This is a genomic window from Mesorhizobium sp. M1050, assembly GCF_040318715.1.
GTDB lineage: Bacteria > Pseudomonadota > Alphaproteobacteria > Rhizobiales > Rhizobiaceae > Mesorhizobium.
The window spans coordinates 1-55,863 of the sequence record NZ_JAMYMV010000018.1 but is presented as its reverse complement, the minus strand read 5'-3'; the positions used below and the strand labels follow the sequence as shown (position 1 = coordinate 55,863).

The following is a 55,863-nucleotide window of genomic DNA, read 5'->3' as shown; positions in this document are numbered from 1 at the left end:
CACGGTTGCGCAGCGCCATCTCCTGCACCTTGATGACCTTCTCGGCATGCGCTTCCGACAGCGAGCCGCCGAACACGGTGAAGTCCTTGGCGAAGAGGTAGACAGGACGACCATTGACGGTGCCCCAGCCGGTGACCACGCCGTCGCCGGCGATCTTGGTCTTCTCCATGCCGAAATCGGTCGAGCGGTGCTCGACATACATGTCGAATTCCTCGAACGAGCCCTCGTCGAGAAACACCTCGATGCGTTCGCGCGCGGTGAGCTTGCCCTTCTTGTGCTGGGCATCGATGCGCGCCTGGCCGCCACCCATGCGAGCGATCTCGCGCCGGCGCTCGAGTTCCTTCAGCACGTCCTTCATCGATTACCTCCCAGGCCAGCGGCATTTCGTGGTAATCGTGCCTGCAGGCGAGCGCAAGCGCCGCTTACGCCGTGGGTTTCGTTGCACTGCAGCATGACGCCCCTTGCATTTGACGGCGAACTGGGCCATATGCGGCGACATAGGCGCTTGGGCCGGGACACTCCGGCCTTCTCGACGAATGAGACTGGTTGCGTCTGTTTTCCCTCTTTTCCGGTATATCGGCCCCTCTTTCCGGTACATCACAAAGTGGCGAAAAAGCCCCGTGGCATGATGCCTGCGGGCACGACAGCGCAGCCGCGCGGACGGAAACGTCCGCCGCCTTGTCGTTCCATGACAATTTGTTCGACGGCAGGTTGCGCCCTGCCGCCATCGATGTTTGCGGCCAGAAGCCGCGTGAAAGAAGATTATTTTGACCAACGAAAACACTTTGCCCGGTAGCAACACTGCGGAACTTACCGGTTTCGCCGCACTGGGTATTTCGGGCGCGCTGCTCAAGGCCACCCATAACGCCGGTTTCACCGAACCGAAGCCGATCCAGGCACAGGCGATCCCGCCGCAGATGGAAGGCCGCGACATTTTCGGCATCGCCCAGACCGGCTCCGGCAAGACCGCGGCCTTCGCGCTGCCGATCCTGTCGAAGATCATTGCACTTGGCACCAAGCGCCGGCCTAAGACGGCGCGTGCGCTGATTCTGGCGCCAACGCGCGAACTCGCCGTGCAGATCGAGGATACGATCAAGATCCTCGCCAAGGGCGCGCATGTCTCGACCGCGCTCGTGCTGGGCGGCGTCTCGCGCTTCAGCCAGGTGAAGAAGGTTGCGCCCGGCGTCGACATCCTGATCGCAACGCCCGGCCGGTTGACCGATCTGGTGCGTGAGGGCGACCTCATGCTTGCCGACACCAAATGGCTGGTGCTCGACGAAGGCGACCGCATGCTCGACATGGGCTTCATCAATGACGTCAAGCGCATCGCCAAGGCGACCGCGCCCGACCGTCAGACGGTGCTGTTCTCGGCGACCATGCCCAATGAGATCGCCGAACTGGCGAAGGGCCTGCTGAAGAACCCTATCCGTGTCGAAGTCGCGCCGCAAAGCACGGCAGCGGCCGAAATCGTGCAAGGCGTCGTCTTTGCCCGCACCAAGCAGAAGCGCCAGGTGCTGTCGACGATGCTCGCCGACGACGCGATGAAGTCCGTCATTATCTTTTCGCGCACCAAGCATGGTGCCGACAGGGTGACCAAGGACCTCGAGCGCGACGGCTTCAAGGCCGCCGTCATCCACGGCAACAAGTCGCAGAATGCCCGCCAGAAGGCGCTGAACGATTTCCGCGAGGGTTCGGTGCGCATTCTGGTGGCGACCGACATAGCTGCGCGCGGCATCGATGTGCCCGGCATCAGCCATGTCGTGAATTTCGACCTGCCCGACGAAGCGGAGAGCTATGTCCACCGCATCGGCCGCACCGGCCGCAACGGCATGGACGGCATTGCGATTACGCTTTGCGATCCTTCCGAGAACAGCAAGCTGCGCCAGGTCGAACGCATCATCCGTACCAAGCTGCCGATCGTTGCCGACCATCTCGGCAGCCCAGATCCGCTGCGCAATCCGGCTGAAAAGAACGAGCGATTCGAGCCGGCCAATGACCGCAACGACCGCAATGGTCGTCGCGACGGCAGGCGGCCCGGTGGCGAGAACAAAGGCAACGGTTTTGGCAAGAAGCGCTTCGGCGACAAGCCGGCTTTCGCTGGCGAGCGCAAGCCGGAAGGCGCCAAGCCGGCGTTCAAAGGCAACAACAAGCGCCGCTTCGGCGGCAAGCGTCCGGCGGCGCGGGCTGCGTAAGCCAGACTGCGTTGTAATCAGCCAGGCTCAGGCCGGCTGATTGCCGAGACCAACCAGGAAAGGGCGGCCGAAGCGATGCTTCGGTCGCCCTTTTTTCGTCTGCTTACTTGACCACTGCCTCGACCCAGACGGCGATCCTTTGCGCCAGAAAGGTCGTGGTCGATGGCGACAGCGCGTCGCCGGCGATGACGTGATTGTCTATGTCCCCCGTATTATCGACCGGGACCAGTTCATGCGGTGCGCCCCAGCGTCCGGCGATCTCGCGGGTGCGGTCGGGCCGCACCACTTTGTCCGAATCCGAAAAGATGAACAAAGCGGGGATGGTCGCCTTTTCCACCGGGGCGCCATAGGCAAGCTCGGTCAGCGCCTGCATCGGCAAGGTCGCTTCGATCGGGTAGCGGGTGGTCCAGAATTTTTCATGCAGCGCGTTTCGCGGTACGAAGCTGTGTTCCTTGCCGGCGACCAGCCTGGCAATCTGTTTGCCCCACGGCATGGTCAGGATTTCGGCGCCGGACGCCTTCACGCCGAAGTTTGGCGAGATGAACGCGATCGCGGCAACCCCGTCCGATGCGCCCGGCTGCGTTGCCGCCCATGTCGCCAGCGAGCCGCCGGTCGAGGTCGAGATGACGATCACCTTGTCGCCGATCGCCCGACCGATGGCGAGTGCCTCCTCATAATCGTTGACCCAGGCGTTGATGCTGCCTTGCGTCATCGCCGCGCCGTCCTGCCCATGACCGCTAAGGCGCGTGTAAAAAAGATTGGCGTCGAGCTGGTCGGCCACGTCGTCGGGCAGCGGGCGGACCTCGCCCTTCGATGCGGAAAAGCCGTGGATGTAGACGATCGACAGCGGCGTCCTGGCATGCACCATCGGATTGGCCCAGACGATCTCTTTCTCCAGCCCGTCGCGGATTCCGGGGACCGCGGCTTCCACCCTTGCCACATAGGCCTGCGGATCGTCGCCGATGACCAAGGGATCAAAGCGGATCGTGGTGTCGACGGGAACGCGAGGGCCGAGCACGACGGCCAGTGCGAGAATGGCGACAAGGCCCAGCACAGCAAGCACGATCCGTCGCCCCATCTCTGGCTCCACGCAACAATCTCTCAACCCATGGCTGTCACCCGCCCGAAGCGGGTGCTTGCCAACTTCGACGGCTTACCTATTCGATTGGCGGCCTGCGGTCGTAATGCAGCGGCCGCGCCTTCCAACTGGTCATCAGGCTGATAAACCCTCTGCAAAGCGGCCTCGGCAACACGCTAAGCAGTTTCAGGGGCCAGCTTGTCCGGCGCGGGAAGGTGACTTCGAAACCGCCGGACTTGATGCCCCGCGCCATGCGGCGCGACGCGCGGCTGACCGGCATCAGTCCCGGCATCGGCAGCATGTTCTTCTCGGTCAGCGGGGTATCGATGAAGCCAGGATTGAACACCTGGATGCGCACGTTCATCTTGTCGAAATCATACTTCAGCGATTCGGCCAGGATGTTGATTGCCGCCTTGGTGCCGCCATAGGCCGCCGTTGTCGGCCAGCCGAAATAGGACGTGACGGAGCCGACCAGTACGACATGGCCGCGCGCCCGCACGCGCATGCGTTCGATGACGGGCACCAGGCCATTGATGATGCCGAAATAGTTGACCTCGAAGGACCGGCGAAAGTCGTTGACGACAAGATTTTCACCCGGCGTCGAAATGTAGTTTCCGGCATTGAAGATGGCGAGCACGATGGGACCGAGTTCCTTCTCGATCGCGGCGACGGTTCTTGCCATGCGCGGTTCGTCGGTGACGTCGCAGGGAAAGGCGGTCACACTGCCCGGCATCTGCGCCGTCTCGACGACAAGCGTGTCGATCGGATCGTCGTCGAGCGCCGTCACCGCCACGGCATAACCCTGGGAAGCAAGATCCCTCGCCAGCGAACGGCCGATACCGCTGCTGCCGCCCGTGATCCAGGCGACGCCGTGCTTCGGGTTGGCCCGGTAAAGTGTCATGCTGCGCCCTGTCGACTTGTTGGTGCTTTGCTCTAGCGATGAAGAAATCGAATGAAAAGCTGCTTTTCAACGTCGGTCGGAAAATGAACAGTGGCGATAGAGGCTGGTCTTGGAAAGCGTCGACGCAACAACAGTACCGCAATTGCGACTGGACCAGACACATTCTTGCCTTGAAACCGAGGCCTCGGGTTTCTAGGGTCTCGGCGCACCTACACAAGGAATCCTGAATGCTCCGTTCTGTGATCGACGCGATCGGCAACACGCCTCTGATCCGCCTCAACAAGGCTTCTGAACAAACAGGCTGCGAGATCCTGGGCAAGGCCGAATTCATGAATCCGGGCCAGTCGGTCAAGGATCGCGCGGGCCTGTTCATCATCCGCGACGCCGAGCAGCGCGGGCTGCTGAAGCCCGGCGGCGTCATCGTCGAGGGAACGGCCGGCAACACCGGCATCGGACTGACGCTGGTTGCCAAGGCGCTCGGCTACCGCACCGTCATCGTCATTCCCGACACGCAGAGCCAGGAAAAGAAAGACACGATCAAACTGCTCGGCGCCGAGCTGATCGAGGTGCCCGCGGTGCCGTACAAGAACCCCAACAACTATGTGAAGCTGTCCGGCCGCTTGGCAGAGCAGATGGCGCGGACGGAACCGAATGGCGCCATCTGGGCCAACCAGTTCGACAATGTGGCGAACCGCGACGGCCATATCCGCACCACGGCCGAAGAAATCTGGAACCAGACCGGCGGCAAGGTCGACGGCTTTGTCTCGGCGGTCGGCTCGGGCGGAACGCTGGCCGGCGTCGCCTTCGGGCTAAGGGCGAAAAGCAAGGACGTAAAGATCGCGCTCGCCGATCCGCTGGGCGCCGCGCTCTACTCCTTTTATACCAGCGGCGAGCTGAAGTCCGAAGGCAGCTCGATCACCGAAGGCATCGGGCAGGGGCGCATCACGGCCAATCTCGAAGGGTTCACGCCGGATTTTTCCTTCCAGATTCCCGACGAGGATGCGCTGCCGATCGTCTTCGACCTGATCCAGGAAGAAGGCCTCTGCGTCGGCGGCTCGACCGGCATCAACATTGCCGGCGCGATCCGTCTGGCGCGCGAACTTGGCCCCGGCCACACGATCGTGACCATTCTTTGCGACTACGGCTCACGCTACCAGTCGAAGCTGTTCAACCCGGAATTCCTGCGCGAGAAGCAGCTGCCGGTGCCGGGCTGGATGGAGCTGAAGAGCAAGATTTCGGTGCCGTTCGAAAAGGTCGCGTGATGGCGCACAGGACGGACGCGCTGTTTCGCGACGACGCCTATCTGCGCAGGGCGGATGCGACAGTCGTTGCCGTCAACGACCGTGGTGCCATCATTTTGGATCGCTCGATCTTCTACGCCACATCGGGCGGCCAACCGGGCGATACCGGTCACATCGAGCGCGGCGACGGCAGCCGCATCGCCATTGCCGCCGCTATTACGGGCGAGACCAAGGATGAGATCATCCATGTGCCGGCGCCGGAGCAAGCGGCGCCATGGATCGGCGAGAAGGTGAGTTTGGCGATCGACTGGGACCGGCGGCATCTTTTGATGCGCATGCATTCGGCCTGCCATCTGCTCTCGGTCGTCTGTCCGTTTCCGATTACGGGTGCCGCGGTTTCCGAGGACGACAGCCGTGTCGACTTCGACATGCCGGATGCCAGCTTCTCTAAGGAGGAGGTGACAGCGAGCCTGATGGACCTGGTGCGGGCCGACCACCCGATCTTCACCAGGTTGATCAGCGACGAGGACCTGGCCGCCAATCCTGGCCTGGTCAAATCCAAGAACGTCCGGCCGCCGGTCGGCACCGGCAGTATCCGTCTCGTGTGCATCGGCGATAACGCTTCGGTGGACAGCCAGCCCTGCGGCGGTACCCATGTGAAGAGCACCGGCGAAGTCGGTGAAATCCACATCGGCAAGATCGAGAAGAAAGGCCGCGAAAACAGGCGTTTCCGCATCCGCTTCGGTCCGATGCCGGCGAACTGATATGCTAGCCGTTCGCGAGGCGAAACAAGGAGGATAAAAATGGCCGAGGACAGCCCTTTCACCGTCGATGCGGACTGGCTGCAACAGCGTCTCGGCGAGCCGGGCCTGACGATTGTCGATGCGTCCTGGTATCTCCCGGCGCAAAAGCGCGATGCGCGCGGCGAATACGATGCGGCGCACATTCCGGGCGCGCGGTTCCTGGATCAGGACGCGGTTTCCGACCCGGACTCGCCACTGCCGCACATGTTGCCGTCGCCGCAGGACTTCGCCCAGTATGTCGGCGCCATGGGCGTTTCGGCGGACGACACCATCGTCGTCTATGACGGCCCGGGTTTCTTCTCTGCGCCTCGGGCATGGTGGATGTTCCGGGTAATGGGCGTCTTCCAGACCTATATTCTGGACGGCGGCTTCGATGGGTGGAAGGCGGCCGGCCGACCGGTGACGGCCGAACCGACGAAGATCGCGCCATGCGTGTTCCATGCCGATTTCGACGCCGGTCGCGTCGCCAGCCTCGCCGACATGCGCCGGATCGTCGACACTGGGGAAAGCCAAATCGCCGACGCCCGTGGGGCGGGCCGCTTCACTGGCGCGGAGCCTGAACCGCGCGCGGGCATCCGCTCCGGTCATATGCCTGGCGCGCGAAATCTGCCCTATTCGGCGCTGTCGGAAAATGGCGAGCTGTTGTCGAAGGACCGGCTGCGCAAGGTGATAGAGGAGGCCGGCATCGATCTGTCGAAACCTGTCGTCACCTCATGTGGCTCCGGCATTACGGCGGCGGTGGTGACGCTGGCGCTGGAAACACTTGGCCATACCGACAACAGGCTTTACGACGGCTCATGGACGGAGTGGGGTGGGCTTTCGGACACGCCCGTCGTGACCGGCAAGGAATGAAGACGATGGAAAACGGCGTGCTGGAAGACATCGAGGTCACGGTGACGTTCCTCGAAATGCACGTGCCTCCGGCCTATACGCCGCCTGTGCCCTATAATCGTCAGGTTGCGCTGCTGAAGACCAAGGACATCCCGCTGCATTTCTATCGCTATCTGATGGACCGGGTGGGGCGCAAATGGCACTGGGTCAATGTTCTCAGGCTCGATGATGACGAGCTTTCCGCCGGTATCCACCGCGAGGATCGCGACATCAGGGTGCTCTACCTCGACGGCGCACCAGCCGGCTTCTTCGATCTCAAGCCGCATCTGCCGGAAGAAGTCGAGCTCGCTTATTTCGGCATGATGGAACATGCCACCGGGCAAGGCATCGGTCGCTGGTTCCTGGGCTCCGCGATCGCAGCCGCATGGTCGTATGGGCCGAAGCGGGTGACGGTGCAGACCTGTACGCTCGATCATCCGGCGGCGCTGCCACTTTATCAGAAGCTCGGCTTTGCACCTGTGGCGCAGAAGAAGGAGACTGTGCATCCGATGCCTTTCGCCGAACGTTCCGCCAGCGTCATGCGGCCGTGATGCCAGCCGCAATCTGACCCGTCGTTCGTCGGCGCTTCAGGCCGGTTTTGGCATGTTGTCCGCACCATCAATGCGGCCGAGGCCGAAGGAGACGAAGATATGCTGACCCGGCGATTTTATTTAGCCGGCGCAATATGCCGGATGGACGAAACCCGGATCCGAACAGAACTGGTCGCGGGACCGATTGCTGAGAATCGATCGGTCCCGCACCTTGGCAGGAATCGGGTGGCAAGCGCGGAGTTGGCGACATAATTTCCGGTCAACGACACCGGAGAGTTTCACCATGACCATCCAGTTCAAAGCCTTGCCGACCGACGATGTCAGGGGCCTGCAGCGCGGCGGTCCCGATGCTTACGGAAATACGCCCGAGCGAAAGATCTCCGACGGCGACGGCGTGCCTTGCCGGCACTGTCTGAAGAACATCGCTGCTGGAGACGCTTACCTCGTCCTGGCGTACCGGCCATTCGCGGAGCTTCAGCCCTATGCCGAAACCGGGCCGATCTTCCTGCATGCCGAAGAATGCGAGCGCGCGGCCGGGAGCCAGGTGCTTCCCGCGATTCTCGAAAGTCCCGACTACATCGTGCGCGGCTATGGCAGGGATAATCGCATCGTCTACGGCAGCGGCGGTGTCATCCCGACCGAAGCAATTGCCGCACGCGCAGAGACGCTATTCGAGCGCGACGATATCGCCTACGTCCATGTCCGCTCGGCGCGCAACAATTGCTACCAGTGCCGCATAGAGCGCGCGTGAGGCTGGGATTGCCAACGGGAGATGCTGTCGTACTCCCGTCGTATAATCGCGCTAGAAAGCGATTGTCGATCGATTGGCCGACCGCGGATGAACCGGCGGCAAATCTCGACATCGAGGAAGCGGGGCTTTGGCTCCGCTTTTTTGTTGCCTGCTTCGGTCGCAAAGAAAAACCCGCCAGTGTGAACCGGCGGGCGAGACTGGAGGAAGGTGTCTTTTTGTGAAATCAGGCGGCCAGAACGGCTTTCGGCTCGACCAGTTCATAGCCGAGAGCCTCGGCGACAGCACGGTTTGTGATCTTGCCCTTGTGGACATTGAGGCCGTTGCGCAAATGGTGATCGTCGACCAGCGCCTTCAGGCCCTTGTCGGCAAGCTGCAGGCCATAGTGCAGCGTCGCGTTGTTGAGCGCATGAGCCGAGGTGACCGGCACGGCGCCCGGCATGTTGGCGACGCAATAATGGATGACGCCGTCAACCTCATAGGTCGGCTCGGCATGGGTGGTGGCGTGCGAGGTCTCGAAGCAGCCACCCTGGTCGATGGCCACGTCGACCAGCACCGAGCCCTTCTTCATGCCTGACAGCATTTCGCGCGAAACCAGCTTCGGCGCCGCGGCACCGGGGATCAGCACGGCGCCGACGACGATATCGGCTGAAAAGCATTCTTCTTCGAGCGCTTCGACGGTCGAGTAACGGGTGTGGACGCGGCCGGCGAAGAGGTCGTCGAGCTGGCGCAGGCGCGGGATCGAGCGGTCGATGATGGTGACATCGGCGCCAAGCCCCGCCGCCATCCTGGCAGCGTGCAGGCCGACGACGCCGCCGCCGAGCACGGCAACCTTGCCGGGCAGCACGCCGGGCACGCCGCCGAGCAGCACGCCGCGGCCGCCATTGGCCTTCTGCAGCGCCGTGGCGCCGGCCTGGATCGACAGGCGTCCGGCGACTTCAGACATCGGCGCCAGCAGCGGCAGGCCGCCACGATCGTCGGTCACGGTCTCGTAGGCGATTGCGGTCACGCCGGAAGCGAGCAGGCCCTTGGTCTGCTCCGGATCCGGAGCAAGATGAAGATAGGTGTACAGGATCTGGCCTTCGCGAAGCTGCGCCCATTCGGTGGGCTGCGGCTCCTTGACCTTGACGATCATGTCCGACTTGGCAAACACGTCGGCAGCCGTCTTGGCAATCGTGGCACCGGCGGCGCGATAGGCGTTGTCATCGGCCCCGATGCCGGCTCCGGCGCCGGTCTCGACCAGCACTTCGTGGCCATGGGCGACATACTCGCGGACCGAGCCGGGTGTGAGGCCGACGCGATATTCGTGGTTCTTGATTTCCTTGGGGCAGCCGACGCGCATTTTTCTTCTCCTGATCCGGCCCTTTTGGGCTCGTTCCCTGTATTGCTGGAGTGAACCACGAATCGGTGCGCAGGTGTTTGCGAATGCGCTTGCGTCAGCGGGCGTGTTTCGATAATTGTTGCGCAAAACAGCCAGATTTTCGCAGGATTCACGAAAAATGCCGCTCGACAGGATTGATATCGCCATTCTCGAGGCATTGCAGAAGGATGGCCGGATACCCAATGCTGCGCTCGCCGAGAAGGTTGGCCTGTCGCAGTCGGCTTGTTCGCGCCGGCTCGACAACCTGGAGAAATCCGGAACCATCCGCGGCTACCACGCTCGGCTTTCCAACGCAGCGCTTGGCCACCAGATGACGGCGATCGTGCACATATCCTTGTCGGGACAATTCGAGAAGACGCTGTCGGATTTCGAGGCGGCGATCAAGCGCTGCCCGAACGTGCTGTCCTGCCATCTGATGTCTGGCGAGTACGACTATATTCTGAGGATCGCGGCAAAGGATCTCGTCGACTATGAGCGCATCCACAAGGAATGGCTGTCGGCGATGCCGCATGTGACCAAGATCAACTCATCTTTTGCGCTACGCGAAATCGTCGACCGGACGGCCATGGGCATGAAGCCGGAAATGGCCTGAGCTGTGTCGATATTCAGGTGATGCCGGCCTGCGAACGGCAGTTTCCTGTGCTTCCGGTACTCACGGACTCAAACGTCCGCTCCGTTCCGGTTCTCGGAACCCGCCATTCTCGACTCGGCCTGACCTGAATCTCAACACAGCTAACCGATCTTGAATGCCTCGATCACGATCCGATCCATCGGGATATCGTGCGGCTGCGGGTAGATGGTGGCGATGCGCTGCAACTCGTAGCCGACGCCGATGACCAGCGGCTTGAACGGCATCGCGGCCAGCGTGCGGTCGAAGAAGCCGCCGCCGTAGCCCAGGCGGTAGTTTTGGGGATCGATGCCGACGATCGGCGAGATGACGATGTCCGGCAGCACCGGATCGCCCTCGGCTGGGATCGGGATGTTCCAGACGCCTTTCTCCAGCCGGTCGCCCGGCTTGTAGGCGCGAAAGATCAGGGGATGCGCTTTCTCGACAACGATGGGCAGGGCGGTGCGGCCGCCGCGCGCATTGATGGACGCCATCCATGGCCGTAAATCCGGCTCGCCGCGAAACGGCCAGTAAAGACTGACCATGCGGCCGGCGATCTCGCCGATGATCGCGTCAAGACCTTCGGCGATGCGCTGCGACATTGCCGTTCGCGCGTCGGCCGAAACGGCAAGGCGGGCCGCGATCAGGCGTTCGCGCTCGGTCTTGCGCCAGCGTCTCACATCAGTCCAGTCGTTCAGAGGCACACGGAATTCCGGAGCGAGTTCATGCATGAAGCAGGGCGACGAAGAATACAGCGTCGGAGCGTCGTCGTCTTGATCATTGGCCATGCCTCAGCTCGTGGTGCTTTTTGAAGAACGCTATACCGGGCCACGATCTTCGACATGTGCATTCACGACATTCGAAGGCGACTCCCAGGCAATCATCAAAGGACGGAGCGTTGTTGCGCTGCACAAAAATACCTACATCGGTTGGATGCATTGGGGTGAATTGAGATGAACCAAGCCAGCCATCATGTCGTCGTCGTTGGCGCGGGTTCGGCGGTCTCGAATTCACACGTGCGCTTGGCGGTGCACCGGTGCGCATCACCATGATCGACAAACGCAACCATCACCTCTTCCAGCCGCTGCTGTACCAAGTGGCGACCACGGCGCTGGCGACGTCCGAGATTGCCTGGCCGGTCCGCCACCTGCTGCACAAGCGCAAGGACGTGACGACGTTGTTAGCCAATGTCGTCGGCGTCGATCGCGCCGGCAAACGCGTGCTGCTCGAAGATGGCAGCGCGGTCGCCTACGATACGCTGCTGCTCGCCACCGGTGCCCGCCATGCCTATTTCGGCCATGACGAGTGGGAGCCTTTCGCGCCTGGCCTGAAGACGCTGGAGGACGCCACCACTGTTCGACGGCGCATTCTTCTGGCTTTCGAGCAGGCCGAGCGGGAGGCCGATCCCGCCAAACGCCAGGCTCTGCTGACCATTGCGATCGTCGGTGGCGGGCCGACCGGCGTTGAGCTTGCCGGCACCATCGTCGAACTGGCGCATGACACGCTGCACGGCGAGTTCCGCAATATCGACACACGGCAGACGCGCGTGGTGCTGATCGAGGCCGGCGACCGGATTCTGGCCAATTTCGCACCAAAGCTTTCCGACTATGCATCGAGGGCGCTCGAGCGCCTCGGCGTGACGGTCGAACTCGGCCGGGCTGTTACGCGTTGCGACGCCGAGGGCGTCGTCTTCGGCGACAAACGTCTGGCTGCGAAGACAATCCTGTGGGCTGCAGGTGTTGCCGCTTCACCGGCCGCCGAATGGCTCGGCGCGGCGGCGGACCGGGCGGGCAGGGTGCTGGTCGAGCCTGACTTGAGCGTGCCTGGCAGTCCGGAGATTTTCGTCATCGGCGATGCCGCGCATGTCCTGCGGCCGGACGGGCGGCCCGTTCCCGGCGTGGCGCCCGCCGCAAAACAGCAGGGTCGGCATGTTGCCGCCACGCTGAAGGCACGGCTTGCCGGCGACATCAGCCCGCGGCCGTTCCGCTACCGGCATGACGGCGATCTCGCCACGATCGGCAAGCGTGCCGCCGTGATCGACTTCGGCTGGATCAAGCTGACCGGCTGGGCGGCCTGGTGGCTGTGGGGGATCGCGCACATCTATTTCCTGATCGGCTTTCGCAACCGGCTTGCGGTTTCGTTGAGCTGGCTATGGATCTACGCGACGGGCCAGCGCAGCGCGCGACTGATCACGCAAGGCGACGACGACAAGAGCTGATTTCTTCACCCCGGACTGTTCATCCGCTCGTCATCTGTTGCTGATCGACTGATGTTCGATGCGCGCGACTTCTTGAATGGACTCCTATGAGTTTCAGAGCGAAGTTCGTTTCGGGGCAAGGCAGGCATGATCCCGAAAGAGGGACCGGTTCCGGGGAAAAGATCATGCTCCAACAATCGGACTCTCGTCCCGTCGTCGAAGGAAAAAACATGTCGCAACTGCTCCATCCCGTCTCCCGCCGTGATCTGCTTGTGGGTGCCGCCGCCACAGGGGCGCTGATCGTGCTGCATCCGTTTTCGGCTCGTGCTCAAGGCAATCAGGCGCATCTGCGGATCATGGAGACCACCGATATCCATGTGAACGTGCTGCCTTACGACTACTACGCCGACAAGGCGAACGACACGCTGGGCCTGTCGCGCACGGCTTCCCTGATCGATGCGGTGCGCAAGCAAGCCAGCAATTCGATGCTGATCGACAATGGCGACCTGCTGCAAGGCAATCCGATGGGCGATTACATCGCCTATGAGAAAGGGCTGAAGGACGGCGACCTGCATCCGATCATGAAAGGCATGAACCTGCTCGGCTACGAGTGCTCGACACTCGGCAATCACGAGTTCAACTATGGCTTGTCGTTCCTGGACAAGGTTCTGGCCGGTGCCAACTTCCCATTCGTCTGCGCCAATTTGATCCGCGGCACCGAGCTTGCCGCGAACCCGCGCGACGACAAGCTCTATCTGAAGCCCTATGTCATCCTCGACAAGAAGATCAAGGACGGCTCAGGTGCCGAACAGCCGATCAAGGTCGGCATCATCGGCTTTGTGCCGCCGCAGATCATGATCTGGGATCTGAAGAACCTAGAGGGCAGCGTCAAGACGCGCGACATCGTCGAGGCGGCCAAGGCCTGGGTGCCGCAGATGAAGGAGGAGGGCGCCGACATCGTCATTGCGCTCTCGCATTCCGGCATCGACGTTAAGCAGGGCGACATGATGGAGAACGCCTCGTTCTTCGTCGCCGGTGTCGACGGCATCGATGCGGTGTTCACCGGTCACCAGCATCTGGTGTTCCCAGGCAAGAAGGACTTCCAGTCGCTTGAGGGCGTCGACACGCAGAAAGGCACGCTGCAGGGCAGGCCCGCCGTCATGGGTGGCTTCTGGGGTTCGCATATGGGGCTGATCGACCTGATGCTGGAGCGCGACGGGTCGAAATGGAAGGTCGTTTCAGCCACCTCAGAGGCGCGGCCGATCTTCGAACGCGTCGACAACAAGAACAAGCCGACCGTCCCGGACGACAACCGCATCATCGCGGCACTCGAACAGGATCACCAGGCGACGCTGGCCTATGTGCGTCGGCCGGTCGGCAAGACCTCCGCGCCGCTCTATTCCTATTTCGCGCTGGTCGCCGACGATCCGTCGGTGCAGGTCGTCAGCCAGGCGCAGACCTGGTATCTCAGGGATATTCTCAAGAATACGCAATGGAAGGACGTGCCTCTGCTGTCGGCCGCAGCTCCCTTCAAGGCCGGCGGACGCAACGGCGCCGACTACTATACCGACGTGCCGGCAGGCGACATCGCCATCAAGAACGTTGCCGACCTCTATCTCTACCCCAACACCGTGCGGGCGGTCGAAATCACCGGTGCGCAAGTCAAGGAATGGCTGGAAATGTCGGCTGGCATCTTCAACCGGATCGAGCCAGGGAAGGCTGACCAGGCCCTCATCAACACCGACTTCCCATCCTACAATTTCGACGTCATCGACGGCGTCACCTACAGGATAGACCTGTCGCAGCCGCCGAAATATGACGCCAAGGGCGGGCTGGCTAATGCCGGCGCCAATCGCATCGTCGACTTGATGTTCGACGGAAAACCAATTGATCCCAAACAGAAATTCGTCGTCGCGACCAACAATTATCGTGCCGGCGGCGGTGGCAATTTCCCTGACATCAATGCTTCGAAGATCATCTACGAAGCGCCGGACACCAATCGCGACGTCATCGTTCGTTACATCGTCAGCGAGGGCACGATCAACCCGTCTGCGGACGACAACTGGTCGTTCGTGCCGCTGCCTGGAACCAGCGCCGTGTTCGAAACCGGCGCCAAGGCCAAGGAATTCATTGCGCAGGTGAAGTCGGTGAGGATCGAACCGGCGGGTGAGGGCGAGGCAGGATACGCGAAATACCGCATTCTGCTCTGACCACTGCTGTTCGAAGCTCGATTCCATGCCGTCACGGCGGCGTCAACCTACGCCTTGTAGACCACCTGGCGCACGTCGATGTAGCTGGCGCGGAATCCGGCCTCGCAATAATGCAGGTAGAACTCCCAGAGCTTCTTGAAACGGTCGTCGAAGCCGAGCGGGACGATCTTCTCCCATGAGGCCCAGAACCGGAGGCGCCATTCGGCGAGCGTGCGCGCGTAGTCGTCCGGAAAGATGCGCTCGCGCAGATGGGCAAGACCGTGATCTTTGCCAAGTGACTTCAGGATCGATGGGCTCGGCAGCATGCCACCTGGGAACACGTAGCGCTGGATGAAATCTGGTCTTGCGCGATAGGTATCGTAGGAAGCTTCGTTGATGGTGATGATCTGCAGCCCTGCCGTGCCGCCGGGCTTCAGGCATGCCTTCATCTTGCTGAAGAACACTGGCCAGTATTTCTCGCCGACGGCCTCGAACATCTCGATCGAGGCAATGCGGTCATAGGTGCCGGTTTCGTCGCGATAGTCCTGCAGCTTGATGTCGACCTTATTGGCAAGCCCGGCCGTGGCGATGCGCGCCGTGGCGAAGTCGTGCTGCTCGCGGCTGATCGTCAGCCCGGTCACCCGACAACCGATCTCGCGCGCCGCGAATTCGGCGAAGCCACCCCAACCGCAGCCGATTTCCAGCACGTGGTCCTTCGGGCCGATGCCTATGTCCTTCGCCAGCGCGCGATATTTAGCGGCCTGGGCGCCTTCGAGGTCGTTGGCACCGGTCGTGTAGAGTGCTGAGGAATAGGTCATGCTCGGATCGAGCCATTGCTTATAGAAGGCGTTGCCAAGGTCGTAATGCGCCGAGATGTTGCGCGCCGAGCCGGTGCGTGTGTTCTGGTTGAACCAGTGGCGAATGCGCTGGACGGTGTTGATCAGCCAGTTGGCGCCACCCGCGATACGCTCGCCGATGGCCGAATTGATCACGAACAGCTCCAGGAAACTGGTCACATCGGGGCTATCCCAATCACCATCCATGTAGGATTCGGCCACGCCGATCGTGCCGCCGGAAAAGGCGCGGCCGGGCAGTCGCCAATTCTTGAGCACCAGTTCGGCGTCCGGGCCGGGTCCCTTGCCGCCGACGAGGACGGCGCGACCGTCGGGCATTCTGACCTTCAGCGAACCGCGCGGCAGGTTCATCGCCGCCGACAGCACCATGCGCGCCTTGGCCGGTAGACCCTTGACGATCTCGGCGAAATTGAATTCGTCGAGCCTGACCGCGTCGCTCAACGCAATGCCACGATGTTCTTTGTGTGCCATCTCACGCGTCCCTGACCTCCGTGGTATCGGCGCAAATTGCCGAGCACCGATTCTCGCGGTTCATTCGCCAGGTTCGAACGCTGTTGCCTGATCCCGGTAGCTGACCGGTGCCGCGATCGGCGGTTTCGAACGAAAGCGCGCGCCCTTTTTTCGCCTGAGCTTCAGCGCTTCCCAGTGAACCCCTGCGGCAATCTTCCACGTCATGAGGGAGAACTTCAAGAGGCAGGCTGCAAGCCGGGCTGTGCCAAGTGATTGGCTCTCGTCGGCGGTGTATCTGACTTTTTGCGCAGCAAACGCCGAACGCGCCAAAAACACTATGGCTGCGGCATGACCTATGCGATAGATTTAGCCATGCGTTATGTAGCCGTCATTGCCGCCGTCGCGTTTTTCCTGATCTGGGATGGCATATACAATCAGGGCCGGTATCTCGACTCCACGGTGAGGGGTGCCACGCACGTCGTGCGGTCCGTCACCAGCAATATCTAGCGTCCATGCGAATCACCGGCAGCCGCGACATCCTTGTCGATTGACGCCACCGTCATGCCGTCACAAAAGACCTCCGGCATTTAGATCGAGGAGGCGGCGTTGATCCGGCATATCGTTTTCTTCAGCGCGCGGCGCAAGGAGGATGTGGAGGCGGTGCGCGCGGGCCTGCTGGCGCTCGGCGACATTCCTCATTCCAGCCTCTTCGAAGTGACGCTGAACACCAAGGTGGATCCACTGTCGGATGAGGTCGATGTGGTCGTTTATGCGGAATTCGCCGATGCCGCCGCGCTCGCAGCCTACAAGGCGCACCCGCTCTATGCGCGGACCACCAGCAAGGTCAAACCAATGCGAGAACTTCGTTATTCGGCCGATGTCATCGCGGGGAGCTGATCGAGACTACGCTCCAGCCGCGATTGCGATCAAGCCTTGAACCGCCTTGCAGAATGATGCACGTCGCGCCTGCATGACCCGAAACACAGCTGCCGGCACCCATCCGCTCGATCACCTGGTGCTGCCCACGCAGAACCTCGATGTGGCGCGTGCCCGGCTTACCGCGCTCGGCTTCGTTGTTGCTCCGACCGGGATACATCCCTTCGGGACCGAAAACTGTTGTGTGTTCCTCGCCGACGGCACCTATCTCGAACCGCTCGCAATCGGCGATGGACAAGTGGCGACGACAGCCATTGCCGATGGCAATGTGTTCGTCGCGCGCGACCGGCTCTATCGCAACAACCATGGCGGCGAGGGATTTTCCGCCGTGGTCCTTGGGACCGGCAACGCGGATGAAGACCATGCGCGCTACCTCGCGGCCGGCATCTCGGCGGGAGACATGCTGAGCTTTTCGCGCGCCTTCATGGACTCGGCTGGGAAAAGCGACATCGCATCGTTCAAGCTCGCCTTTGCGGCGGGAGCCAAGGCCGCGGACGCCTTCGTGTTTGCCTGCGAGCGGGTCAACGCGCCGAAGGTGGACCGCGCGGCTTTGCAGGCGCACGCCAACGGCGCCACTGGAATTGTCGAGATCGTGGCGGTCAGCGATCAACCTGCCGAACAGCATGGATTGATTTCCGTGGCGGTGGGCGATCCGACCGCCGATGGCCAGGGCGGCACATTTCACTTGCCGAATGCAAGTTTGAGCGTGCTCGACCCAGCATCTTTCACCGCGCGTTACGGCCTGCCTGCCGGCCGGCCGACGAACCTTCGCTTCGCCGCGGTCGTCTTTTCGGTCCGGAGCGCCGATGTGACATCGAGGCTGCTTGCAGCCAATTCCATCCAACACGATATAGCCGGCCATGATATCGTCGTGCAGCCTGCACCCGGACAGGGCGCGGCCTTCATCTTCCGGGAGATCCCATGAGCAAACCCCTGGCGCCCAATTCCTCGGTAACCGTCGGCAATGTCGTCTTCGACAACAAGGCAGCTCTGTCGCTGATCGCGGGTCCATGCCAATTTGAATCGCGCCAGCATGCCTTCGACATGGCCGGCGCGCTGAAGGAGCTGACAGGCAAGCTCGGCATAGGCCTCGTCTACAAGACCAGCTACGACAAGGCCAACCGCACCTCGCTGTCGGCGACGCGGGGTGCCGGCATGGATGCAGCCCTTCCCGTCTTCGACGAACTGCGCAATGAATTTTCGCTTCCCGTGCTGACCGATGTCCACACAGAGGAGCAGTGCGCCATCGTCGCGCCGCATGTCGACGTCCTGCAAATTCCGGCTTTCCTGTCACGCCAGACCGACATGCTGGTCGCCGCCGCCAGGACCGGCAAGGTCATCAACGTGAAGAAGGGACAGTTCCTAGCCCCTTGGGACATGAAGAACGTCGTCGCCAAGATCACCGGTTCCGGCAACGCCAATGTGCTGACCACCGAGCGCGGCGCCTCCTTCGGCTACAACACGCTGGTGTCCGACATGCGCGCTTTGCCAGTCATGGCCGAGATCGGCGCGCCGGTGATCTTCGACGCCACGCATTCGGTGCAGCAGCCTGGCGGGCAGGGTGGTTCCTCGGGCGGCGAGCGCCGCTTTGTCGAGACTCTTGCCCGTGCCGCCGTCGCTGTCGGCGTCGCCGGCGTTTTCATCGAAACCCACCAGGATCCTGACAATTCGACCTCTTCCGACGGTCCGAACATGCTGCCACTGAAGGACATGCCGGCCCTGCTCGAACGGCTGATGGCATTCGATCGCATCGCCAAGGATCACTAAGCCAGTCGCATCCCCTGCCGACTGCCGGCGCTTGTGGAAGGCATGGGCCGGCTGTACGCTTTGCCTGGCAAATGAGCGCTTTGGCAGGAGGAAGCCATGTCCGTCGCCCGCGTCACCGAAATCACGTCGTCGTCGAAGAAGAGCTTTCAAGACGCCATCGAACAGGGGATTGCGCGAGCATCGAAAACCCTGAAGAACGTCGAAGGTGCTTGGATCCAGGATCAGAAGATCGTCGTCCAGGACGGCAAGATCGCCGCCTATCGCGTTAATATGAAGGTCACTTTCATCCTCGCGGAGTGACCGGCGGCCGCCGAAAAAGTCGGGAACCTTCGGCCGCAGCCCTCATTGTCCAAGCAGAGTTCAACGACAATGAGGAGCAAGACCATGACAACCCAGACTGGCCACACCGAAGCTATCGCGGCTTCGCGAGTCATCGGCACGTCGGTCTACAACACCGAAGGCAAAAGCATCGGCACCATCCAGGACGTCATGCTCGACAAGATGTCGAACGGCATCATGTTCGCGGTGATCGGTATTGGCGGCTTCCTCGGCATCGGCGAGAAGTATCACGCGATACCGTGGGCGAGCCTCGACTATGACGAGGACAAGGGCGGCTATGTCGTACCGTTCTCCAAGGAGCAGTTGAAGGCCGCACCTGCCTATTCGATCAATGAACTGGCCGGCGCGGATGGCGAGATCGCTCGCGACGCATCCTACGACTACTACAAGGTCACGCCCTACTGGCATTGACGGCTCAAACAAAATGGCCCCGTCTCGACGGGGCCATTTTGTTTGATGCGGCAGCTATTTGCTGATCTGCAAGGGGGCCATCGCCTTGGGCGGCGACTGCTGGTTGTCGCACGACGTCAGGAACGCAGCCGCGATCAGGAACAGACACACGATACCACTCAACTGAGACATGGCGAAACTCCTCCTGTTTCGCCCCGCGCACCCGCACCATAGCCGGAAGCGGCCCTGCCGCACATGACTTATGATGACAGCGATTTGCGCTTCGTGAATCGTGGTGCATGTCGCCCAAAAATTGCGCGCCGGCCGATTGCCTTTTGCAGCACTTTGGCTAAGACGGGCGCGACGCTTCTTCAGATCAATCGAGGACATTGCAATGACCGCCATCGTCGACATTGTCGGGCGTGAAATCCTGGACAGCCGTGGAAATCCGACCGTCGAGGTCGATGTCATTCTCGAAGACGGCTCGATGGGCCGCGCGGCGGTGCCATCGGGCGCTTCGACCGGCGCTCACGAGGCCGTCGAACTGCGTGACGGCGGCGCCCGCTATCTCGGCAAGGGCGTGCTCAAGGCCGTTGAAGCGGTGAACGGCGAGCTGTTCGAGGCGATCGGCGGCATGGAAGCCGAAAACCAGATCCATATCGACCAGACCATGATCGAGCTTGACGGCACGCCCAACAAGAGCCGCCTCGGCGCCAATGCCATTCTCGGCGTGTCGCTGGCGGTGGCCAAGGCAGCGGCCGAAGCCGCTGGCCTGCCGCTCTACCGCTATGTCGGCGGCACCAAGGCGCATGTCCTGCCGGTGCCGATGATGAACATCATCAATGGTGGCGCCCATGCCGACAATCCGATCGACTTTCAGGAATTCATGATCCTGCCGATCGGCGCGCCGACGCTGCGCGAAGGTGTTCGCTGGGGATCGGAGATATTCCACACGCTGCGCAAGAAGCTGAAGGACGCCGGTCACAACACCAATGTCGGCGACGAGGGCGGCTTTGCCCCGAACCTGAAGAGTGCGCCAGTGGCGCTCGATTTCATCATGGAATCGATCGAGCAGGCCGGCTTCAAGCCAGGCGAAGAGATTGCGCTCGGTCTCGATTGCGCCGCAACCGAGTTCTTCAAGGACAGCAATTATGTCTATGAAGGCGAGAAGAAGACGCGGGATCCCAAGGCCCAGGCCAAATACCTGGCCAAGCTCGCCGCCGACTATCCGATCATCTCGATCGAGGATGGCCTGGCCGAGGACGACTGGGAAGGCTGGAAGTACCTCACCGACCTGATCGGCAAGAAGACCCAGTTGGTCGGCGACGATTTGTTCGTCACCAACACCGCACGGCTGCGCGACGGCATCCGCATGGGTGTTGCCAATTCGATCCTGGTCAAGGTCAATCAGATCGGCTCGCTGACGGAAACGCTCGACGCCGTCGAGACCGCGCATAAGGCCGGCTACACCGCCGTCATGTCGCACCGTTCGGGCGAAACCGAGGATTCGACCATCGCCGATCTCGCCGTCGCCACCAATTGCGGACAGATCAAGACCGGCTCGCTGTCGCGCTCGGACCGCATGGCCAAATACAACCAGCTGATCCGCATCGAGGAACAGCTTGGCAAGCAGGCAAGCTATGCCGGCAAGTCGGTAGTCAAGGGCTGATCCCGAACACCTGGAATCCCTGTATATTGGATGAAAGGGCGGGGCATTCCTGCCCTTTTTCATTTCGGCGGGCGCTAAGCCCGTCATTCGTAACCGTCCGTTAAGCACAATCGGGCGAAAAGATCCTGAGCCGCCTGAGTTCGCGGCTGCGAGGATTCGAGCGATGTGGACGCGTCAGCATAAGCAGAGAAACACCGGCCGGCTGATCATCCCCTCGCTCTGCGCGGCGTTCCTGGCCTATTTCGGCTTTCATGCCTATCATGGCGAATTCGGCATCAACTCGAAATACCAGCTGGAAGCCCAAACGGTTGCGCTGCAAAGCCAGCTCGATGCGATCAAAGCGCGTCGGATGGAACTCGAGCGGCGTGTTCGGCTCATGCATGAAGGCACGCTTGAGAAGGACATGCTCGACGAGCAGGCTCGCAAGGCGCTCAATTTGTCCCAGGCTGATGAAATCACCATCATGTTGCCGGCCTCAGGGAAATAACCTATATTTAGTTAATCGCCAATATTTTCAATGATTTTAATCGCTTAGGTGCATGCCAGCTATGCAATTTCGGCATGGCGCAACGCTCTGACGCGTGTTAGCCTCCCGCAAATCGGTGGGGAGGAGCTGATCTCCCCGGGGCAGATTTCATCTTGCTCAAATGTCCACAAAGAGACGCCAACAGGGAGTGATGCATGGCTACCGCCGCCAGAAAAGCGCCTGCCAAATCCAAATCCGACGGTAAATCGGGGCTTTCGGCTCCCAAGCCTGCCGAATTCAGCAAAGACGAAGAGCTTGCCGCCTACCGGCACATGCTGCTCATCCGCCGTTTCGAGGAAAAGGCCGGCCAGCTCTACGGGATGGGCTTCATTGGCGGCTTCTGCCACCTCTACATCGGCCAGGAAGCGGTCGTGACCGGCATGAAGATGGCGCTTATCGACGGCGATCAGATGATTACCGCCTATCGCGACCATGGTCACATGCTGGCCATGGAACTGTCGCCACGCGGCGTCATGGCCGAGCTGACCGGACGTCGCGGCGGCCTGTCACGGGGCAAGGGCGGCTCCATGCATATGTTCTCCAAGGAAAAGCATTTTTACGGTGGCCACGGCATCGTCGGCGCGCAGGTGTCGCTCGGCACCGGGCTGGCCTTCGCCAACCGCTACCGCGACAACAATAATGTCTCGCTGACCTATTTCGGCGACGGTGCGGCCAATCAGGGCCAGGTCTATGAAAGCTTCAACATGGCCTCGCTGTGGAAGCTGCCGGTGATCTACATCATCGAGAACAACCGCTACGCCATGGGCACCTCGGTTTCGCGCTCCTCGGCGGAAACCAATTTTTCGCATCGCGGCGCGTCCTTCAAGATTCCCGGCATCCAGGTCGACGGCATGGATGTGCGCGCCGTGAAGGCCGCGGGCGATCAGGCGACGGAATGGTGTCGCGCCGGCAACGGGCCGATCATTCTCGAAATGCAGACCTACCGCTACCGCGGTCACTCAATGTCCGACCCGGCGAAATACCGCTCCAAGGAAGAAGTGCAGAAGATGCGCTCGGACCATGACCCAATCGAGCAGGTCAAGGCGCGGTTGACCGAGAAGAAGTGGGCGACCGAGGATGAGCTGAAGGCCATCGACAAGGAGGTTCGCGACGTCGTTGCGGATGCCGCCGAATTTGCCCAGCACGACGCGGAGCCGGATCCGTCCGAGCTCTGGACCGACATCGTATTGTAACGGGAGGGCAAGGACATGCCGATCGAAATTCTCATGCCCGCTCTCTCGCCGACCATGGAAGAGGGCAATCTTTCCAAGTGGTTGAAGAACGAGGGCGACAAGGTCGTCGCCGGCGACGTCATCGCCGAGATCGAGACCGACAAGGCGACGATGGAAGTCGAAGCCGTCGACGAAGGCACGCTGGGCAAGATCCTGATTGCCGCCGGCACCGAAGGCGTCAAGGTCAACACCCCGATCGCAGTGCTGCTGCAGGATGGCGAAAGCGCCGGAGATATCGGCAAGTCCGCGGCTCCCGCCAAGGCGGAAGCGCCTGATAAAGCCGAGGCTCCAGTCGCCAAGGACAAGGCGGAGGCCGCAAAGCCCGCCGCCGCACCGGTCGCTGCCGCTCCGAAGACCGAGATCGCCGCCGATCCGGATATTCCCGCCGGCACGGAAATGGTCTCCACCACGGTGCGCGAAGCACTGCGCGATGCGATGGCCGAGGAAATGCGCCGCGACGCCGATGTTTTTGTCATGGGCGAGGAGGTCGCCGAGTACCAAGGCGCCTACAAGATCACGCAAGGCCTGCTGCAGGAATTCGGACCACGCCGTGTCGTCGATACGCCGATCACCGAGCACGGCTTTGCCGGCGTCGGCGTCGGTGCGGCGATGGCCGGCCTGAAGCCGATCGTCGAGTTCATGACCTTCAACTTCGCCATGCAGGCGATCGACCAGATCATCAACTCCGCCGCCAAGACGCTCTATATGTCGGGCGGCCAGATGGGCGCGCCGATCGTGTTCCGTGGACCGAACGGCGCTGCTGCCAGGGTCGCTGCCCAGCACTCGCAGTGCTACGCCGCTTGGTACAGCCACATTCCGGGCCTGAAAGTGGTGATGCCTTACACCGCCGCCGACGCCAAGGGCTTGCTCAAGGCGGCGATCCGCGACCCGAACCCGATTATCTTCCTCGAGAACGAAATCCTCTACGGCCAGTCCTTCGACGTCCCGAAGCTGGATGATTTCGTGTTGCCGATCGGCAAGGCGCGCATCCACAAGACTGGTAAGGACGTCACTATCGTCTCCTTCGGCATCGGCATGACCTATGCGTTGAAGGCCGAGGCCGAACTTCGCGGCCTGGGCATCGACGTCGAGATCATTGATCTCAGGACCATCCGGCCGCTCGACCTCGACACCATCATCGCTTCGGTCAAGAAGACCAACCGGTTGGTCGTGGTGGAGGAAGGCTACCCGCAGAGTTCGGTCGGCGACCATATCGCCAACCAGGTGTCGCAGCGCGCCTTCGACTTCCTCGACGCTCCGGTGATCACCGTTGCCGGCAAGGATGTGCCGATGCCCTATGCGGCCAACCTCGAAAAGCTGGCTTTGCCCAATATCGGCGAGGTCATCGAGGCGGTCAAAGCCGTCACGTATCGCTGAATCGGGCGGGAGGACGAAATGCCAATCAACATCACCATGCCGGCCCTGTCGCCCACGATGGAAGAGGGCAATCTCTCCAAATGGCTCGTCAAGGAAGGTGACAAGGTTTCGCCGGGCGATGTCATAGCCGAGATCGAGACCGACAAGGCGACGATGGAAGTCGAGGCCGTCGATGAAGGCACCGTTGCCAAGCTCGTCGTTCCCGCGGGCACCGAAGGCGTGAAAGTCAATGCGCTGATTGCCGTCCTCGCCGCCGAGGGCGAGGACGCAGCGGCTGCTGCGAAGAGCGGTGGAGCTGCCGAACCAGCGAAAGCCGAGGCGTCGAAAGCAGAGGCTCCCAAGGCGGAAGCACCGAAGGCCGAGACCCCAAAGGCCGAGCCTGCTGCAACCGCCCCCAAGGCAGAGTCGGCTCCGGTCGCCAACGGCCATGCAGCTGGCGATCGTACCTTCGCCTCGCCGCTCGCACGCCGCATCGCCAGGGAAGCCGGCGTCGATGTGTCTGCCGTGACGGGCACCGGTCCCCATGGCCGCGTGGTCAAGGCCGATGTCGACGCGGCGATTGCCGGTGGCGGTGCCAAGGCGCCTGCCGCCAAGGCCGCTCCCGCCGGCGCGCCGGCTGCTGCCCCTGCGGTGAAAGCAATGTCGGACGATCAGGTCCTGAAGCTGTTCGAGCAAGGCTCCTATGATCTCGTCCCGCATGACAATATGCGCAAGACCATCGCCCGGCGACTGGTCGAGGCCAAGACCACCATTCCGCATTTCTACCTGACGCTCGACTGCGAACTCGACGCGCTGCTGGCACTGCGCGCGCAGATCAATGCGGCAGCGCCGGTGAAGAAGACCGACAAGGGTGATGCTCCCGCCTACAAGCTGTCGGTCAACGACATGGTCATCAAGGCGATGGCGATGGCGCTGAAGGCGGTGCCGGATGCCAATGCGTCGTGGACGGAAAGCGCCATGGTCAAGCACAAGCATGCCGATGTCGGCGTTGCCGTGTCGATCCCCGGTGGGCTGATCACGCCGATCATTCGGCATGCGGACGAAAAGACCCTATCCACCATTTCCAACGAGATGAAGGATCTGGCCAGCCGTGCCCGCAGCCGCAAGCTGAAGCCGGAAGAGTACCAGGGCGGCACCACGGCGGTATCCAATCTCGGCATGTTCGGCATCAAGGACTTTGCCGCCGTCATCAACCCGCCGCACGCAACCATCCTGGCGGTCGGCGCCGGCGAGGAGCGGGCAGTGGTCAAGAACGGCGAGATCAAAATCGCCACCGTGATGTCGGTGACGCTATCGACCGACCATCGTGCCGTCGACGGTGCGCTGGGTGCCGAATTGCTGGTTGCCTTCAAACGGCTGATCGAGAACCCGATGGGCATGCTGGTCTAGGAAGGGAGAGGGCGGTGCGGATAGTCTTCACCGGCCTTTTCGCCTTCATGATTGGCAGTTCATGCGCTGGGGGTTGAGACGCGGTTTGATTAACGCACAGGTGAGCGCATGAAGACGGTTCTTTGCTACGGCGACTCGCTGACCTGGGGCTACAACGCCGAAGGTGGCCGCCACCCGCTTGAAGACCGCTGGCCAAGCGTGCTGCAGGCGGGGCTCGGCGATGCCGCCGAAGTCGTTGCCGAAGGCCTCAATGGCCGCACCACGGCTTTCGACGATCATCTGGCCGGTGCCGATCGCAACGGCGCCAGGCTGCTGCCAACGGTCCTGACAACGCATGCGCCGATTGATCTTATCGTCTTCATGCTCGGCGCCAACGACATGAAGCCATGGATCCATGGCAACCCGGTAGCGGCCAAGCAAGGCATCCAGCGGCTGATCGACATCGTGCGCGGCCACGACTATCCATTCGACTGGTCGGCGCCGCAGATCCTGATCGTTTCGCCGCCTGTGGTCAGCCGCACCGACAATGCCGAATTCAAGGAAATGTTTGCCGGCGGTGACGACGCTTCGACCCGGCTGGCGCCGCTCTACGCTGCCCTTGCCGATGAGGCCGGTTGCGGCTTCTTCGACGCTGGCACCGTGGCGCAAACCACCCCGCTCGACGGCGTCCACCTCGATGCAGAAAACACGCGGAACATCGGCAAGGCACTGACGCCGCTCGTGCGCGTCATGCTGGAACTGTGAATCAAGGAGAAAACCGTGGCTGAGAACTATGACGTCATCATCATCGGCTCCGGCCCCGGCGGCTATGTCACGGCGGTGCGTTCCGCCCAGCTCGGTTTCAAGACGGCGATCATCGAGCGCGAGCATCTCGGCGGCATCTGCCTAAATTGGGGCTGCATACCGACCAAGGCGCTCCTGCGCTCGGCCGAGATCATGCATTATTCGGATCATCTGAAGGATTACGGACTGAAGCTAGACGGCAAGGTCAGCGTCGACACGTCGGCCGTTGTCGACCGATCGCGGAAAGTGTCGCTGCGGCTCAATGGCGGCGTAGCCTTCCTGATGAAGAAGAACAAGGTCGACGTCATCTGGGGCGAGGCCAAGCTGTCCAAGGCTCCTTCAGGCGACAAATTGGGTGAGATCGTCGTGTCCAAGACGGCCAAGAAGCCGATGGAGCCGCAGCCGCCGATGCCGAAAGGCGTCAAGGCTGAGGGCACCTATGGCGCCAAGCACATCATCCTGGCCACCGGCGCCCGGCCACGTGCGCTGCCCGGCATCGAGCCCGACGGCAAGCTGATCTGGACCTATTTTGAGGCCATGGTGCCGAAGGAGATGCCGAAGTCGCTGCTGGTCATGGGCTCCGGCGCCATCGGCATTGAATTCGCCTCGTTCTACCGCACCATGGGTGCCGATGTGACAGTCGTCGAACTGTTGCCTGCAGTGATGCCGGTCGAGGACGCCGAAGTCTCGAAATTCGCGCAAAAGCAGTTCGAGAAGCAAGGCATGAAGATCATCCTAGAAGCCAAGGTGACCAAGGTCGAGAAGGGTGCCAACTCGGTCACCGCGCATGTCGAGATGAAGGACGGCAAGGTCGAGAAGATCACCGCCGACCGCATGATCTCGGCGGTTGGCGTGCAGGGCAACATCGAGAATCTTGGCCTTGAGGCGCTCGGCGTGAAGACCGAGCGCGGCTGCATCGTCATCGATGGTTACGGCAACACCAATGTGCCCGGCATCTACGCCATCGGCGATGTCGCTGGCCCGCCGATGCTTGCTCACAAGGCCGAGCACGAGGGCGTGGTGTGCGTTGAAAAGATAGCCAATTTCCCTGGCGTGCATGCCACCGACAAGCTCAAGATTCCAGGCTGCACCTATTGCAATCCGCAGGTCGCCTCCGTCGGCCTGACGGAAGCGAAGGCCAAGGCAGAGGGCAAGGACATCCGGGTTGGGCGCTTTCAGTTCGCCGCCAATGGCAAGGCCATCGCGCTCGGCGAGGACCAGGGGTTCATCAAGACCATCTTCGACAAGAAGACCGGTCAGTTGCTTGGTGCGCATATGGTCGGCGCCGAAGTGACCGAGCTGATCCAGGGCTTTGTCGTGGCGATGAACCTCGAAACGACCGAAGAAGAGTTGATGCACACCATCTTCCCCCACCCGACGCTGTCGGAAATGATGAAGGAAAGCGTGCTCGACGCCTATGGTCGCGTGCTGAACGCATGATAGATTGGCTGCACGAGACTCAATCGCTCAAGCTGCGGGATCTCGACGGCAAAGCAGTTCGTTTCCGGATGCATTTTCACTCGTGCAAGGAGAGGACATATGGACGTGAATGGCGTGGGCTGGATCGCAGCCATCATCATCGGCGGACTGGCGGGTTGGTTTGCCGAGATGGTCATGAAGAGCAACACCGGCATCTTCATGAACATTATTTTGGGTATCGTCGGCGCGATCGTACTGAACGCCATTCTGCAGGCACTCAATCTCGGTCCGTTCGGCGTCGGCTGGACTGCCTATCTGATCACCGGCTTTATCGGTGCCTGCCTGCTGATCTGGGCAGGGCGCCTGGTGCGCCGTTAACACCGCTGAACATCTGCTATGCGAAAAAGGCTGTTGCGGCATGCACCGCCGCGGCCTTTTTCTTTGCGTTGAAAAGTCTTAGATGACGTCATGACAGCGAGCGCCCGACAGGCGATCGCGAACGAACCAGGTTTCCCGATGGTCACTGTCCTCGATACGATTGCCAATGCTCCGCGCCCGCGGCATCCGGAAAAGGCGCACAAGCCGGACCAGGACGTGTTGCGCAAGCCGGACTGGATCCGCGTCAAGGCGCCGATGTCGAAGGGCTATGCCGAAACGCGCGAAATCGTGAAGTCGAACAAGCTGGTGACAGTCTGCGAAGAAGCCGGCTGCCCCAACATCGGCGAGTGCTGGGAGAAGAAGCACGCCACCTTCATGATCATGGGCGAGATTTGCACGCGCGCCTGTGCCTTCTGCAACGTCGCCACCGGAATTCCGACAGCACTCGATCCCGATGAGCCGGCTCGCGTCGCGCACGCCGTCAAGCAGATGGGGCTGACGCATGTCGTCATCACCTCAGTCGACCGTGACGATCTCGCCGATGGCGGTGCGCAGCATTTCGCTGACGTCATCCGCGCCATCAGGGCCGCGACGCCCTCGACGACGATCGAAATCCTGACGCCCGACTTCCTGCGCAAGGATGGCGCGCTGGAGATCGTCGTGGCGGCCAAGCCCGACGTCTTCAACCACAATCTCGAAACCGTGCCGTCGAACTACCTGACGGTTCGTCCGGGGGCCCGCTACTTCCATTCGATCAGGCTGTTGCAGCGGGTCAAGGAACTCGACCCGTCGATCTTCACCAAGTCCGGCATCATGGTGGGTCTCGGCGAGGAGCGGAACGAAATCCTGCAACTGATGGACGATCTGCGTTCGGCCAATGTCGACTTCATGACCATTGGCCAGTATCTGCAGCCGTCGAAGAAGCATCATCCGGTGATCCGCTTCGTCACGCCGGAGGAGTTCAAATCCTTCGAGACGATCGGTCGGACCAAGGGTTTCCTGCTGGTGGCGTCAAGCCCGCTGACGCGCTCGTCGCATCATGCCGGCGACGATTTCGCCCGGCTGCGCGCCGCACGGGAAGCGGCTCTCAGGAAATCGCTTTAGTGCATGTCGCCCAAAGTGACCTCGTTTTGGGAGAACGACATGCACATGCATAAGAACAAAGTATCTAAAGCGCGTCGCATGAATCTGCGTCGCCGCGACACGCTTTAGAGCCGGTTTTCATGCCGAAGTTTGAAGCCACCCGCCGCGTATCCCACACGCCGGACCAGATGTTCGCGCTGGTCGCCGACGTAGAATCCTATCCGCAATTCCTGCCGCTTTGCGAGGCGCTGACCGTTCGCTCGCGCAAGGAGCGTGACGGGCGCACGGTTCTCCTCGCCGACATGACCATCGGCTACAAGGCGATCCGCGAAACCTTCACGACACAGGTGCTGTTGAAGCCCGACGAGAACACCATCGACGTGAAATACATCGATGGCCCGTTCAAATATCTGAGCAATGTCTGGCGTTTCGAGCCCGACGGCGGCGCCGGCTGCACGGTCCGCTTCTTCATCGACTACGAGTTCAAGAGCCGCATTCTGGGCGCCGTGATGGGAACCATGTTCGACCGTGCTTTCCGCATGTTCGCCGAGGCTTTCGAGAAGCGTGCCGACGTCATCTATGGTGCAGCGCCCTCGGCCTAACCAAGCGCGCGCAGACCCAGACCCAACGCGTGCCGGACCGTTTCGCGGCGGATGAAATCGCGACCTTTGTCGGCAAATATCTTGCGTTCGACGGTCACGGCCTGACCGCCCAGCCCGACACAGAACCAGACCAGGCCGACCGGTTTTTCCGTGGAACCGCCGCCGGGCCCGGCAATGCCGGTGACCGCCAGAGTAAGCCCGGCGCGCGAACGGTCTAGCGCGCCTTTCGCCATTTCAATCGCCGTCTCGCGCGAAACCGCGCCGTACGTCTCAAGCGTGGTGGCGGAGACGCCGAGCATGTCCATCTTGGCTTCGTTGGAATAGGTGATGAAGCCGCGCTCGACCACGGCCGAGGAGCCGGCGATGTCGGTCAACGCGGCGATGATCATGCCCCCGGTACAGCTTTCCGCCGTCGCCAGCATGATGCCGCGCTTCTGGCAGGCTTGCAGCAAGGCACTTGCCAGCTCGCTCCTGCTCATTCCGGCACCTCGCCGGGAAACACCACGCTGGCGGTTGCGATCGCCGCTATGCCTTCCTCGCGCCCGATAAAGCCGAGCCTCTCGTTGGTTGTCGCCTTGATCGAGATGCGGTCCAGGGAAATTGCCAGCATCTGCGACAGGGCTGCGGTCATCGCATCACGATGCGGGCTGACACGCGGCGCCTCGCAGATCAGCGTGATATCGGCATTGGCGATGCGTCCGCCGCGCTCGCGCACCAGCCTTGCCGCGTACTCGACGAATATCCGGGACGCAGCGCCTTTCCACTGCGGGTCGGACGGCGGAAAATGCGTGCCGATGTCGCCGGCGCCGCAGGTCGCCAGCAGCGCATCGGTCAACGCGTGCAGGCCGACATCGGCGTCGGAATGGCCGGACAGTTTCTTGTCGTGCGCAATGGCGACGCCGCACAGAGTGACATGGTCGCCGGGTTCGAACGCATGCACGTCGTAACCATTGCCGGTACGGATGTCGGGAAAGCGCACGCGTTCGCCGGAGAGCCGCTGGTCCGCCATTGCAATATCCCTTGCCCAGGTGAGTTTGATATTATCAGGGGAGCCTGGAACGATGTTGACCGGAATATTCGCCCATTCGGCGATCGCGGAGTCGTCGGTGAAATCCATTTTTCGCAGATGATGGGCTTTCTCGTGCGCGGCAAGAATCGGCCAGAATGGAAAGCCCTGTGGCGTTTGCGCCGTGTGAAGTCCGCTGCGGGAAACGGTTTCGCCAACCACGCCAGAGGCCGACTCACGCTTCAGCGTGTCGGCAACGGGCAGGGCAGGCAACGCCCCCTCGCGCTCGCCAATGGCAGCGATCGTGCGATCGATCAGGTCCGCGTCGACGAATGGACGGACGGCATCGTGGATCAGGACCCGCCCCGGCGCGTGGCTTCTCAGCGCAAGCAGTCCCAGCCGGACCGATGCCTGCCTTGTCGCCCCGCCCATGACGAGGATGACCCGTTCGGCGTTGGCACCCGCCGCCTCCCGGAACAGCTCGTGGTCGTCGGCATGGATGGCGACGACGACCTCGCTGGTTCGCGGGTGGGACAGAAAAATTTCCAGCGTGTGTGCGATGACGGCATAGCCGCCAATGTGTTGATATTGCTTCGGCCCATTGGCCTGTCCGGCGCGCGCGCCGCGGCCAGCCGCAACGATCACCACGGCGACCTTGCCATCCTCACTTGAAACGCGATTTTCACTTGCGTCAGTCATGCCGACTGGTCCTAGCGCACGATCCCGAAAAGTGTAATCGGTTTTAGGAAAGATCGTGCGCTAAGTATGAAATTCCCAAGCGTGCCATTGCCCGTGCTGAGGGACGAACGGCGCCTTGGTCGCCAGCCAAAGCCGAAGCCCGGCATTTTCCCAATTGCGCCTTAATGTGGCGTCATTCCGCGTTGCACTTTGCTGCAGTTCTGGCTAGAGAATGTGCAACGAATGAACATGCTTGGTTTTTGTGCATGGTTAACTTGACCAAATTGGCAACGTCGCTTGACGTTGGCGGCGTGAGAATCCGCAATCGCGTGTTTCTCGCGCCAATGTCGGGAATATCAGACGAGCCGTTCCGGCAACGCGCCCACGCGCATGGCGCCGGCCTGGTCGTGTCCGAAATGGTGGCGAGCGGCGAGCTGGCCAAGGGCAGGGCCGGTTTCAACCTGCGCATACGCCACTCCGGCCTGCCGGTCCATATGGTCCAGCTTGCCGGCCGCGAGGCGGCGCACATGGCCGAAGGTGCCAGAATCGCTGCCGGCGAGGGCGCCGACATCATCGACATCAACATGGGCTGCCCGGCCAAGAAGGTCACCGGGGGTTACGCCGGCTCGGCATTGATGCTGGATCTCGACCATGCGCTGTCGCTGATCGACGCCGTTGTCGGCGCGGTCGACGTGCCGGTGACGGTCAAGATGCGGCTCGGCTGGGACGAAGGCGCGCTCAACGCGCCGATGCTGGCGCGTCGCGCCGAACAGGCCGGCGTCAAGATGGTGACCGTACATGGCCGCACGCGCTGCCAATTCTATCAAGGCAAGGCCGATTGGCGCGCCATCGCCCGCGTCAAGGAAGCCGTGTCCATTCCTGTCGTCGCCAATGGCGATGTCTGCTCCCCGGCAGAAGCTGCCGACATTCTCGATCAATCCGGCGCTGACGCCGTCATGGTTGGGCGTGCGCACTATGGCGCGCCCTGGATCGCAGGCGGCATTGCTGCGGCCGCACGGAACGAGACTGTGCCCGGCATGCCCGACAGTCGGCAAGCCTTGGCCGCTTACATCGTCTCGCATTATGAGGACATACTGGCGCTCTATGGCATCGAAAGCGGCCTGCGCCAGGCGCGCAAGCATCTTGGATGGTATCTTGATCGTCATGCCAACGGTGTCGCTGACGACGACAGCCGAAAAGCTATTTTGACCGCATTGGAGCCCGCGCGCGTCATTGCCTTGCTGCGCGATGTGTTTTCGCGCGATCCCCAACCCCTGAACCTGCGGAGCGCCGCATGAATGCCGCCGCTGCCCAAAGCGCTGAAATGGCGGATGCCGCCCAGATCGTGCTCAACACCATCCGTCGCCCGGTGATCATGATCAGCGAGGAAGGGTTCATCACCTTCGCCAACGCCGACGCGGAAGACTTCTTTCGCTCCAGCGCAACCATGCTGGCGCGCAACACACTGTCTAAACTCATTCCATTCGGCAGCCCGCTGCTGACGCTGGTCGATCAGGTGCGCGAGCGCCGGGCTCCCGTCAACGAGTACCGGGTCGACGTGTCGTCGCCGCGCCTCGGAATCGAGAAGGTCGTCGATCTCTACGTCGCGCCGGTGTCGGAATATCCTGGCTCCGTCGTGGTGATGTTCCAGGAACGGTCGATGGCCGACAAGATCGACCGGCAGATGACGCATCGCGGCGCGGCCCGCTCGGTCACCGGCCTGGCGGCGATGCTTGCCCATGAGATCAAGAACCCGCTTTCCGGCATCCGAGGCGCTGCCCAGTTGCTCGAACTGTCGGCTTCCGACGAGGATCGCGCGCTCACGCGGCTGATCACCGACGAGACCGACCGCATCGTGTCGCTGGTCGATCGCATGGAAGTGTTTTCCGATGAGCGGCCGATCGATCGCTATCCCGTCAACATCCATGTCGTGCTCGATCATGTGAAGGCAATTGCCAAGAACGGTTTTGCCAAGAGAATCAAGATAATGGAGGATTACGATCCTTCATTGCCTCCGGTGTTTGCCAACCGTGACCAACTCATCCAGGTGTTCCTCAACCTGGTCAAGAATGCTGCTGAGGCGATCGGCAGCGATCCTCAGGGCGAGATCGTGCTGTCGACCGCCTTCCGGCCGGGCATCCGCGTTTCCGTTCCGGGCACGCAGGACCGCGTATCGCTGCCGCTGGAATTCTGCGTGCGCGACAATGGCTCCGGCGTCTCGGAAGATATTTTGCCGATCCTGTTCGACCCGTTCATCACCACCAAGCCGAACGGCTCGGGGTTGGGGCTGGCGCTGGTCGCCAAGATCGTCGGCGAGCATGGCGGCATCATCGAATGCGAATCGACGCCGCGCGGGACCACATTCCGCATCCTGATGCCAGCTTGGAAAGAAACGTCATACGGCGCCGATGAAGACGGTGAAGGAGACCGCAAATGACCGTTCGCGGCAATATTCTCGTCGCCGACGACGATGCGGCGATCCGCACCGTCCTCAACCAGGCGCTTTCACGCGTCGGTCACGAGGTGCGCGTCACCTCCAACGCCTCGACATTATGGCGCTGGGTGGCGGCTGGCGAAGGCGATCTGGTCATCACCGATGTGGTGATGCCGGACGAAAACGCGTTCGACATGTTGCCGCGCATCAAGAAGGCGCGGCCGGAACTGCCGGTTATCGTCATGAGCGCCCAGAACACCTTCATGACGGCGATCCGCGCATCCGAAACCGGCGCCTATGAATATCTGCCGAAGCCGTTCGACCTGACCGAACTGCTCAACATCGTCAACCGGGCGCTTTCCGAGCCGCGGCGGCCGAAGATCGATGCGCGGCCGGAAGAACAGCCAGACGCCATGCCGCTGGTCGGCCGCTCGGCCGCCATGCAGGACATCTACCGCATGCTGGCGCGCATGATGCAGACCGACCTGACGGTGATGATTTCGGGCGAGTCCGGCACCGGCAAGGAACTGGTGGCGCGCGCGCTGCATGAATACGGCCGCCGTCGCGGCGGCCCATTCGTTGCCATCAACATGGCTGCGATCCCGCGCGATCTGATCGAATCGGAACTGTTCGGTCACGAGAAGGGAGCCTTCACCGGCGCGCAGAACCGCTCCACCGGTCGCTTCGAGCAGGCCGAGGGCGGCACGCTATTCCTCGACGAGATCGGCGACATGCCGATGGAAGCACAGACGCGCCTGCTGCGCGTCCTGCAGCAGGGCGAATACACGACGGTTGGCGGACGCACACCGATCAAGACCGACGTGCGCATCGTTGCCGCCACCAACAAGGATCTGCGCACGCTGATCAACCAGGGGCTTTTCCGCGAGGATCTCTTCTATCGCCTCAACGTCGTGCCGCTCAGGTTGCCGGCGCTGCGCGAGCGCTCCGAGGATGTGCCGGATCTTGTCCGCCACTTCTTCAAGCTCGGCGAGATGGAAGGTCTGCAGACCAAGCGCATCTCCTCGGGCGGCATCGAACTGATGAAGCGCTATCCCTGGCCGGGCAATGTGCGCGAACTGGAAAACCTCGTTCGCAGGCTCGCCGCGCTCTATTCGCAGGACGAGATTTCCGCCGAGATCATCGAGGCCGAGCTCAAGACCGGCGAACGTCCGGTGGTACCGGGGGGCGGCAACCTCATTCCCGACGACCTGTCGATCGGCCAGGCCGCCGAGCATTTCCTGCAGCGCTATTTCGCCTCCTTTGCCGGCGATTTGCCACCCGCCGGCCTCTACCAGCGCATTCTGGCCGAGGTCGAGTACCCGCTGGTCCTGGCCTCTATGACGGCCACCCGCGGCAATCAGATCAAGGCCGCCGAATTGCTGGGCTTGAACCGCAACACGCTGCGCAAGAAGATCCGCGAGCTCGGCGTCAACGTCTACAAATCGTCGCGGCAGGGCTGAGCCCATCCGAGCCCCGCTCTCTTTTCAGGGGACCGGCTCGCGAAAGATTTCCGTCTCGGTCACACTTGTTGCATAATCGCCACAATGCGTTGCATACATCCGACGCAATCATGGCTCTAGACGGCGACATGGCTTCGCAGGCACCGACAAAAAAACAACCGCTGTTCAGCGAACCCGGCACGCGTGACGGTCGCCGGCTGCTGGCATTGCCCGGCGTCGTCGCGGTCGTCGGCGCGCTGGTGACGGCGGCGATCTCGTTCACCATCCTCGTCGGCGCCACGCCGATCACGCCGAACGAATCGACGACGCTGGCGCTGATTGCCCTCAATGCCGCTTTCGTCCTGTTCCTCATTGCGCTGGTCGGGCGTGAAGTCCACCGCATCCTGATGGCGCGCCGGCATGGCAAGGCCGCCTCGCGGCTGCATGTGCGCATCGTCGCCATGTTTGCTCTGGTCGCCGCCATTCCCGCAATCATGGTGGCCATCATCGCATCGATCACGCTCGATATCGGCCTCGACCGCTGGTTCGAGATCCGCACCAAGACGATCGTCAATTCGTCGCTGTCGATCGCCGACGCCTATGTCCAGGAGAATGCCCGCAACCTGCAGGGAACGACGTTGTCGATGGCCTACGATCTCGATTCGTCGCGCTCGCTCTACGGTCTCGATCGCACTGGTTTTCTCGATCTGATGAACAAGGAAGCAGTGGGCCGGTCACTGGCTCATGCGGCACTGATCAAGCCCGACGGCTCGTTTGTCATGAGCGCCAAGACCGATACGGATTTCGCCATGCCCGAGCCGCCGGAAGGCGCCGTGGCCAGCGCTTCCGACGGCAAACCGGTGCTGATCGAACCGAAAACGCGCAACATCATGGGCGCCATCGTCAAGCTGCGCGAGATCGAAGGGCTCTATCTCTACACCATTCGCCTCGTCGATCCGGAAGTGATCAAGGCGCGGCAGATCGTTAGGTCCAACACCGACGAATATCGCGGGCTGGAAGACAACCGTCGCACCTCGCAGGTGGCCTTCGCGCTGCCCTATCTGTCGCTGACGTTGATCATCATCCTGTCCGCCATCTGGACCGGTATCGCTGTCGCCGACCGTCTGGTGCGCCCCATTCGCCAGCTTATCGGAGCCGCCGACGAGGTGGCGACCGGCAATCTCGATGTCGCGGTTCCGGTCAGGCCGTCGGATGGCGATGTCGCCTCGCTCGGCGACACGTTCAACAAGATGCTGCTCGAACTGAAATCGCAGCGCAACGAGATCCTGTCCGCAAAGGATCTGATCGACGAACGCCGCCGCTTCTCGGAAGCCGTGCTTGCCGGCGTCACCGCCGGCGTCATCGGCGTCGATCCCTACGGCATCGTCACCATCGTCAACCGCTCGGCCGAGGCGATGCTGGCCATTTCAGCCAGCGCCGCCCTTGGGCAGAACCTGTCCTCCGTGCTGCCGCATGTTGGCCGCGTCTTCGAGATCGGCCGCAAGTCCGGCAAGCCTGTTTACCGCGAGCAGGTGACCTTCTACCGCGCCGGCGCCGAACGGACCTTCAACGTGCAGATCACCATCGAAGCCGGCGACGACGGCTCGGAGGAAAAATCCTATGTCGTGACGGTCGACGACATCACCGACCTGGTTCAGGCGCAGCGTTCCTCCGCTTGGGCCGATGTGGCGCGGCGCATCGCACACGAGATCAAGAATCCGCTGACGCCGATCCAGCTCTCGGCCGAACGCATTAAGCGCCGCTACGGCAAGGTGATTACCGAGGACCGCGAGGTTTTCGACCAGTGCACCGACACGATCATCCGTCAGGTTGAAGATATCGGCCGTATGGTCGACGAATTCTCGGCTTTCGCCCGCATGCCAAAGCCCGAGATGAAGGCTATCGACCTGCGCGAATCGTTGCGCGAGGCCTCGTTCCTGGTCGAGGTCAGCCGCGCCGACATCACTTTCGAGCGGATATTCGGCACCGAGCCGCTCAAGGGCACCTTCGACAGCCGCCTGATGGCGCAGGCTTTCGGCAATGTGATCAAGAACGCCGCCGAGGCAATCGACGGATTGGAACAGACGGATGGTTCGCACGGCATAATCCGGATTCAAGCGGGGCGCCAGAATGGTGCGATTCGCATCGACGTCATCGACAATGGCAAAGGCCTGCCGCGCGAAAATCGCCAGCGGTTGCTCGAGCCCTATACGACGACGCGCGAGAAAGGCACCGGGCTTGGCCTCGCTATCGTCAAGAAGATCGTGGAGGACCATGGTGGCAGGCTGGAACTTCACGATGCGCCCCCAGATTTCCACGACGGACGCGGCGCGATGATCAGCATCATCCTGCCGCCTGCGGCTGCCGCGTCTCCGCGCGGCGATAGCAGGACGGAAAACGAACGAGAAACTGAAAAGGTCGGTAATGGCGTCTGATATTCTCATCGTCGATGACGAGGAAGACATCCGTGAACTCGTCGCGGGCATCCTGAGCGACGAAGGTCACGAAACCCGCACCGCATTCGATGCCGACAGCGCGCTGGCGGCGATCGCCGATCGGGCACCGCGGCTGATTTTCCTCGACATCTGGCTGCAGGGCTCGCGTTTGGACGGGCTGGCACTGCTCGACGAGATCAAGACGATGCACCCGACCTTGCCGGTGGTGATGATCTCAGGCCACGGCAACATCGAAACGGCGGTCTCCGCCATCCGCCGCGGTGCCTATGATTTCATCGAAAAACCATTCAAGGCCGACAGGCTGATCCTGATTGCCGAGCGTGCGCTCGAGACCTCGAAACTGCGGCGCGAGGTTTCCGACCTCAAGCTGCGCAGTGGCGAAACCTTCGATCTGATCGGCATGTCGTCGGCGATGAGCCAACTGCGCCAGACTATCGAGCGCGTTGCCCCGACCAACAGCCGCGTGATGATCATCGGCCCGTCAGGCTCGGGCAAGGAACTGGCCGCGCGCGCCATCCACACGCTGTCGGCGCGTAAGGGCGCGCCGTTCGTAACGCTGAGCGCCGCCAACATTACGCCCGAGCGCATGGAGATCGAGCTGTTCGGCACCGAATCGAACGGCGTCGAGCGCAAGGTCGGCGCGCTCGAGGAGGCCCATCGCGGCATCCTCTACATCGATGAAGTTGCCGACATGCCGCGCGAGACGCAGAACAAGATCCTGCGCGTGCTGGTGGAGCAGCAGTTCGAGCGGGTGGGAGGCACCAAGCGGGTCAAGGTCGATGTCCGCATCATCTCCTCGACCTCGCAGAATCTCGAAGCGATGATCGCCGACGGGCGTTTCCGCGAAGATCTCTATCACCGCCTGGCGGTGGTTCCGGTCATGGTGCCGGGACTGGCCGAGCGGCGCGAGGATATTCCCTATCTCGTCGACAATTTCATGAAGCAGATCGCGCGTCAGGCCGGCATTAAGCCGCGCCGTATTGGCGATGACGCGCTGGCGGTGCTTCAAGCGCATAACTGGCCTGGCAACGTCCGCCAGCTGCGCAACAATGTCGAGCGCCTCATGATCCTGGCGCGCGGCGACAACATCGATGCACCGATCACCGCGGACCTGTTGCCGGCCGAGATCGGCGATGTCATGCCGCGCACGCCGAATCAATCCGACCAGCACATCATGGCGCTGCCGCTGCGCGAGGCGCGTGAACAGTTCGAGAAGGACTATCTGATCGCCCAGATCAACCGGTTCGGCGGCAACATCTCGAAAACCGCCGAGTTCATCGGCATGGAGCGCTCCGCCCTGCACCGCAAGCTGAAGTCGCTGGGCGTCTGAACGCGACGTCCGGCCAGCCGCGCCTGGGCCAACCATTTGCCGGTTACGGCGGCGGCGGAATCGCATAAGAAAGCCCGAGAATTCCTGAGGGGTTGCCAATGCCGCGTATTGCCTATGTCAACGGCCGCTACGTCACTCACGCGGATGCTGCCGTGCATATCGAGGATCGCGGTTATCAGTTCGCCGACGGCGTCTATGAGGTCTGCGAGGTGGCGCGCGGCTTCATCGTCGACATGCCGCGCCATCTGGCCCGGCTGAACCGCTCCTTGACCGAATTGTCGATCGCCTGGCCGGTCACCTCTCACGTGCTGCCGCTGATCCTGCGCGAGGTGGTCAACCGCAACCATGTCGCCAACGGCCTGGTCTATGTCCAGGTGACGCGCGGCGTTTCCAGCCGCGACTTTGTCTTCCCGTCCGCCGACACCAAGCCGTCCCTGGTGGTCACCGCCAGGAAGGCCGATCCCGCCTCTGCTGCAAAACGCGCTGAAACCGGCATTGCGGTCATCACCGTGCCGGAGAACCGTTGGGACCGCGTCGACATCAAGAGCGTCGGGTTGCTGCCCAATGTATTGGCCAAGCAGAAGGCCAAGGAAGCCGGCGCCCAGGAAGCGTGGTTCGTCGACACCGACGGCAACGTCAAGGAAGGCGGCTCGTCCAATGCCTGGATCGTCACCCGGGATGGCGTCCTGGTTACCAGGCCGGCCGAGCATGGCATCTTGCGCGGCATCACCCGCACGACCATGTTTGAAGTGGCGGCCAAGCTCGGCGTGAAGATCGAGGAGCGCGGCTTTTCTGTCGCCGAGGCCAAGGCGGCACGCGAGGCGTTCATCAGCTCCGCAACGACAATCGCCATGCCGGTTGTGGCCATCGACGGCGATACAATCGCCAATGGGCACCCCGGTTCGATAACACTTTCGTTGCGACAAGCCTTTTTTGACATTGCGGAAAAAAGTCCAGCCTGATAACCGCACAGGTGGAATGAACATCAATTTATCTCGTTCTGCTTGTCGTTGCTGACGACAAGACGGTGTTTGTGAGCTTGACATGCGCCCGTTAATTTGGCGCATTGGCTTGCAAACCGAAGGGGATCGGCGAAAGACAAGAACAATGGCGGAACGATCGCAAAACCTTCAGGACCTGTTCCTGAATTCAGTTCGCAAGAGCAAGAATCCGCTCACCATCTTCCTCATCAACGGCGTGAAGCTGACCGGCGTGGTCACTTCGTTCGACAATTTCTGTGTCCTGTTGCGCCGTGATGGTCACTCCCAGCTCGTCTACAAGCACGCCATTTCCACGATCATGCCGAGCCAGCCGGTTCAAATGTTCGATGGCGAGGAAAGCCAGGGCGCCTGATTGGCACGTGAGAAAGACGCGGACGCTACCGTTCGCGGAAAACCAGCGCATCATCCCGGGACGGAAGCCAAGGGCCCGACCCGGGCCGTTGTCATTGTGCCCGTCCTTACCCGCCACCAGCGCAATGAGGACGAGACCAACCGTCCACGGCTGATGCGTTCGGCTGATGCTCGTCATGATGAGGCCGTGGGTCTCGCCCGCGCCATCAATCTTGATCTGATCCATACCGCGGTGGTGACCGTCAATGATCCGCGCCCGGCGACGTTGCTTGGCAGCGGCAAGGTCGCGGAATTCGCAGAAATCGTCAAAGAGGGACATGCGGAAGTGGTCGTCGTCGACCATCCGCTGACTCCGGTGCAGCAGCGCAATCTGGAGAAAGAGTTGGACGCCAAGGTGCTGGATCGCACCGGGCTGATCCTCGAGATATTCGGCGAGCGCGCGCGCACCAAGGAAGGCACCTTGCAGGTCGAGCTCGCCCATCTCAACTACCAGAAGGGCCGTCTCGTGCGCAGCTGGACCCACCTCGAACGCCAGCGCGGCGGTGCCGGCTTCCTCGGCGGCCCCGGCGAAACGCAGATCGAATCCGACCGGCGGCAGCTGCAGGAAAAGATCATCAAGCTGAAGCAGGAGCTGGAAACGGTGCGCCGCACGCGCGACCTTCACCGCGCCAAGCGCAAGAAGGTGCCGTTCCCGGTGGTGGCGATCGTCGGCTATACCAATGCCGGGAAGTCGACGCTGTTCAATCGGCTGACCGGAGCAGACGTGCTGGCGCAGGACATGCTGTTCGCCACGCTCGATCCAACGCTTCGGCGTGTGCGCCTGCCGCACGGCACGCCGATCATCCTTTCGGACACGGTCGGCTTCATTTCGGACCTGCCGACGCATCTGATCGCGGCTTTCCGCGCCACCCTGGAAGAGGTTGTCGAGGCCGATCTCGTCATCCATCTGCGCGACATTTCCGATCCGGACACGGCGGCCCAGGCCGAGGATGTCGAGCGCATCCTCGCCGACCTCGGCGTCGACGCCGGTGATGACAAGCGGGTCATCGAGGTCTGGAACAAGATCGACCTGCTTGACGAGGGCAACCGCAGCCGGCTGCTTGCCGACAGCGCCGACGCCAGCAAAGCCCCGCCGATCGCCATTTCGGCGGTGACCGGCGAGGGTATCGATGCGCTGAAGGCGATCATCGAAACGCGGATGGCGGGCGAGCTCGAAGACCTGACGGTGACGATCGAGCCGGCGCAGTTCGGCCTTGTCGACTGGCTCTATCGCAATGGCGATATCGTTTCGCGAAGCGACAATGACGACGGCAGCGCCACCATCTCGCTCAAGGCCACGCAAAGCGCCCGCGAAGAGATCGAAAGCAGATTGCGTCGCAAAAATAACGGGTAAGGGAACTTACTTCGCGGTTTTTGCTTCCTGCCAGAGCGCTTCCATTTCGGGCAAGGTCGCCTTCTCCAGCGTGCTACCGGATTTCTCAAGGGCCTGTTCGACATAATGGAAGCGTGAGCGGAATTTTTCGTTGGTGCCGCTCAGCGCCGCTTCGGAATCGACCTTCAAATGGCGGCCGAGATTGACGACGGCAAACAGCATGTCGCCGAACTCGTCCTTGATCGAGGCCGTTTCGCCCTTGGCCAGCGCCTCGCGCAATTCGCCGATCTCTTCCTCGATCTTGTCGAGGATGGGCGCTGCCTCGCTCCAGTCGAAGCCGACGCGGGCGGCCTTCTCCTGAAGTTTCAGTGCCCGCGTCAGCGCGGGCAGGGCGACCGGCACGCTGTCCAGAAACCCCTTGCCGTTATCTTCCGGGTCGAGGCCGCGGGCGAGGCGGGCTTGTCGTTTCTCCGCCTTCTCCTCGGCCTTGATCCTTTCCCACATGCCCTTGGCCATGCCGGCGCTGCGGGCCTTTTCGTCGCCGAAGACGTGCGGGTGGCGGCGGATCATCTTGGTGGTGATTGCCTTGACCACATCGCCGAAGGCGAATTCACCTGCCTCTTCAGCCATTTGCGCGTGGTAGACGACCTGCAGCAGGAGGTCGCCAAGTTCGTCGCGCAGGTCATCGAGGTCGCCGCGCGCGATGGCGTCCGCCACCTCATAGGCCTCCTCGATCGTATAGGGGGCGATGGTCGAGAAATCCTGTTCGATGTCCCAGGGACACCCGGTCTTTGGGGCTCGCAGCGCCGCCATGATCTCGATCAGGCGCGAAATGTCTTTCGATGGCGTCATCAAGAGCTATTCCAGGAAAAGTGTGAAGTTATCTGTCCGGAATTGCGTCAAAACAGTCTATCGAATGCTATCCCGCGGCCGGCCGCGCGGCCAACGCTGTCAGCCGGCGCGGGAACCTTGTCCACAAGTGAGCCGCCTCAGTCGAGGACAGAGACGATCGCCTTGGCGAGTTCGTCCATTCCATCCTCGGGCAGGCCGGCAACATTGATGCGGCTGTCGCCGACCATGTAGATGCCGTGCTCGGAACGCAGCCGTTCGACCTGCGCTTCCGTGAGGCCAAGGCGGGAGAACATGCCGCGATGGCTGGCGACGAAATCGAAACGGTCGGAATTGGACTGACGCCGCAGTGCCTCGGCGAACTGGACACGGAGTCTGAGCATGCGCAGGCGCATCTCTTCGAGTTCGGCCTCCCAGTCTGCACGCAGAGCGGCGTCTTCGAGCACGATGCGCACGGCGGCAGCACCGTGGTCCGGTGGCATCGAATACATGGCGCGCGCCGCCGACAGCATCTGGCTCATCGCCACATCGGCCTGTGCGCCGTCCTTGGCCAGGATCATCGCCGCGCCGACGCGGTCGCGGTAGACGGCAAAATTCTTCGAGCAGCTCGAGGCGACGACCATTTCCGGAACTTTCGCGGCCAGCAGGCGCAAACCGAGGGCGTCGGCCTCAAGGCCATCGCCAAAGCCTTGATAGGCGATGTCGACAAACGGCAGCAGTTCGCGCTCGACGACCAGCTCGGTTACGGCCGCCCATTGCGCCGCATCCAGATTGGCGCCGGTCGGGTTGTGGCAGCAGCCGTGCAGCAACACCACGTCACCCTTTCTTGCCGTTCGCAACGCCGCCAGCATGTCGTCGAAGCGCACAGTGCCCGAGGCGGCATCGAAATAGGGGTATTCGCGGATCTGCAGGCCGGCGGCACGCATCACCGGCATGTGGTTCGGCCAGGTCGGGTCCGACAGCCAGATGGTTGCGTCGGAGCGTGTCCGCTTGAGCAGTTCCGCCACCAGCCGCAGCGCGCCGGAGCCGCCAGGCGCTTGTGCCGCGCGGATGCGCGTCATGTCGGCGCCGGGGCCGAAGGCGAGCTTGGCCATTACCGTGTTGAAACCGATATCGCCGGCAAGGCCGAGATAGGTCTTGGTGTCCTGCCCCTGCAGCAGCCGCTTTTCGGCTTCGCGCACCGCCCGCATGACCGGCGTCTTGCCGTCGCGATCCTTGTAGACGCCGACGCCGAGATCGACTTTGTCGGGTCGCGGGTCGGCGCGATAGAGGCCGATCAGGGCAAGGATCTTGTCGGCGGGGGCGGGCTGCAGGGTTTCAAACATCGAACGGCTCCAATTGCGGCGGAGTGATACGCAAATCGGTCACTTTTCGCCAGCGCTTTTCCTGTCGTCTCAGTCCGCGCAAAGCTTTCTGGGGCAGCCGCGAACGATATCCTCCAGCGAACCCGGCGAAGAAAATTGGCAAGGCCGGGATTAAAATCCCCACATGCTCCGTAAACAGGACATGAAACCGTCGATGCCGCGCTTTGACATCATAGGACAGCTCAGTTCGCTGCGCCGTTACGCGCGCTCGCTGACGCGCGACAGCACGGAGGCCGAGGATCTCGTGCACGATGCGCTGGTGCGTGCCTATGAGCGGCGCGGCACCTTCCGCTCCGGTGGAAATCTGCGCGCGTGGCTGCTGTCGATCGTCCACAACACCTTCGTCGACAAGATGCGGTCCCGCAGGTCCGAAGCGGCACGCCTCGAACAGGCCGGATACCTGGCCGATGGCAGCACGCCGGCGCCGCAGGAACATTCGGTGCGCCTGGCTCAAGTGCGCGAAGCCTTTTTCAGCCTGCCGGAAGAACAGCGCTCGGCGCTGCATCTCGTCGCCATCGAGGGGCTGTCCTACCAGCAGGCCGCCGATGCCAGCAGCGTGCCGCTGGGAACGTTGATGTCACGCATCGGCAGGGCGCGCGCCGCATTGCGCGAGATGGAGGCGGCGGCACCCGCGAAGGCGAAAAACCACCTTAGGATCGTTGGAGGCCCGTCATGACAGCAGCTGTCGATCCCGTGACCGATATCGACCTCGACGCCTATGTCGACGACCAGATCGATGTCACCCGCCGCATCGAGGTCGAGGCATTTCTGTCGGCCCGGCCGGAAGCAGCGGCGCGCGTGATGTCCGATCTCCGCACCCGCGATGAACTGCGCGTGGCGCTTGCCGGCCCCAAGGGCATGGCGCGGCCAGCGACCGCCGATGCCGCGCGGCGGCTGGAGAGGGGGCTTGCCCGCGGCCGCATCTTCGGTGTGTTGCAGCGCGCGGCGGTGGTTGCCGTCTTCGTCGCCGCCGGCTGGCTGGCGAATGGCATCATCGGGCCGATGTCGGTGACCAAGGTCGTCGCCTCGCCACAGCCGCCTGCCTATGTCGATGAGGCGGTGCGGGCCCATAGAACGACGCTGGTGCGCGAAAGCATGCCGTCGCAGCCGGAAGCGCCCGATTACGACGCCGGCGAGATCCGTGCCGCGACCGCCATCGTCATGCCGTCGCTGCCAACGGACTGGAAAGTCCGCGACGTGCAGATCTACCCGTCGCGCTTTGGGCCGAGCGTCGAGATGGCGGTCGAGACGAAAGACATGGGGCTGGTGTCGCTATTCGCGATCCGGCCTGGAACCTTCGACGTCGTCAAGCCGACCATCGCGCCCTTGGGCGACATTTCGTCGGCCTACTTCCAGATCGGCGAGGTCGCCTATGCGGTGGTCGGACAAAGCGAGGTCCGCGACCTCGACCGCGCCGCCGAGACGCTCGCCAAGACGCTTTACTGATCGATCCACCCTTACCGACCGATCTTGAAAGGAGAATGCAAATGAACACGCCTAACCTGGGATACCGCGTCGGCACCGGCGCCCAAACCAGAGCCATTTTTGACGAGGGGCTGCGTCAGCATATGCTGCGCGTCTACAACTACATGGGCGTCGGCCTGGTGGTCACCGGCCTCGTTGCCTTGATGATCTCGTCGACGCCGGCGCTCTATGTGCCGATCTTCTCCAGCCCGCTGAAATGGGTGGTGATGCTGGCGCCGCTCGCCTTCGTCTTGCTGTTCTCGTTCAAGATGCAGACAATGTCGGCGGCCAGCGCCCAGGCGATGTTCTGGGCCTTCTGCGCGGTCATGGGCCTGTCGCTCGCATCCGTATTCCTGGTCTTCACGGGAACAAGCATCGCGCGCACTTTTTTCATCGCCGCCACCATGTTCGGCGCCACCAGCCTCTACGGCTACACGACCAGGCGCGACTTGACCCAGTTCTCGTCGTTCCTCATCATGGGCCTGATCGGCGTGGTGATTGCCAGCATCGTCAACATCTTCCTCGGCTCGACCGCGCTGCAGTTCGCCATCTCGGTGATCGGCATTGCCGTGTTCATCGGCCTGACCGCCTGGGACACCCAGACGATCAAGGAGCAGTATGCCGAGAATTTCGACGGCGAATCGCGCCAGAAGCTGGCCGTCTTCGGCGCCTTGTCGCTCTATCTGAACTTCATCAACATCTTCCAGCTGCTGTTGAATTTCACCGGAGAGCGCGAGTAATCCCGTTCCAAGGGCCTGCCCGGTCGACCAGATCGGGCAGGTCCGGGCTTCCTTGCTGATCATCTTGCCATCGGAGGCCAGCGAATAATTCCAACCCGAGCGTTCTGTTGCTCAAAAGTGGATCAGTAAAATATCGCGATGTCATTCAGACCCTTGCTTGGTCACGGACGGATTCGGAGCCGGGAGGAGAAGTCGGAAGCCCTGCAAACGGCAGCCTGGGTCGACTCTTCGGTCGTTTTCGACAATCGGCGCTGGGTGTGCCGGGATGCAGAGCTCCGCTGGACAGCTCCCCACCATCTGATCGTACTGACTGAGGAAGGGGGGACGTCGCATACATCGATCCGCTCCGGGGAAAAGTCCGTCTACGACGGGATGGATCGTCCGGGAGACCTCACCTTCGTCCCCGCCGGCGCGGAGCGGCTCGGCGTCTATCGGGATGTCAATCTTTCCTATTCGGCCCTGTGGATCGATCCCGAATTTCCAGGAAGCGAAAGGCTTGCGGATACGCCGATCCTGGTGAACAGGAGCGATAATGTCATCGCAACGCTTTTGAGTTCGCTCCGGGTCGAGATGGCGCTCGGTCACAGGCCGGACACCGGCTATGTCGAGCATCTGGCTGCGCTCGTCAGCATGCGCGTGGCGATGCTGGCCGGCAAGCAGCTCCCGGCCCCGCGTTACGGCCGTCTCAGCCGCCGCACGTTTGCCCGCATCCGGGAATACATCGAGGCACGCATCAACTCCGACATTTCGCTGCGCGAGCTGGCGGCTGTCGCAGAGATGGGAGTCGACACGTTTGCGCGCCGCTTCAAGGCGACGACCGGTCTTGCACCCTACGCCTACGTGATCGAGGAACGGGTCCGGCGGGCGGAAGTCGTGTTGCGTGAAACCGGGTCGTCCATCGGCACCATTGCCTTTCGCTTCGGCTTCTCTAGCCAGAGCCACTTCACCGCGACGTTCAGGCGCCTCAGGGGCATGACTCCTCGGGCCTACCGGGTGCAGTTTTCTCCGGAATCCTGATAGTGCCGCCGATTTCCTGAAAGAAATGCCGAGCCTGCCGGACCACGTCCATAAGCGTCAATGAGCGCACCCGACGCGCCCGCTGTCGGGCCGGGGTCGCTGTCGAGCCCTTATCACTGCGCCCCGGGAGATCACGCATGGCTGAGACAGACAACAGGAACGGACCTACGCGTCGAGCGGTGCTGGAGGGAGGGGCCGCGACCGGTCTGCTGCTGGCAACCGGGCTACCGGTAGAAGCCCAGCAAATGGAGCCCGCCGTCGCAGCGTCCACCACGCCGGGACCAACGATGCCGGTGTCGCTGCGCATCAACGCCAGGGACTTTGCCGTCGAGCTCGATCCGCGGACAACGCTGCTCGACACGTTCCGCAATCATCTCGGCCTTACCGGTTCGAAAAAAGGCTGTGATCACGGCCAGTGCGGCGCCTGCACCGTCCTCGTCAACGGGCGTCGGATCAATTCTTGCCTGACGCTCGCTGTCATGCATGAGGGCGACGAGATCACCACAGTCGAAGGGCTCGCCGACGGCGACCGGCTTCATCCCGTTCAGGCCGCCTTCATTGCACGCGATGGCTTCCAGTGCGGATATTGCACGCCCGGCCAGATCTGCTCCGCGGTTGGCATGCTGGGCGAGGCCAGGGAGGGTTGGCCGAGCCATGCCAGCGACGAAGTGGCGGCAGCCTCGGTCGCGCTCGACGATGCCGAGATCCGCGAGCGGATGAGCGGCAATATCTGCCGTTGTGCTGCCTATCCGAACATCGTCGCCGCCATCCGCGACGCGGCAGGGGAGGCGTGAGCGATGCGGGCTTTCACCTATGAGCGCGCCGGGAGTGCGGAAGAGGCGGCCGCCGCGGTTGCCAATCGGCCGGATGCCAAATTCATCAGCGGCGGCACCAATCTCCTCGACCTGATGAAGCTCGATATCGAGCAGCCGGCGCATCTCGTCGACGTCAGCCGCCTGCCGCTCGACCGGATCGAGGAAACGGAGGAGGGCGGCCTGCGCATCGGCGCGCAGGTCCGCAATAGCGATCTTGCCGCCGAGCCGCGGGTGAGGTCGCAATACCCGATGCTCTCACAAGCGCTGCTGGCGGGGGCTTCCGGTCAGATCCGCAACAAGGCCTCGACCGCCGGCAATCTCCTGCAGCGCACGCGCTGCTTCTATTTCTACGACCGCAACATGCCGTGCAACAAGCGCGAGCCGGGTTCCGGTTGTGCCGCGCTGCAAGGCTTCAACCGCATGCATGCGATCCTCGGTGCAAACGACGCCTGCATTGCTGTTCATCCCTCCGACATGGCGGTTGCCATGGCCGGGCTCGACGCCAGGATCGAGACCTTGTCGCCAGGTGGCGAAGCTCGCACCATTCCGATCGGCGATCTCCATCGCCTGCCCGGGACAACGCCCGACGTGGAGACCACGCTCGGTCATGGGGAGATGATCACCGCGGTCACCTTGCCGCCCCCTCCGCCCGGTCGGCAACTCTACCGCAAGGTGCGCGACCGCGCCTCCTATGCTTTCGCGATGGTGTCGGTGGCGGCGATCGTCGAGAAAAGTGGCGATCGCATACGCAGCGCCCGCATCGCCATGGGCGGGGTCGCGGCCAAGCCCTGGCGCGCGACCGCGGCTGAGCAAACGCTCGCCGGCTCGGTGGCGTCCGATGGCGCTTTTACCGAAGCCGCCGAAGCCGCGCTGGCCGAGGCAGTCGGGCATGGCGACAATGATTTCAAGATCCCGCTGGCCAAACGGACGCTGCGGCACACGCTTGCCGCAGCCGCGGTCGAGCGCGCGTAAGGTCATGCAGAGACGATGGCCCCGAACGGCCGTCCCTAGATGTTTGTCCCGCAGTCGACGGGCCGGTGGCAAGGAGATAGACATGAAACTCACGCGACGCGCCGTTACAGCCGCCAGTGGCGGCCTTCTCGTCGCGCCCGCCACCGCTTGGGGCGCCGCGTCAGATACTGAGCTTCGTCGCGAACTTGAAGCGGCCGTGGAAGCCTTCTTTGCCGGCTGGGCTTCCGGCGACTGGTCGGCTTTCCTCGATCGTTGCGACGAGACGATGACCTTCCAATTTCCGGTTGGTGAGCAACGGGGTAGACACGAACCGCCGAACGGCAAGCGCGCGCTCGCAGCGTGGACCGCCGCACATAAAGCGCAGGGTAACAGGATCACGGAATCGATCGTTGATCTTAAGCTCTTCGCCTCCGATTGGATCATCATTTGCGATCGCGGGAGTGGGACGATCGGCGGCGGGCCCTATACGGGCCTGCACGCGCTTTTCATGCGGGCCGGCCCGACGGGGCGGCTGATCGAGTTTCGAGAGTATTTCGGCGATATTGCTACGTGAACAGCAGCTGCGCGGCGATCACAAAGAGCCGTGCTGCGGCTATGTGAGTTTCCGAGAACTAAACATTCCAGGTGAGCCCATGCACAAGACCACGACGCTTCGCGGACAGTCCGCCGATTCGACCGGCTTTGTTTCCCGTTCAACGGTGAAATCTTCCCCTCATGTCGAATTCATCGGTCGTCCCGTCGACCGCATCGACGGGCCGTTCAAGGTGACGGGCCGCGCGACATACGCCTATGAACATCCAATCGACGGCGTAGCTTATGGCTATGTCCTCGGCGCTGCCATCGCCAAAGGTCGCATCGCGGAGATCGATATCTCGGACGCCGAAAGGGCACCGGGCGTAGTCGGCGTCATGACGCACCGAAATGCTCCGCCACAACCGGATTTTGGCCCGGCGGTGACACCGACCGTACCGGAGGTTTTCACGCGCGCCCGACCGGCGCTCAACAGTGACCGCGTACGCTACTATGACGAGCCGGTGGCGCTGGTCGTCGCGGAGACGTTCGAGGCGGCGCGCGCCGCCGCGGGACTCATCAAGGTGCGCTACGAAGAGGAGGTGGGCACCTACGATCTACAAGCGCATCTCAGCGATGCCTATGCACCCAGGCGAACAAATGCCGGCCTGGCGACGGACAGCGTTGTCGGCGACTTCGAGAGCGCCTTCGCACAAGCTCCGGTCAAGGTCGATGCCACGTATCGGACGCCCTTCGAGCACCATAACCCAATGGAACCGCATGCGACGATCGCCGTCTGGTCAGGAGACGAGTTGACGATCCATACATCAGCGCAAACGCTTGCGAATTACAGGGCAGGCATTGCCACCACGCTCGGCATGCCGCCGGAGCGCGTGCGCATCGTCAGCCCCTTCGTCGGCGGAGGCTTCGGTTCCAAGTTGATTATCCATGCCGACACGGTGCTGGCAGCGCTTGCAGCGCGGGTCTTGCAGCGTCCGGTAAAGATCGCGCTTACGCGCCAGCAGATGTTCGCCAACACCGGCCACCGCGCCGAGATGATCCATCAGCTGCGCTTCGGTGCGGATAGCGACGGACGGCTCACCGGGATCTCGCATGACGTCTGGTCGGCGACGTCGAGCTTCGAGGAGTATTGCGAGCAGACGGCAGCCTTTGCCCGCTCGCTCTACGCGGCGCCGAACCGCCTTACCCGCCATCGCTTGGTTCGACTCGATATCAATCGCGGCGAATGGATGCGCTCGCCCGGCGAAGCGCCGGGCATGCTAGCCTTCGAATGCGCCATGGACGAACTTGCCGAGCATCTTAGGCTGGATCCGATCGAGCTCAGGATTCGCAACGAGCCGACACAGGATCCGGAGCGCGGTGTGCCGTTTTCGACCCGCAACCTCGTGGCCTGCATGGAGGAGGGTGCGCGTCGTTTCGGCTGGCAGGGGCGGGATCCGGTGCCCGGCCGCACCCGGGAGGGCCGCAACCTCATTGGCTACGGCATGGCGGCGGCGATCCGTCCGAACTATATAGGCGCGACGACGGCGCGGGTCGCGATCGACCGGGACGGCCAGGTCACGGCACGGCTCGACATGACAGATATCGGCACCGGCACCTATACGATCTTGACTCAGATCGTCGCGCAAAACCTTGGCTTGCCGCTCTCATCTGTCAAGGTGGAGCTTGGCGACAGCCTTTTCCCGCGCACCGCCGGCTCCGGCGGCTCCTGGGGTGCGACGAGTTCGGGTTCCGCGCTGCATCAGGCGTGCAGCATCCTCAAGCAGCGGATCCTGGAAGTGGCGCGGTCGAGCGAAGCTTCGCCGTTCCGTGGCGTCAATGTCAGCGAGGCGAACTTCGCCCACGGCGAAGTCAGGATCGGCGAGCGTTCGGCAAGGCTGAGCGATCTCATTCGCAATATTGCCCCGGACGGGTTCGAGGCCGAAGGCTCAGTTGCCGCCGCCAATGCCACCGAAACCTACAAGGCTTATTCCCAGCACTCACACGGCGCCCATTTCGCCGAGGTCGCGGTCGATTGCGATACCGGCGAAATCCGGATGCGTCGCTTTCTGGCAGTGATTGGCGCCGGCCGCATCCTCAACCCGAAAACCGCGCGCTCACAAATCATCGGCGGCATGAGCTGGGGCATCGGCGCCGCGCTGATGGAGGAGACGGTGCTCGATCGGCGCCACGGCCACTTCGTCAACCACGACCTTGCCGAGTATCACGTCCCGGTCAATGCCGATATCGGCGCGATGGAGGTCGTCTTCCTCGAGGAACACGATGACAAGGCCAATCCACTCGGCGCCAAGGGATTAGGCGAACTTGGCGTCTGCGGGGCGGGGGCTGCTGTCGCCAACGCCGTCTACAACGCCACCGGCGTCAGGGTGCGCGAATTTCCGATCACCCTTGACAAGGTGCTGCCTGGCTTGCCCTTGACCGCCATCTGATCCGGCAAGCACCAGGACGAAGGCGCCAACACGCTCGCCCTTGAGTCCGCGAAGGCTTTTGCTAACCTGACTGTCCCGCCAGCAAACCGCGAGGACATATGGAACAGGATAGCCAGACGCTTCACGGCGACGGCATCTCGGCGACTGTCGTCGGGCAGGGCGCCGAACTGGTCTCTCTGCGCGATGCCGACGGCACAGAGTTTCTATGGCAGGCCGGCCCGGAATGGCGGCGTCACTCGCCGGTGCTGTTCCCGATCGTCGGGCGGCTCAAGGGCGACCAGTTGCGCCATCGCGGCCGAACCTATCCGATGACGCAGCATGGGTTCGCGCGCGACAAGCCGTTTGCCTGGGCGCAGAGGCGGCCAGGGTCCTGCACGCTGGTTCTCACCGACGACGCCGATACCCGCGCACACTACCCATTCGCCTTTCGCCTGGCGGTGACCCACACGTTGGACCGCCGGCAGCTCGGCGTGACCTTCGACATCACCAACACTGGCGACGAGCCGCTGCCAGCGTCGATCGGGGCGCACCCGGCATTCAATTGGCCATTGCTGCCGGAGCTGGCCAAGACGGATTACCAGCTGGCCTTTGCCGAGGACGAGGGTGCGCCGATCCGCCGGCTGAAGGACGGTTTGCTGTTGCCGACGCCGCAGCCGACGCCTGTCGAGGGCAATATCCTCAAGCTCTCCGAACGGCTGTTCGATGAGGACGCGGTCATTCTCGATCGGCCTGCCAGCACCAGCGTGCGCTACGCCTCCGAGCGTGGTCCGGCGATAGAGATGTCGTGGCAAGGGGTTCAGGAGTTGGGCATCTGGTCAAAGCCGAGTGGCGCGCCGTTCCTGTGCATCGAACCCTGGCACGGCATAGCAAGCCCGGTGGACTTCGACGGCGATTTTGTCGACAAGCCGGGACTGATGCGGATCGCGCCCGGTGGGAAGCGCGTGCTGAGCTATCAGATACGGCTGCTGTGACGTGCCGGCAGATCCAGCCACACCGGCGGTGCCCAATGCCTGACGACAGCCCCAGTTCGGCGGTGTTGGCAGCTTTTGCGCCGGCAGCTTTTCACCGATAGGAATTTTTTCTTGATTCCGTGACCTCAGCTATGGTACAAGTTTGCCTATGGTGCTGATTCGCGCCAGTGACCCGCCTTACAGGCGGGTTTTTCGTTTGATGCTCCGTCAGCCAACGCACCGGCGAAGGCTGCGAAGGAACCCGTTCACATTGACCAGGAGGCGCGCGGCGGTCAGGCCGACAGGACGAGAACGAATCCACTCGACTGCCCCTGCTGGCGGAACCGGGTGCGGTTCACGTTGTTACTCCAGCGGGCGGTCGTTGGCCGTCGGATTGGAGTCATCATATCATGACCAATGGTCGTTCACCTGAAAACGTTCTGGTTACGCTTCCCACGATTGATGCAAAGGCCGCGCCGACACTCAACAACACCGAGGCCGAGGTGTTCTATTCGGAGGCGATCCACGAACTCACCGGCACGGACATTCCTTTTCTTGTCGCTGGAACATACGCCTTAAGCGCCTACACGGGCGTCACCCGCCAGACCAAGGATCTCGATATCTTCTGTAAGGCGGGCGACTATGCGCGCATCCTCGCCCATTTCAAACAGCTTGGATATGCGGTCGAAATCGAAGACGATCGGTGGCTTGGAAAAGTGTTCAAGGGCACGCATTTCTTCGATGTCATTTTCGGCTCCGCCAATGGCATGATGCCTGTTGGCGATCTGTGGCTGGAACACGCCCGGCAGACCGAGCTGCTGGGCAACCGGGTGAGAATTATCGGGCCGACCGAACTCGTCTGGTCCAAATGCTTCATCCAGGACAGGGGGCGTCACGACGGAGCCGATATCGCTCATACGATTCTCAAGGCGCATGACCAGATCGACTGGCACAGGCTGCTTTCCTATCTGGAGGTTCACTGGGAGGTGCTGCTGATGCATCTGCTCAATTTCAGGTGGATCTATCCGAGCGAGCGCGATCATGTTCCGGCTTGGCTGCTCGATGAATTGCTGGACCGTCTCGCCAAGCAGCGACAATTGCCGTCTCCCAGAATGAAGATCTGCCGCGGGCGCCTGCTTTCGCAAGTCGACTACGAAATCGATGTCAAGGAATGGGGCTTTGCCGGCGTCGGCGGCGCGGGAGAATTTCGCGATGGCTGATCGCAACAGGAAGGCCACGCCGGCGGACGGCAAACGCATGCTCAAGATTGCCGCGCTAGGCGACCTGCATGTCAGGGAAGATGGCCATGCCTCTTATCGCGATCTTTTCGGCGAGATATCGCGCGAAGCCGATGTCCTCGTACTCGCGGGCGATCTCACCAATCTCGGTAAGCCTAGTGAAGCGGAGCTCCTCGCCGAGGATCTGCGCAACTGCTCGATCCCGGTGGTGGCCGTGCTCGGTAATCATGACTATGAGTCCGATGCGGCAGAAGATGTCACCAAGATCCTGCGCCAGGCGGACGTTCACCTCCTCGACGGGCAGGCGATCGAAATTGGGGAGGTCGGTTTTGTCGGTGTGAAGGGGTTCGTAGGCGGTTTCGGGTCGCGCATGCTTGGCTCCTTCGGCGAACCGGCGATCAAAGCGATGGTCGCGGAAAGCGTCAGCGAAGCAATGCGGCTCGAAAAGGCGATGCGGCAGGTCCGCGCGAAACGCACGATCGTGGTCCTTCACTACGCGCCGGTCGTGGAGACCGTTGCAGGAGAGCCGCCGGAGATATTCCCGTTTCTAGGCTCCTCACGTCTGGCGGAAACGATCGATCGGTTCCAGGTCAGCGCCGTCGTGCATGGCCATGCTCATCGCGGCTCGTACAAAGGTCAAACGCCTGGCGGAGCCAAGGTCTACAACGTCGCCATGCATGTAGCCAAGCCGAGCGGCCGTCCCTATGCCTTGCTCGACATCTGATGCGCGTCGGCATGTAGCCTGACCAGGTTCAATCGACCAGGTTCAATTCGCTGCGTTGATCGACTTGGCCAGTTCTTCCAGCTTCTTGGGGTCGTTGCCGTGGCGACGCACCAGTTCGCGGGCTTGCTTGGAGGGCAAATCGGTTGCGACGGCAAGCTGCCGCACCTGGAGATCGTCGATAGCAACCTGCGGCAAGGTGTTTTCGAAATCTGCTGCCTTGTCCTTCATGGCGGTTCTCCTCGCTGTCTTTCCAAGACAACGGCTTGAGAATCGGACCGGTTCCGAAAGTTATGCAAAACCCGAAGGCCAACGCCTCGTCGCGACCACCAGCATGTGCGATTCCTCTGCGCAATGATCAGAGCGGTAAGGGGTTTAGCCAGGAACCATGGCGGGGTGGATGAGTTGCTCAGGCTGAACGGAGATGACCTCGATGCCCCAGCCAAGAGAACCCGATCCAAATCGCGATGTACCCATGCCGGCTCCGACGTGGAAGCCTGAGCCGATCGAGGAGCCTGAACCCGAAGGGCTGCCGGACGAAACTCCGCTGCCCAATCCGGACGAGAATGAAGAGCCTCCAGTCCAGGCGACATCTGTTCGCAAGCGCGAGACCGCAAGTCGAAGCAAGCGGACAATTGACGACAACCGCGTTCGTCTCGTACTCGGCGTCTAGAGCGGGATGAATTTAGGTTGGGCATAGCCAGCCTCGGTGAAGTAATTTCGGCATTCGGTTGACGTGACCTCGCCGAGGATT

58 protein-coding genes and 1 pseudogene (1 of these 59 only partly in view) are annotated in these 55,863 nt (G+C 62.2%); 46 read left to right on the top strand and 13 right to left on the bottom strand.

Annotation, left to right across the window (positions count from 1 at the left end):
* Positions 1–358, bottom strand: partial view of an acyl-CoA carboxylase subunit beta gene (locus NKH57_RS13005; protein WP_023757953.1) — the start only. It extends 1,175 nt beyond the left edge of the window; 358 of the gene's 1,533 nt are visible here — the first part of the coding sequence; it begins with the start codon at positions 356–358; its stop codon lies off the left edge, out of view.
* 409 nt (positions 359–767) lie between these two features.
* On the opposite strand from NKH57_RS13005, the gene NKH57_RS13000 reads away from it, so the two are divergent.
* Positions 768–2,192 carry a DEAD/DEAH box helicase gene (locus NKH57_RS13000; RefSeq protein ID WP_352944639.1) on the top strand — a complete coding sequence of 475 codons (1,425 nt, stop codon included), beginning with the start codon at positions 768–770 and terminating at the stop codon, positions 2,190–2,192.
* A 103-nt stretch (positions 2,193–2,295) separates the two neighbouring features.
* Here NKH57_RS13000 and NKH57_RS12995 read toward each other — a convergent pair whose 3' ends face one another.
* Together NKH57_RS12995 and NKH57_RS12990 are read right to left on the bottom strand one after the other, a co-directional pair.
* The gene (locus tag NKH57_RS12995) at positions 2,296–3,270 is read right to left on the bottom strand and encodes an alpha/beta hydrolase (protein WP_352944637.1); all 975 of its coding nucleotides are present in this window, start codon (positions 3,268–3,270) and stop codon (positions 2,296–2,298) included.
* A 79-nt stretch (positions 3,271–3,349) separates the two neighbouring features.
* Positions 3,350–4,171 (bottom strand): SDR family oxidoreductase, encoded by an 822-nt coding sequence (locus tag NKH57_RS12990; RefSeq protein WP_352835381.1) that lies wholly within the window; start codon positions 4,169–4,171, stop codon positions 3,350–3,352.
* Positions 4,172–4,398: 227 nt separating this feature from the next.
* Here NKH57_RS12990 and NKH57_RS12985 point away from each other — a divergent pair, with 227 nt between their 5' ends.
* From NKH57_RS12985 to NKH57_RS12960, 6 genes are all read left to right on the top strand, one after another.
* The gene (locus tag NKH57_RS12985; RefSeq protein WP_352835378.1) at positions 4,399–5,433 is read left to right on the top strand and encodes a cysteine synthase A; all 1,035 of its coding nucleotides are present in this window, start codon (positions 4,399–4,401) and stop codon (positions 5,431–5,433) included.
* Positions 5,433–6,176, top strand: coding sequence for an alanyl-tRNA editing protein (locus tag NKH57_RS12980; RefSeq protein WP_352730788.1), 744 nt, complete (start codon positions 5,433–5,435; stop codon positions 6,174–6,176). The genes NKH57_RS12985 and NKH57_RS12980 overlap by 1 nt, the downstream gene beginning before the upstream one ends.
* 39 nt (positions 6,177–6,215) lie before the next feature.
* The gene (gene sseA, locus NKH57_RS12975) at positions 6,216–7,067 is read left to right on the top strand and encodes a 3-mercaptopyruvate sulfurtransferase (protein ID WP_352944634.1); all 852 of its coding nucleotides are present in this window, start codon (positions 6,216–6,218) and stop codon (positions 7,065–7,067) included.
* 5 nt (positions 7,068–7,072) lie between these two features.
* On the top strand, positions 7,073–7,636 hold the full coding sequence (locus tag NKH57_RS12970; protein WP_352486694.1) for a GNAT family N-acetyltransferase: 564 nt from the start codon (positions 7,073–7,075) through the stop codon (positions 7,634–7,636).
* Positions 7,637–7,919: 283 nt separating this feature from the next.
* The gene (locus NKH57_RS12965) at positions 7,920–8,387 is read left to right on the top strand and encodes a DUF1203 domain-containing protein (RefSeq protein ID WP_352944632.1); all 468 of its coding nucleotides are present in this window, start codon (positions 7,920–7,922) and stop codon (positions 8,385–8,387) included.
* A 62-nt stretch (positions 8,388–8,449) separates the two neighbouring features.
* Entirely contained in the window at positions 8,450–8,608 is a 159-nt protein-coding gene (locus NKH57_RS12960; RefSeq protein ID WP_352607694.1) for a hypothetical protein, read from the top strand.
* 2 nt (positions 8,609–8,610) lie between these two features.
* Here NKH57_RS12960 and ald read toward each other — a convergent pair whose 3' ends face one another.
* Positions 8,611–9,726, bottom strand: a complete 1,116-nt coding sequence (gene ald, locus NKH57_RS12955) for an alanine dehydrogenase (RefSeq protein ID WP_023757942.1) — start codon at positions 9,724–9,726, stop codon at positions 8,611–8,613.
* Positions 9,727–9,883: 157 nt separating this feature from the next.
* On the opposite strand from ald, the gene NKH57_RS12950 reads away from it, so the two are divergent.
* On the top strand, positions 9,884–10,357 hold the full coding sequence (locus NKH57_RS12950; protein ID WP_013531467.1) for an Lrp/AsnC family transcriptional regulator: 474 nt from the start codon (positions 9,884–9,886) through the stop codon (positions 10,355–10,357).
* Positions 10,358–10,497: 140 nt separating this feature from the next.
* On the opposite strand, the gene NKH57_RS12945 is transcribed toward NKH57_RS12950, so the two are convergent.
* On the bottom strand, positions 10,498–11,160 hold the full coding sequence (locus tag NKH57_RS12945; RefSeq protein ID WP_352944629.1) for a 5-formyltetrahydrofolate cyclo-ligase: 663 nt from the start codon (positions 11,158–11,160) through the stop codon (positions 10,498–10,500).
* 165 nt (positions 11,161–11,325) lie between these two features.
* Here NKH57_RS12945 and NKH57_RS12940 point away from each other — a divergent pair.
* Together NKH57_RS12940 and NKH57_RS12935 are read left to right on the top strand one after the other, a co-directional pair.
* Positions 11,326–12,590 (top strand): annotated as a pseudogene (locus tag NKH57_RS12940) (NAD(P)/FAD-dependent oxidoreductase).
* Between the two features lie 209 nt (positions 12,591–12,799).
* Positions 12,800–14,779, top strand: a complete 1,980-nt coding sequence (locus NKH57_RS12935) for a bifunctional 2',3'-cyclic-nucleotide 2'-phosphodiesterase/3'-nucleotidase (RefSeq protein ID WP_352944627.1) — start codon at positions 12,800–12,802, stop codon at positions 14,777–14,779.
* Between the two features lie 47 nt (positions 14,780–14,826).
* On the opposite strand, the gene NKH57_RS12930 is transcribed toward NKH57_RS12935, so the two are convergent.
* Both NKH57_RS12930 and NKH57_RS12925 read right to left on the bottom strand, forming a co-directional pair.
* Positions 14,827–16,083, bottom strand: coding sequence for a class I SAM-dependent methyltransferase (locus NKH57_RS12930; RefSeq protein WP_352944625.1), 1,257 nt, complete (start codon positions 16,081–16,083; stop codon positions 14,827–14,829).
* Positions 16,084–16,143: 60 nt separating this feature from the next.
* Positions 16,144–16,398 carry a DUF1365 family protein gene (locus NKH57_RS12925; protein WP_352944623.1) on the bottom strand — a complete coding sequence of 85 codons (255 nt, stop codon included), beginning with the start codon at positions 16,396–16,398 and terminating at the stop codon, positions 16,144–16,146.
* A gap of 36 nt (positions 16,399–16,434) precedes the next feature.
* Here NKH57_RS12925 and NKH57_RS12920 point away from each other — a divergent pair, with 36 nt between their 5' ends.
* The 6 genes from NKH57_RS12920 (at position 16,435) to NKH57_RS12895 (ending at position 19,515) form a co-directional block, all read left to right on the top strand.
* Complete coding sequence (locus NKH57_RS12920) at positions 16,435–16,569, top strand: hypothetical protein (RefSeq protein WP_023757936.1); 135 nt, start codon at positions 16,435–16,437, stop codon at positions 16,567–16,569.
* 99 nt (positions 16,570–16,668) lie between these two features.
* Positions 16,669–16,959 carry a Dabb family protein gene (locus NKH57_RS12915; RefSeq protein WP_023757935.1) on the top strand — a complete coding sequence of 97 codons (291 nt, stop codon included), beginning with the start codon at positions 16,669–16,671 and terminating at the stop codon, positions 16,957–16,959.
* A gap of 73 nt (positions 16,960–17,032) precedes the next feature.
* Positions 17,033–17,923, top strand: coding sequence for a VOC family protein (locus tag NKH57_RS12910; RefSeq protein ID WP_352944620.1), 891 nt, complete (start codon positions 17,033–17,035; stop codon positions 17,921–17,923).
* Complete coding sequence (kdsA, locus tag NKH57_RS12905) at positions 17,920–18,765, top strand: 3-deoxy-8-phosphooctulonate synthase (protein ID WP_352944618.1); 846 nt, start codon at positions 17,920–17,922, stop codon at positions 18,763–18,765. The genes NKH57_RS12910 and kdsA overlap by 4 nt, the downstream gene beginning before the upstream one ends.
* 96 nt (positions 18,766–18,861) lie before the next feature.
* Positions 18,862–19,065: a dodecin family protein gene (locus NKH57_RS12900; protein WP_352486701.1), complete on the top strand. Its 204-nt coding sequence runs from the start codon at positions 18,862–18,864 to the stop codon at positions 19,063–19,065.
* An 84-nt stretch (positions 19,066–19,149) separates the two neighbouring features.
* Positions 19,150–19,515 carry a PRC-barrel domain-containing protein gene (locus tag NKH57_RS12895; RefSeq protein WP_352944616.1) on the top strand — a complete coding sequence of 122 codons (366 nt, stop codon included), beginning with the start codon at positions 19,150–19,152 and terminating at the stop codon, positions 19,513–19,515.
* Positions 19,516–19,569: 54 nt separating this feature from the next.
* On the opposite strand, the gene NKH57_RS12890 is transcribed toward NKH57_RS12895, so the two are convergent.
* On the bottom strand, positions 19,570–19,899 hold the full coding sequence (locus tag NKH57_RS12890) for a hypothetical protein (RefSeq protein WP_198032190.1): 330 nt from the start codon (positions 19,897–19,899) through the stop codon (positions 19,570–19,572).
* Here NKH57_RS12890 and eno point away from each other — a divergent pair.
* The 10 genes from eno (at position 19,889) to NKH57_RS12840 (ending at position 29,952) form a co-directional block, all read left to right on the top strand.
* Positions 19,889–21,163, top strand: coding sequence for a phosphopyruvate hydratase (gene eno / locus NKH57_RS12885; RefSeq protein WP_023757929.1), 1,275 nt, complete (start codon positions 19,889–19,891; stop codon positions 21,161–21,163). The two genes, NKH57_RS12890 and eno, sit on opposite strands and share 11 nt — an antisense overlap.
* A 163-nt stretch (positions 21,164–21,326) precedes the next feature.
* Positions 21,327–21,650: an FtsB family cell division protein gene (locus NKH57_RS12880; protein WP_023757928.1), complete on the top strand. Its 324-nt coding sequence runs from the start codon at positions 21,327–21,329 to the stop codon at positions 21,648–21,650.
* Between the two features lie 194 nt (positions 21,651–21,844).
* On the top strand, positions 21,845–22,882 hold the full coding sequence (gene pdhA, locus NKH57_RS12875) for a pyruvate dehydrogenase (acetyl-transferring) E1 component subunit alpha (RefSeq protein WP_352836297.1): 1,038 nt from the start codon (positions 21,845–21,847) through the stop codon (positions 22,880–22,882).
* Positions 22,883–22,897: 15 nt separating this feature from the next.
* Complete coding sequence (locus tag NKH57_RS12870) at positions 22,898–24,298, top strand: pyruvate dehydrogenase complex E1 component subunit beta (protein WP_352944613.1); 1,401 nt, start codon at positions 22,898–22,900, stop codon at positions 24,296–24,298.
* An 18-nt stretch (positions 24,299–24,316) separates the two neighbouring features.
* A complete protein-coding gene (locus tag NKH57_RS12865) occupies positions 24,317–25,687 on the top strand; it encodes a pyruvate dehydrogenase complex dihydrolipoamide acetyltransferase (RefSeq protein WP_352944611.1) in 1,371 nt (456 codons plus the stop codon).
* A gap of 108 nt (positions 25,688–25,795) precedes the next feature.
* Positions 25,796–26,431, top strand: a complete 636-nt coding sequence (locus tag NKH57_RS12860) for an SGNH/GDSL hydrolase family protein (protein WP_023757925.1) — start codon at positions 25,796–25,798, stop codon at positions 26,429–26,431.
* 15 nt (positions 26,432–26,446) lie between these two features.
* On the top strand, positions 26,447–27,910 hold the full coding sequence (gene lpdA / locus NKH57_RS12855) for a dihydrolipoyl dehydrogenase (RefSeq protein ID WP_352944609.1): 1,464 nt from the start codon (positions 26,447–26,449) through the stop codon (positions 27,908–27,910).
* Positions 27,911–28,009: 99 nt separating this feature from the next.
* Positions 28,010–28,267, top strand: coding sequence for a GlsB/YeaQ/YmgE family stress response membrane protein (locus tag NKH57_RS12850; RefSeq protein ID WP_023757923.1), 258 nt, complete (start codon positions 28,010–28,012; stop codon positions 28,265–28,267).
* 138 nt (positions 28,268–28,405) lie between these two features.
* Positions 28,406–29,371: a lipoyl synthase gene (gene lipA / locus NKH57_RS12845; RefSeq protein ID WP_352944664.1), complete on the top strand. Its 966-nt coding sequence runs from the start codon at positions 28,406–28,408 to the stop codon at positions 29,369–29,371.
* A gap of 119 nt (positions 29,372–29,490) precedes the next feature.
* Positions 29,491–29,952: a type II toxin-antitoxin system RatA family toxin gene (locus NKH57_RS12840; protein WP_023757921.1), complete on the top strand. Its 462-nt coding sequence runs from the start codon at positions 29,491–29,493 to the stop codon at positions 29,950–29,952.
* Here NKH57_RS12840 and NKH57_RS12835 read toward each other — a convergent pair.
* Positions 29,949–30,431 carry a CinA family protein gene (locus NKH57_RS12835; RefSeq protein WP_352944606.1) on the bottom strand — a complete coding sequence of 161 codons (483 nt, stop codon included), beginning with the start codon at positions 30,429–30,431 and terminating at the stop codon, positions 29,949–29,951. The two genes, NKH57_RS12840 and NKH57_RS12835, sit on opposite strands and share 4 nt — an antisense overlap.
* On the bottom strand, positions 30,428–31,657 hold the full coding sequence (locus NKH57_RS12830; protein WP_352944604.1) for a bifunctional 2-C-methyl-D-erythritol 4-phosphate cytidylyltransferase/2-C-methyl-D-erythritol 2,4-cyclodiphosphate synthase: 1,230 nt from the start codon (positions 31,655–31,657) through the stop codon (positions 30,428–30,430). Before NKH57_RS12830 ends, NKH57_RS12835 begins: the two co-directional genes overlap by 4 nt.
* Before the next feature lie 245 nt (positions 31,658–31,902).
* On the opposite strand from NKH57_RS12830, the gene dusB reads away from it, so the two are divergent.
* From dusB to hflX, 8 genes are all read left to right on the top strand, one after another.
* On the top strand, positions 31,903–32,934 hold the full coding sequence (dusB, locus tag NKH57_RS12825; protein WP_023757918.1) for a tRNA dihydrouridine synthase DusB: 1,032 nt from the start codon (positions 31,903–31,905) through the stop codon (positions 32,932–32,934).
* Positions 32,931–34,073: a two-component system sensor histidine kinase NtrB gene (locus NKH57_RS12820; protein WP_023757917.1), complete on the top strand. Its 1,143-nt coding sequence runs from the start codon at positions 32,931–32,933 to the stop codon at positions 34,071–34,073. Before dusB ends, NKH57_RS12820 begins: the two co-directional genes overlap by 4 nt.
* Positions 34,070–35,530, top strand: coding sequence for a nitrogen regulation protein NR(I) (ntrC, locus tag NKH57_RS12815; protein WP_023757916.1), 1,461 nt, complete (start codon positions 34,070–34,072; stop codon positions 35,528–35,530). Before NKH57_RS12820 ends, ntrC begins: the two co-directional genes overlap by 4 nt.
* A gap of 128 nt (positions 35,531–35,658) precedes the next feature.
* A complete protein-coding gene (locus tag NKH57_RS12810) occupies positions 35,659–37,944 on the top strand; it encodes a sensor histidine kinase NtrY-like (protein ID WP_502907283.1) in 2,286 nt (761 codons plus the stop codon).
* Positions 37,934–39,295 (top strand): nitrogen assimilation response regulator NtrX, encoded by a 1,362-nt coding sequence (gene ntrX, locus NKH57_RS12805; RefSeq protein WP_013895628.1) that lies wholly within the window; start codon positions 37,934–37,936, stop codon positions 39,293–39,295. The genes NKH57_RS12810 and ntrX overlap by 11 nt, the downstream gene beginning before the upstream one ends.
* Before the next feature lie 98 nt (positions 39,296–39,393).
* Positions 39,394–40,257 carry a D-amino-acid transaminase gene (locus tag NKH57_RS12800; protein WP_352944599.1) on the top strand — a complete coding sequence of 288 codons (864 nt, stop codon included), beginning with the start codon at positions 39,394–39,396 and terminating at the stop codon, positions 40,255–40,257.
* Positions 40,258–40,402: 145 nt separating this feature from the next.
* Entirely contained in the window at positions 40,403–40,648 is a 246-nt protein-coding gene (hfq, locus tag NKH57_RS12795; protein WP_006202172.1) for an RNA chaperone Hfq, read from the top strand.
* Positions 40,649–42,040, top strand: coding sequence for a GTPase HflX (gene hflX / locus NKH57_RS12790; RefSeq protein WP_352944597.1), 1,392 nt, complete (start codon positions 40,649–40,651; stop codon positions 42,038–42,040).
* Between the two features lie 6 nt (positions 42,041–42,046).
* Here the strand turns inward: hflX and mazG are convergent, their stop codons facing one another.
* Both mazG and NKH57_RS12780 read right to left on the bottom strand, forming a co-directional pair.
* Positions 42,047–42,871 carry a nucleoside triphosphate pyrophosphohydrolase gene (gene mazG, locus NKH57_RS12785; RefSeq protein ID WP_352944595.1) on the bottom strand — a complete coding sequence of 275 codons (825 nt, stop codon included), beginning with the start codon at positions 42,869–42,871 and terminating at the stop codon, positions 42,047–42,049.
* 137 nt (positions 42,872–43,008) lie between these two features.
* On the bottom strand, positions 43,009–44,193 hold the full coding sequence (locus tag NKH57_RS12780; RefSeq protein WP_352944593.1) for an amino acid aminotransferase: 1,185 nt from the start codon (positions 44,191–44,193) through the stop codon (positions 43,009–43,011).
* Positions 44,194–44,386: 193 nt separating this feature from the next.
* Here NKH57_RS12780 and NKH57_RS12775 point away from each other — a divergent pair, with 193 nt between their 5' ends.
* The 11 genes from NKH57_RS12775 (at position 44,387) to NKH57_RS12725 (ending at position 55,112) form a co-directional block, all read left to right on the top strand.
* Complete coding sequence (locus NKH57_RS12775) at positions 44,387–44,908, top strand: sigma-70 family RNA polymerase sigma factor (protein WP_352944591.1); 522 nt, start codon at positions 44,387–44,389, stop codon at positions 44,906–44,908.
* The gene (locus NKH57_RS12770) at positions 44,905–45,678 is read left to right on the top strand and encodes an anti-sigma factor family protein (RefSeq protein ID WP_023757910.1); all 774 of its coding nucleotides are present in this window, start codon (positions 44,905–44,907) and stop codon (positions 45,676–45,678) included. Before NKH57_RS12775 ends, NKH57_RS12770 begins: the two co-directional genes overlap by 4 nt.
* Before the next feature lie 41 nt (positions 45,679–45,719).
* Positions 45,720–46,436, top strand: coding sequence for a Bax inhibitor-1/YccA family protein (locus NKH57_RS12765; protein ID WP_023757909.1), 717 nt, complete (start codon positions 45,720–45,722; stop codon positions 46,434–46,436).
* A 372-nt stretch (positions 46,437–46,808) separates the two neighbouring features.
* Complete coding sequence (locus tag NKH57_RS12760; RefSeq protein WP_245266448.1) at positions 46,809–47,453, top strand: helix-turn-helix domain-containing protein; 645 nt, start codon at positions 46,809–46,811, stop codon at positions 47,451–47,453.
* 137 nt (positions 47,454–47,590) lie between these two features.
* Positions 47,591–48,247, top strand: a complete 657-nt coding sequence (locus NKH57_RS12755; RefSeq protein ID WP_352944588.1) for a 2Fe-2S iron-sulfur cluster-binding protein — start codon at positions 47,591–47,593, stop codon at positions 48,245–48,247.
* Positions 48,248–48,250: 3 nt separating this feature from the next.
* Positions 48,251–49,240, top strand: coding sequence for an FAD binding domain-containing protein (locus NKH57_RS12750; protein ID WP_023757906.1), 990 nt, complete (start codon positions 48,251–48,253; stop codon positions 49,238–49,240).
* Positions 49,241–49,322: 82 nt separating this feature from the next.
* Positions 49,323–49,793, top strand: coding sequence for a nuclear transport factor 2 family protein (locus NKH57_RS12745; protein WP_023757905.1), 471 nt, complete (start codon positions 49,323–49,325; stop codon positions 49,791–49,793).
* Positions 49,794–49,872: 79 nt separating this feature from the next.
* Positions 49,873–52,200, top strand: a complete 2,328-nt coding sequence (locus NKH57_RS12740; protein ID WP_352944586.1) for a xanthine dehydrogenase family protein molybdopterin-binding subunit — start codon at positions 49,873–49,875, stop codon at positions 52,198–52,200.
* A gap of 98 nt (positions 52,201–52,298) precedes the next feature.
* Positions 52,299–53,171 (top strand): aldose 1-epimerase family protein, encoded by an 873-nt coding sequence (locus NKH57_RS12735; RefSeq protein WP_352944584.1) that lies wholly within the window; start codon positions 52,299–52,301, stop codon positions 53,169–53,171.
* A gap of 389 nt (positions 53,172–53,560) precedes the next feature.
* Entirely contained in the window at positions 53,561–54,370 is an 810-nt protein-coding gene (locus NKH57_RS12730) for a nucleotidyltransferase family protein (RefSeq protein ID WP_352944582.1), read from the top strand.
* A complete protein-coding gene (locus tag NKH57_RS12725; RefSeq protein WP_352944580.1) occupies positions 54,363–55,112 on the top strand; it encodes a metallophosphoesterase family protein in 750 nt (249 codons plus the stop codon). The genes NKH57_RS12730 and NKH57_RS12725 overlap by 8 nt, the downstream gene beginning before the upstream one ends.
* A 42-nt stretch (positions 55,113–55,154) precedes the next feature.
* On the opposite strand, the gene NKH57_RS12720 is transcribed toward NKH57_RS12725, so the two are convergent.
* Complete coding sequence (locus NKH57_RS12720) at positions 55,155–55,340, bottom strand: hypothetical protein (RefSeq protein WP_023757900.1); 186 nt, start codon at positions 55,338–55,340, stop codon at positions 55,155–55,157.
* Between the two features lie 244 nt (positions 55,341–55,584).
* On the opposite strand from NKH57_RS12720, the gene NKH57_RS12715 reads away from it, so the two are divergent.
* The gene (locus NKH57_RS12715) at positions 55,585–55,782 is read left to right on the top strand and encodes a hypothetical protein (protein WP_352608307.1); all 198 of its coding nucleotides are present in this window, start codon (positions 55,585–55,587) and stop codon (positions 55,780–55,782) included.
* Positions 55,783–55,863: the final 81 nt, after the last annotated feature.

Coding starts and splice junctions, on each gene's coding strand:
- NKH57_RS12865 (WP_352944611.1), top strand. CDS start 24,317: ATGCCAATCAACATCACCATGCCGGCCCTGTCGCCCACGATGGAAGAG.
- NKH57_RS12725 (WP_352944580.1), top strand. CDS start 54,363: ATGGCTGATCGCAACAGGAAGGCCACGCCGGCGGACGGCAAACGCATG.
- NKH57_RS12860 (WP_023757925.1), top strand. CDS start 25,796: ATGAAGACGGTTCTTTGCTACGGCGACTCGCTGACCTGGGGCTACAAC.
- NKH57_RS12990 (WP_352835381.1), bottom strand. CDS start 4,171: ATGACACTTTACCGGGCCAACCCGAAGCACGGCGTCGCCTGGATCACG.
- lipA (WP_352944664.1), top strand. CDS start 28,406: ATGGTCACTGTCCTCGATACGATTGCCAATGCTCCGCGCCCGCGGCAT.
- NKH57_RS12755 (WP_352944588.1), top strand. CDS start 47,591: ATGGCTGAGACAGACAACAGGAACGGACCTACGCGTCGAGCGGTGCTG.
- NKH57_RS12985 (WP_352835378.1), top strand. CDS start 4,399: ATGCTCCGTTCTGTGATCGACGCGATCGGCAACACGCCTCTGATCCGC.
- NKH57_RS12920 (WP_023757936.1), top strand. CDS start 16,435: ATGCGTTATGTAGCCGTCATTGCCGCCGTCGCGTTTTTCCTGATCTGG.
- NKH57_RS12820 (WP_023757917.1), top strand. CDS start 32,931: ATGAATGCCGCCGCTGCCCAAAGCGCTGAAATGGCGGATGCCGCCCAG.
- NKH57_RS12740 (WP_352944586.1), top strand. CDS start 49,873: ATGCACAAGACCACGACGCTTCGCGGACAGTCCGCCGATTCGACCGGC.
- NKH57_RS12850 (WP_023757923.1), top strand. CDS start 28,010: ATGGACGTGAATGGCGTGGGCTGGATCGCAGCCATCATCATCGGCGGA.
- NKH57_RS12995 (WP_352944637.1), bottom strand. CDS start 3,270: ATGGGGCGACGGATCGTGCTTGCTGTGCTGGGCCTTGTCGCCATTCTC.
- pdhA (WP_352836297.1), top strand. CDS start 21,845: ATGGCTACCGCCGCCAGAAAAGCGCCTGCCAAATCCAAATCCGACGGT.
- ntrX (WP_013895628.1), top strand. CDS start 37,934: ATGGCGTCTGATATTCTCATCGTCGATGACGAGGAAGACATCCGTGAA.
- NKH57_RS12895 (WP_352944616.1), top strand. CDS start 19,150: ATGACAACCCAGACTGGCCACACCGAAGCTATCGCGGCTTCGCGAGTC.
- dusB (WP_023757918.1), top strand. CDS start 31,903: ATGGTTAACTTGACCAAATTGGCAACGTCGCTTGACGTTGGCGGCGTG.
- NKH57_RS12930 (WP_352944625.1), bottom strand. CDS start 16,083: ATGGCACACAAAGAACATCGTGGCATTGCGTTGAGCGACGCGGTCAGG.
- NKH57_RS12780 (WP_352944593.1), bottom strand. CDS start 44,193: ATGTTTGAAACCCTGCAGCCCGCCCCCGCCGACAAGATCCTTGCCCTG.
- NKH57_RS12765 (WP_023757909.1), top strand. CDS start 45,720: ATGAACACGCCTAACCTGGGATACCGCGTCGGCACCGGCGCCCAAACC.
- NKH57_RS12965 (WP_352944632.1), top strand. CDS start 7,920: ATGACCATCCAGTTCAAAGCCTTGCCGACCGACGATGTCAGGGGCCTG.
- NKH57_RS12750 (WP_023757906.1), top strand. CDS start 48,251: ATGCGGGCTTTCACCTATGAGCGCGCCGGGAGTGCGGAAGAGGCGGCC.
- NKH57_RS12900 (WP_352486701.1), top strand. CDS start 18,862: ATGTCCGTCGCCCGCGTCACCGAAATCACGTCGTCGTCGAAGAAGAGC.
- NKH57_RS12800 (WP_352944599.1), top strand. CDS start 39,394: ATGCCGCGTATTGCCTATGTCAACGGCCGCTACGTCACTCACGCGGAT.
- NKH57_RS12730 (WP_352944582.1), top strand. CDS start 53,561: ATGACCAATGGTCGTTCACCTGAAAACGTTCTGGTTACGCTTCCCACG.
- ntrC (WP_023757916.1), top strand. CDS start 34,070: ATGACCGTTCGCGGCAATATTCTCGTCGCCGACGACGATGCGGCGATC.
- eno (WP_023757929.1), top strand. CDS start 19,889: ATGACCGCCATCGTCGACATTGTCGGGCGTGAAATCCTGGACAGCCGT.
- NKH57_RS12830 (WP_352944604.1), bottom strand. CDS start 31,657: ATGACTGACGCAAGTGAAAATCGCGTTTCAAGTGAGGATGGCAAGGTC.
- ald (WP_023757942.1), bottom strand. CDS start 9,726: ATGCGCGTCGGCTGCCCCAAGGAAATCAAGAACCACGAATATCGCGTC.
- NKH57_RS12810 (WP_502907283.1), top strand. CDS start 35,659: ATGGCTTCGCAGGCACCGACAAAAAAACAACCGCTGTTCAGCGAACCC.
- NKH57_RS12980 (WP_352730788.1), top strand. CDS start 5,433: ATGGCGCACAGGACGGACGCGCTGTTTCGCGACGACGCCTATCTGCGC.
- NKH57_RS12890 (WP_198032190.1), bottom strand. CDS start 19,899: ATGGCGGTCATTGCAATGTCCTCGATTGATCTGAAGAAGCGTCGCGCC.
- NKH57_RS12870 (WP_352944613.1), top strand. CDS start 22,898: ATGCCGATCGAAATTCTCATGCCCGCTCTCTCGCCGACCATGGAAGAG.
- NKH57_RS12735 (WP_352944584.1), top strand. CDS start 52,299: ATGGAACAGGATAGCCAGACGCTTCACGGCGACGGCATCTCGGCGACT.
- mazG (WP_352944595.1), bottom strand. CDS start 42,871: ATGACGCCATCGAAAGACATTTCGCGCCTGATCGAGATCATGGCGGCG.
- NKH57_RS12745 (WP_023757905.1), top strand. CDS start 49,323: ATGAAACTCACGCGACGCGCCGTTACAGCCGCCAGTGGCGGCCTTCTC.
- NKH57_RS12970 (WP_352486694.1), top strand. CDS start 7,073: ATGGAAAACGGCGTGCTGGAAGACATCGAGGTCACGGTGACGTTCCTC.
- NKH57_RS12910 (WP_352944620.1), top strand. CDS start 17,033: ATGACCCGAAACACAGCTGCCGGCACCCATCCGCTCGATCACCTGGTG.
- NKH57_RS12880 (WP_023757928.1), top strand. CDS start 21,327: ATGTGGACGCGTCAGCATAAGCAGAGAAACACCGGCCGGCTGATCATC.
- NKH57_RS12760 (WP_245266448.1), top strand. CDS start 46,809: ATGGATCGTCCGGGAGACCTCACCTTCGTCCCCGCCGGCGCGGAGCGG.
- NKH57_RS12770 (WP_023757910.1), top strand. CDS start 44,905: ATGACAGCAGCTGTCGATCCCGTGACCGATATCGACCTCGACGCCTAT.
- NKH57_RS12950 (WP_013531467.1), top strand. CDS start 9,884: ATGCCGCTCGACAGGATTGATATCGCCATTCTCGAGGCATTGCAGAAG.
- hfq (WP_006202172.1), top strand. CDS start 40,403: ATGGCGGAACGATCGCAAAACCTTCAGGACCTGTTCCTGAATTCAGTT.
- NKH57_RS12720 (WP_023757900.1), bottom strand. CDS start 55,340: ATGAAGGACAAGGCAGCAGATTTCGAAAACACCTTGCCGCAGGTTGCT.
- NKH57_RS12775 (WP_352944591.1), top strand. CDS start 44,387: ATGCCGCGCTTTGACATCATAGGACAGCTCAGTTCGCTGCGCCGTTAC.
- NKH57_RS12935 (WP_352944627.1), top strand. CDS start 12,800: ATGTCGCAACTGCTCCATCCCGTCTCCCGCCGTGATCTGCTTGTGGGT.
- NKH57_RS12715 (WP_352608307.1), top strand. CDS start 55,585: ATGCCGGCTCCGACGTGGAAGCCTGAGCCGATCGAGGAGCCTGAACCC.
- kdsA (WP_352944618.1), top strand. CDS start 17,920: ATGAGCAAACCCCTGGCGCCCAATTCCTCGGTAACCGTCGGCAATGTC.
- NKH57_RS12945 (WP_352944629.1), bottom strand. CDS start 11,160: ATGGCCAATGATCAAGACGACGACGCTCCGACGCTGTATTCTTCGTCG.
- NKH57_RS12840 (WP_023757921.1), top strand. CDS start 29,491: ATGCCGAAGTTTGAAGCCACCCGCCGCGTATCCCACACGCCGGACCAG.
- NKH57_RS12835 (WP_352944606.1), bottom strand. CDS start 30,431: ATGAGCAGGAGCGAGCTGGCAAGTGCCTTGCTGCAAGCCTGCCAGAAG.
- sseA (WP_352944634.1), top strand. CDS start 6,216: ATGGCCGAGGACAGCCCTTTCACCGTCGATGCGGACTGGCTGCAACAG.